Origin of the sequence: Variovorax sp. PAMC28562, from assembly GCF_014303735.1 — a bacterium.
Taxonomy (GTDB): Bacteria; Pseudomonadota; Gammaproteobacteria; order Burkholderiales; family Burkholderiaceae_C; genus Variovorax.
Map to the genome: position 1 here is coordinate 3,307,501 of NZ_CP060296.1, position 57,369 is coordinate 3,364,869.

At 62.7% G+C, this 57,369-nt stretch carries 49 protein-coding genes, 1 tRNA gene, 2 rRNA genes, 1 other RNA gene and 1 pseudogene (2 of these 54 cut by a window edge); 29 read left to right on the forward strand and 25 right to left on the reverse strand.

Features of this window, described 5'->3' with window-relative positions:
- Window positions 1-2,256, forward strand: a 23S ribosomal RNA gene (locus H7F36_RS15550); it begins 619 nt to the left of the window's first position.
- Between the two features lie 120 nt (window positions 2,257-2,376).
- Window positions 2,377-2,489 (forward strand): 5S ribosomal RNA (rrf, locus tag H7F36_RS15555).
- Between the two features lie 564 nt (window positions 2,490-3,053).
- Here rrf and H7F36_RS15560 read toward each other — a convergent pair.
- From H7F36_RS15560 to trhA, 5 genes and pseudogenes are all read right to left on the reverse strand, one after another.
- Window positions 3,054-3,130: transfer RNA gene (locus tag H7F36_RS15560), tRNA-Pro, on the reverse strand.
- 54 nt (window positions 3,131-3,184) lie between these two features.
- On the reverse strand, window positions 3,185-3,916 hold the full coding sequence (locus H7F36_RS15565) for a glutathione binding-like protein (protein ID WP_187051669.1): 732 nt from the start codon (window positions 3,914-3,916) through the stop codon (window positions 3,185-3,187).
- A 79-nt stretch (window positions 3,917-3,995) separates the two neighbouring features.
- Window positions 3,996-4,547 (reverse strand): annotated as a pseudogene (locus H7F36_RS22280) (NAD(P)/FAD-dependent oxidoreductase); the annotation flags it as partial.
- Between the two features lie 32 nt (window positions 4,548-4,579).
- Window positions 4,580-4,816 carry a hypothetical protein gene (locus tag H7F36_RS22285; RefSeq protein WP_261802315.1) on the reverse strand — a complete coding sequence of 79 codons (237 nt, stop codon included), beginning with the start codon at window positions 4,814-4,816 and terminating at the stop codon, window positions 4,580-4,582.
- Between the two features lie 41 nt (window positions 4,817-4,857).
- Complete coding sequence (gene trhA, locus H7F36_RS15575) at window positions 4,858-5,502, reverse strand: PAQR family membrane homeostasis protein TrhA (RefSeq protein WP_410003032.1); 645 nt, start codon at window positions 5,500-5,502, stop codon at window positions 4,858-4,860.
- Window positions 5,503-5,559: 57 nt separating this feature from the next.
- On the opposite strand from trhA, the gene H7F36_RS15580 reads away from it, so the two are divergent.
- Window positions 5,560-5,811: a hypothetical protein gene (locus tag H7F36_RS15580; protein WP_187051670.1), complete on the forward strand. Its 252-nt coding sequence runs from the start codon at window positions 5,560-5,562 to the stop codon at window positions 5,809-5,811.
- Between the two features lie 29 nt (window positions 5,812-5,840).
- Here H7F36_RS15580 and ppk2 read toward each other — a convergent pair whose 3' ends face one another.
- Window positions 5,841-6,779, reverse strand: coding sequence for a polyphosphate kinase 2 (gene ppk2 / locus H7F36_RS15585; protein ID WP_187051671.1), 939 nt, complete (start codon window positions 6,777-6,779; stop codon window positions 5,841-5,843).
- Window positions 6,780-6,889: 110 nt separating this feature from the next.
- On the opposite strand from ppk2, the gene H7F36_RS15590 reads away from it, so the two are divergent.
- The 3 genes from H7F36_RS15590 (at window position 6,890) to H7F36_RS15600 (ending at window position 10,495) form a co-directional block, all read left to right on the forward strand.
- Entirely contained in the window at window positions 6,890-7,780 is an 891-nt protein-coding gene (locus tag H7F36_RS15590; protein ID WP_187051672.1) for a GNAT family N-acetyltransferase, read from the forward strand.
- Window positions 7,781-7,859: 79 nt separating this feature from the next.
- Window positions 7,860-9,995 carry a polyphosphate kinase 1 gene (gene ppk1, locus H7F36_RS15595; protein WP_261802316.1) on the forward strand — a complete coding sequence of 712 codons (2,136 nt, stop codon included), beginning with the start codon at window positions 7,860-7,862 and terminating at the stop codon, window positions 9,993-9,995.
- A 38-nt stretch (window positions 9,996-10,033) separates the two neighbouring features.
- A complete protein-coding gene (locus tag H7F36_RS15600) occupies window positions 10,034-10,495 on the forward strand; it encodes a SixA phosphatase family protein (RefSeq protein WP_187051673.1) in 462 nt (153 codons plus the stop codon).
- A gap of 31 nt (window positions 10,496-10,526) precedes the next feature.
- Here H7F36_RS15600 and H7F36_RS15605 read toward each other — a convergent pair whose 3' ends face one another.
- Window positions 10,527-12,056 (reverse strand): Ppx/GppA phosphatase family protein, encoded by a 1,530-nt coding sequence (locus H7F36_RS15605; protein ID WP_187051674.1) that lies wholly within the window; start codon window positions 12,054-12,056, stop codon window positions 10,527-10,529.
- Window positions 12,057-12,189: 133 nt separating this feature from the next.
- Here H7F36_RS15605 and pstS point away from each other — a divergent pair, with 133 nt between their 5' ends.
- Genes pstS through phoR form a run of 7 tightly spaced genes read left to right on the forward strand, consistent with a single transcriptional unit; the run spans window position 12,190 to window position 18,809 of the window.
- Entirely contained in the window at window positions 12,190-13,236 is a 1,047-nt protein-coding gene (gene pstS / locus H7F36_RS15610; RefSeq protein ID WP_187051675.1) for a phosphate ABC transporter substrate-binding protein PstS, read from the forward strand.
- A gap of 15 nt (window positions 13,237-13,251) precedes the next feature.
- Entirely contained in the window at window positions 13,252-14,319 is a 1,068-nt protein-coding gene (pstC, locus tag H7F36_RS15615) for a phosphate ABC transporter permease subunit PstC (protein ID WP_187051676.1), read from the forward strand.
- A complete protein-coding gene (gene pstA / locus H7F36_RS15620; protein ID WP_187051677.1) occupies window positions 14,316-15,200 on the forward strand; it encodes a phosphate ABC transporter permease PstA in 885 nt (294 codons plus the stop codon). The genes pstC and pstA overlap by 4 nt, the downstream gene beginning before the upstream one ends.
- Window positions 15,201-15,208: 8 nt before the next feature.
- On the forward strand, window positions 15,209-16,000 hold the full coding sequence (pstB, locus tag H7F36_RS15625; RefSeq protein ID WP_187051678.1) for a phosphate ABC transporter ATP-binding protein PstB: 792 nt from the start codon (window positions 15,209-15,211) through the stop codon (window positions 15,998-16,000).
- Window positions 16,001-16,010: 10 nt separating this feature from the next.
- Entirely contained in the window at window positions 16,011-16,712 is a 702-nt protein-coding gene (gene phoU, locus H7F36_RS15630; RefSeq protein WP_187051679.1) for a phosphate signaling complex protein PhoU, read from the forward strand.
- 13 nt (window positions 16,713-16,725) lie between these two features.
- Window positions 16,726-17,418 carry a phosphate regulon transcriptional regulator PhoB gene (gene phoB / locus H7F36_RS15635; RefSeq protein WP_187051680.1) on the forward strand — a complete coding sequence of 231 codons (693 nt, stop codon included), beginning with the start codon at window positions 16,726-16,728 and terminating at the stop codon, window positions 17,416-17,418.
- Between the two features lie 53 nt (window positions 17,419-17,471).
- Entirely contained in the window at window positions 17,472-18,809 is a 1,338-nt protein-coding gene (gene phoR, locus H7F36_RS15640; RefSeq protein WP_187051681.1) for a phosphate regulon sensor histidine kinase PhoR, read from the forward strand.
- Here the strand turns inward: phoR and H7F36_RS15645 are convergent.
- From H7F36_RS15645 to H7F36_RS15655, 3 genes are all read right to left on the reverse strand, one after another.
- Window positions 18,801-20,171 (reverse strand): MATE family efflux transporter, encoded by a 1,371-nt coding sequence (locus H7F36_RS15645; RefSeq protein ID WP_187055006.1) that lies wholly within the window; start codon window positions 20,169-20,171, stop codon window positions 18,801-18,803. The two genes, phoR and H7F36_RS15645, sit on opposite strands and share 9 nt — an antisense overlap.
- 10 nt (window positions 20,172-20,181) lie before the next feature.
- Window positions 20,182-21,918: a hypothetical protein gene (locus H7F36_RS15650; protein WP_187051682.1), complete on the reverse strand. Its 1,737-nt coding sequence runs from the start codon at window positions 21,916-21,918 to the stop codon at window positions 20,182-20,184.
- 111 nt (window positions 21,919-22,029) lie between these two features.
- Window positions 22,030-22,296 carry a type B 50S ribosomal protein L31 gene (locus H7F36_RS15655; protein ID WP_187051683.1) on the reverse strand — a complete coding sequence of 89 codons (267 nt, stop codon included), beginning with the start codon at window positions 22,294-22,296 and terminating at the stop codon, window positions 22,030-22,032.
- Between the two features lie 121 nt (window positions 22,297-22,417).
- On the opposite strand from H7F36_RS15655, the gene H7F36_RS15660 reads away from it, so the two are divergent.
- Complete coding sequence (locus H7F36_RS15660; protein ID WP_187051684.1) at window positions 22,418-23,476, forward strand: oxidoreductase; 1,059 nt, start codon at window positions 22,418-22,420, stop codon at window positions 23,474-23,476.
- Window positions 23,477-23,525: 49 nt separating this feature from the next.
- Here H7F36_RS15660 and rho read toward each other — a convergent pair whose 3' ends face one another.
- Window positions 23,526-24,791 (reverse strand): transcription termination factor Rho, encoded by a 1,266-nt coding sequence (gene rho / locus H7F36_RS15665; RefSeq protein WP_187051685.1) that lies wholly within the window; start codon window positions 24,789-24,791, stop codon window positions 23,526-23,528.
- Between the two features lie 188 nt (window positions 24,792-24,979).
- Entirely contained in the window at window positions 24,980-25,312 is a 333-nt protein-coding gene (trxA, locus tag H7F36_RS15670) for a thioredoxin TrxA (protein WP_187051686.1), read from the reverse strand.
- Between the two features lie 169 nt (window positions 25,313-25,481).
- Here trxA and H7F36_RS15675 point away from each other — a divergent pair, with 169 nt between their 5' ends.
- Genes H7F36_RS15675 through H7F36_RS15685 form a run of 3 tightly spaced genes read left to right on the forward strand, consistent with a single transcriptional unit; the run spans window position 25,482 to window position 32,556 of the window.
- Window positions 25,482-28,067 carry a PD-(D/E)XK nuclease family protein gene (locus tag H7F36_RS15675; protein WP_187051687.1) on the forward strand — a complete coding sequence of 862 codons (2,586 nt, stop codon included), beginning with the start codon at window positions 25,482-25,484 and terminating at the stop codon, window positions 28,065-28,067.
- On the forward strand, window positions 28,064-31,327 hold the full coding sequence (locus tag H7F36_RS15680) for a UvrD-helicase domain-containing protein (RefSeq protein WP_187051688.1): 3,264 nt from the start codon (window positions 28,064-28,066) through the stop codon (window positions 31,325-31,327). Before H7F36_RS15675 ends, H7F36_RS15680 begins: the two co-directional genes overlap by 4 nt.
- Window positions 31,324-32,556, forward strand: a complete 1,233-nt coding sequence (locus H7F36_RS15685) for a TIGR03862 family flavoprotein (protein ID WP_187051689.1) — start codon at window positions 31,324-31,326, stop codon at window positions 32,554-32,556. Before H7F36_RS15680 ends, H7F36_RS15685 begins: the two co-directional genes overlap by 4 nt.
- A 41-nt stretch (window positions 32,557-32,597) precedes the next feature.
- On the opposite strand, the gene ffs is transcribed toward H7F36_RS15685, so the two are convergent.
- Window positions 32,598-32,694: signal recognition particle sRNA small type (ffs, locus tag H7F36_RS15690), an RNA gene on the reverse strand.
- Window positions 32,695-32,802: 108 nt separating this feature from the next.
- Between ffs and dnaX the strand changes: the two genes are divergently transcribed.
- From dnaX to H7F36_RS15720, 6 genes are all read left to right on the forward strand, one after another.
- A complete protein-coding gene (gene dnaX / locus H7F36_RS15695; protein ID WP_187051690.1) occupies window positions 32,803-34,713 on the forward strand; it encodes a DNA polymerase III subunit gamma/tau in 1,911 nt (636 codons plus the stop codon).
- A gap of 45 nt (window positions 34,714-34,758) precedes the next feature.
- Window positions 34,759-35,091: a YbaB/EbfC family nucleoid-associated protein gene (locus H7F36_RS15700; protein WP_187051691.1), complete on the forward strand. Its 333-nt coding sequence runs from the start codon at window positions 34,759-34,761 to the stop codon at window positions 35,089-35,091.
- 12 nt (window positions 35,092-35,103) lie between these two features.
- On the forward strand, window positions 35,104-35,694 hold the full coding sequence (recR, locus tag H7F36_RS15705) for a recombination mediator RecR (RefSeq protein ID WP_187051692.1): 591 nt from the start codon (window positions 35,104-35,106) through the stop codon (window positions 35,692-35,694).
- A gap of 135 nt (window positions 35,695-35,829) precedes the next feature.
- Entirely contained in the window at window positions 35,830-36,864 is a 1,035-nt protein-coding gene (locus tag H7F36_RS15710) for an ABC transporter substrate-binding protein (protein WP_187051693.1), read from the forward strand.
- Between the two features lie 80 nt (window positions 36,865-36,944).
- A complete protein-coding gene (locus tag H7F36_RS15715; protein WP_187051694.1) occupies window positions 36,945-37,760 on the forward strand; it encodes an ABC transporter ATP-binding protein in 816 nt (271 codons plus the stop codon).
- Complete coding sequence (locus H7F36_RS15720; RefSeq protein WP_187051695.1) at window positions 37,760-38,593, forward strand: ABC transporter permease; 834 nt, start codon at window positions 37,760-37,762, stop codon at window positions 38,591-38,593. The genes H7F36_RS15715 and H7F36_RS15720 overlap by 1 nt, the downstream gene beginning before the upstream one ends.
- Window positions 38,594-38,596: 3 nt before the next feature.
- On the opposite strand, the gene H7F36_RS15725 is transcribed toward H7F36_RS15720, so the two are convergent.
- Together H7F36_RS15725 and gloB are read right to left on the reverse strand one after the other, a co-directional pair.
- Entirely contained in the window at window positions 38,597-40,258 is a 1,662-nt protein-coding gene (locus tag H7F36_RS15725; RefSeq protein ID WP_187051696.1) for a transglycosylase SLT domain-containing protein, read from the reverse strand.
- Entirely contained in the window at window positions 40,255-41,046 is a 792-nt protein-coding gene (gene gloB, locus H7F36_RS15730) for a hydroxyacylglutathione hydrolase (protein ID WP_187051697.1), read from the reverse strand. Before gloB ends, H7F36_RS15725 begins: the two co-directional genes overlap by 4 nt.
- Here gloB and H7F36_RS15735 point away from each other — a divergent pair.
- Window positions 41,045-41,842 carry a class I SAM-dependent methyltransferase gene (locus H7F36_RS15735; protein ID WP_261802318.1) on the forward strand — a complete coding sequence of 266 codons (798 nt, stop codon included), beginning with the start codon at window positions 41,045-41,047 and terminating at the stop codon, window positions 41,840-41,842. The genes gloB and H7F36_RS15735 overlap by 2 nt on opposite strands.
- A 2-nt stretch (window positions 41,843-41,844) precedes the next feature.
- Window positions 41,845-42,294 (forward strand): ribonuclease HI, encoded by a 450-nt coding sequence (gene rnhA, locus H7F36_RS15740; protein ID WP_187055007.1) that lies wholly within the window; start codon window positions 41,845-41,847, stop codon window positions 42,292-42,294.
- A 199-nt stretch (window positions 42,295-42,493) separates the two neighbouring features.
- Here rnhA and glp read toward each other — a convergent pair whose 3' ends face one another.
- From glp to H7F36_RS15765, 5 genes are all read right to left on the reverse strand, one after another.
- Complete coding sequence (gene glp / locus H7F36_RS15745) at window positions 42,494-43,855, reverse strand: gephyrin-like molybdotransferase Glp (RefSeq protein WP_187051698.1); 1,362 nt, start codon at window positions 43,853-43,855, stop codon at window positions 42,494-42,496.
- A complete protein-coding gene (mobA, locus tag H7F36_RS15750) occupies window positions 43,852-44,535 on the reverse strand; it encodes a molybdenum cofactor guanylyltransferase MobA (RefSeq protein ID WP_187051699.1) in 684 nt (227 codons plus the stop codon). Before mobA ends, glp begins: the two co-directional genes overlap by 4 nt.
- The gene (gene moaA, locus H7F36_RS15755) at window positions 44,532-45,707 is read right to left on the reverse strand and encodes a GTP 3',8-cyclase MoaA (RefSeq protein WP_187051700.1); all 1,176 of its coding nucleotides are present in this window, start codon (window positions 45,705-45,707) and stop codon (window positions 44,532-44,534) included. The genes mobA and moaA overlap by 4 nt, the downstream gene beginning before the upstream one ends.
- A 26-nt stretch (window positions 45,708-45,733) precedes the next feature.
- A complete protein-coding gene (locus H7F36_RS15760) occupies window positions 45,734-47,167 on the reverse strand; it encodes an aldehyde dehydrogenase family protein (RefSeq protein WP_187051701.1) in 1,434 nt (477 codons plus the stop codon).
- Window positions 47,168-47,310: 143 nt separating this feature from the next.
- Window positions 47,311-47,871 carry a peroxiredoxin gene (locus tag H7F36_RS15765; RefSeq protein ID WP_261802319.1) on the reverse strand — a complete coding sequence of 187 codons (561 nt, stop codon included), beginning with the start codon at window positions 47,869-47,871 and terminating at the stop codon, window positions 47,311-47,313.
- 115 nt (window positions 47,872-47,986) lie between these two features.
- On the opposite strand from H7F36_RS15765, the gene H7F36_RS15770 reads away from it, so the two are divergent.
- Complete coding sequence (locus H7F36_RS15770; RefSeq protein ID WP_261802320.1) at window positions 47,987-49,585, forward strand: phospholipase D family protein; 1,599 nt, start codon at window positions 47,987-47,989, stop codon at window positions 49,583-49,585.
- Between the two features lie 102 nt (window positions 49,586-49,687).
- The gene (locus H7F36_RS15775) at window positions 49,688-50,245 is read left to right on the forward strand and encodes a hypothetical protein (protein ID WP_187051702.1); all 558 of its coding nucleotides are present in this window, start codon (window positions 49,688-49,690) and stop codon (window positions 50,243-50,245) included.
- A 63-nt stretch (window positions 50,246-50,308) separates the two neighbouring features.
- Here the strand turns inward: H7F36_RS15775 and H7F36_RS15780 are convergent, their stop codons facing one another.
- The gene (locus tag H7F36_RS15780) at window positions 50,309-52,813 is read right to left on the reverse strand and encodes a sodium-translocating pyrophosphatase (protein ID WP_187051703.1); all 2,505 of its coding nucleotides are present in this window, start codon (window positions 52,811-52,813) and stop codon (window positions 50,309-50,311) included.
- 257 nt (window positions 52,814-53,070) lie between these two features.
- Here H7F36_RS15780 and ppa point away from each other — a divergent pair, with 257 nt between their 5' ends.
- Window positions 53,071-53,598 carry an inorganic diphosphatase gene (ppa, locus tag H7F36_RS15785; protein ID WP_187051704.1) on the forward strand — a complete coding sequence of 176 codons (528 nt, stop codon included), beginning with the start codon at window positions 53,071-53,073 and terminating at the stop codon, window positions 53,596-53,598.
- 28 nt (window positions 53,599-53,626) lie between these two features.
- On the opposite strand, the gene H7F36_RS15790 is transcribed toward ppa, so the two are convergent.
- The 3 genes from H7F36_RS15790 to H7F36_RS15800 all read right to left on the reverse strand — a co-directional run bounded on the left by H7F36_RS15790 (window position 53,627) and on the right by H7F36_RS15800 (window position 56,387).
- A complete protein-coding gene (locus H7F36_RS15790) occupies window positions 53,627-54,010 on the reverse strand; it encodes an FHA domain-containing protein (RefSeq protein WP_187051705.1) in 384 nt (127 codons plus the stop codon).
- 154 nt (window positions 54,011-54,164) lie between these two features.
- Window positions 54,165-55,346, reverse strand: a complete 1,182-nt coding sequence (locus tag H7F36_RS15795) for a GNAT family N-acetyltransferase (RefSeq protein ID WP_187051706.1) — start codon at window positions 55,344-55,346, stop codon at window positions 54,165-54,167.
- Between the two features lie 135 nt (window positions 55,347-55,481).
- Window positions 55,482-56,387: a DMT family transporter gene (locus tag H7F36_RS15800; RefSeq protein WP_261802321.1), complete on the reverse strand. Its 906-nt coding sequence runs from the start codon at window positions 56,385-56,387 to the stop codon at window positions 55,482-55,484.
- A 188-nt stretch (window positions 56,388-56,575) separates the two neighbouring features.
- Between H7F36_RS15800 and H7F36_RS15805 the strand changes: the two genes are divergently transcribed.
- Complete coding sequence (locus H7F36_RS15805) at window positions 56,576-56,914, forward strand: P-II family nitrogen regulator (RefSeq protein WP_187051708.1); 339 nt, start codon at window positions 56,576-56,578, stop codon at window positions 56,912-56,914.
- Between the two features lie 24 nt (window positions 56,915-56,938).
- Here H7F36_RS15805 and H7F36_RS15810 read toward each other — a convergent pair whose 3' ends face one another.
- Window positions 56,939-57,369, reverse strand: the 3' portion of a protein-coding gene (locus H7F36_RS15810) for a TIGR00730 family Rossman fold protein (RefSeq protein WP_187051709.1). The gene runs 160 nt beyond the window's last position; only the last 431 of its 591 coding nucleotides appear in the window; its start codon lies beyond the right edge, outside the window; its stop codon occupies window positions 56,939-56,941.

Here is a 57,369-nt window from a genome sequence, read left to right on the forward strand (position 1 = left end):
AGAGAAATCGAGTCCGAATAGGGCGATCAGTCGCTGGGTGTAGACCCGAAACCAAGTGATCTATCCATGGCCAGGATGAAGGTGCCGTAACAGGTACTGGAGGTCCGAACCGACTAGTGTTGCAAAACTAGCGGATGAGCTGTGGATAGGGGTGAAAGGCTAAACAAACTTGGAAATAGCTGGTTCTCTCCGAAAACTATTTAGGTAGTGCCTCAAGTATTACCGTCGGGGGTAGAGCACTGTTTTGGCTAGGGGATCATGGCGATTTACCAAACCAAGGCAAACTCCGAATACCGACGAGTACAGCTTGGGAGACAGAGCACCGGGTGCTAACGTCCGGACTCAAGAGGGAAACAACCCAGACCGCCAGCTAAGGTCCCTAAAATTGGCTAAGTGGGAAACGAAGTGGGAAGGCTAAAACAGTCAGGATGTTGGCTTAGAAGCAGCCATCATTTAAAGAAAGCGTAATAGCTCACTGATCGAGTCGTCCTGCGCGGAAGATGTAACGGGGCTAAGCCAGTTACCGAAGCTGCGGATTTGCAATTTATTGCAAGTGGTAGGAGAGCGTTCTGTAAGCCTGTGAAGGTGTGTTGTAAAGCACGCTGGAGGTATCAGAAGTGCGAATGCTGACATGAGTAGCGTTAAAGGGGGTGAAAAGCCCCCTCGCCGTAAGCGCAAGGTTTTCTACGCAACGTTCATCGGCGTAGAGTGAGTCGGCCCCTAAGGCGAGGCAGAGATGCGTAGCTGATGGGAAACAGGTCAATATTCCTGTACCGATTGTTAGTGCGATGTGGGGACGGATCTTAATAGGTTATCCGACTGTTGGATATGTCGGTTTAGATGGATGTAGGCGTGCATTAGGCAAATCCGGTGCACATATACCGAGGCCATTGATCGAGCGGGCTTGCCCGTGAAGTAACTGAACGAGGTTCCAGGAAAAGCCACTAAGCTTCAGCTAACAACGACCGTACCGCAAACCGACACTGGTGCGCGAGATGAGTATTCTAAGGCGCTTGAGAGAACTCAGGAGAAGGAACTCGGCAAATTGACACCGTAACTTCGGAAGAAGGTGTGCCCTATTAGTGTGTAGTGAACAACGAAGCATGAATGGGTTGCAAAAAATCGGTGGCTGCGACTGTTTATTAAAAACACAGCACTCTGCAAACACGAAAGTGGACGTATAGGGTGTGACGCCTGCCCGGTGCTGGAAGATTAAATGATGGGGTGCAAGCTCTTGATTGAAGTCCCAGTAAACGGCGGCCGTAACTATAACGGTCCTAAGGTAGCGAAATTCCTTGTCGGGTAAGTTCCGACCTGCACGAATGGCGTAACGATGGCCACACTGTCTCCTCCTGAGACTCAGCGAAGTTGAAATGTTTGTGATGATGCAATCTCCCCGCGGAAAGACGGAAAGACCCCATGAACCTTTACTGTAGCTTTGTATTGGACTTTGAACAGATCTGTGTAGGATAGGTGGGAGGCTTTGAAGCAGGGTCGCTAGATCTTGTGGAGCCAACGTTGAAATACCACCCTGGTGTGTTTGAGGTTCTAACCTAGGTCCATTATCTGGATCGGGGACAGTGCATGGTAGGCAGTTTGACTGGGGCGGTCTCCTCCCAAAGCGTAACGGAGGAGTTCGAAGGTACGCTAGTTACGGTCGGACATCGTGACGATAGTGCAATGGCATAAGCGTGCTTAACTGCGAGACTGACAAGTCGAGCAGATGCGAAAGCAGGACATAGTGATCCGGTGGTTCTGTATGGAAGGGCCATCGCTCAACGGATAAAAGGTACTCTGGGGATAACAGGCTGATACCGCCCAAGAGTTCATATCGACGGCGGTGTTTGGCACCTCGATGTCGGCTCATCTCATCCTGGGGCTGTAGCCGGTCCCAAGGGTATGGCTGTTCGCCATTTAAAGAGGTACGTGAGCTGGGTTTAAAACGTCGTGAGACAGTTTGGTCCCTATCTTCCGTGGGCGCTGCAGATTTGAGGAAGCCTGCTCCTAGTACGAGAGGACCGGAGTGGACACACCTCTGGTGTATCGGTTGTCACGCCAGTGGCATTGCCGAGTAGCTAAGTGTGGAAGAGATAACCGCTGAAAGCATCTAAGCGGGAAACTCGTTTCAAGATGAGATCTGCCGGGGCCTTGAGCCCCCTAAAGAGTCGTTCAAGACCAGGACGTTGATAGGTCAGGTGTGGAAGCGCAGTAATGCGTTAAGCTAACTGATACTAATTGCTCGTGCGGCTTGACCCTATAACTTTGATCTAATCGATCAGGGTGTTATGCCAAGTTGACGCATTCAAAATAAGCTCAAGCTGATTCCAAACTCTATGAATTCGTTGTCTTGACTTGTCAAGACGACAACCAGTTATGCCTGATGACCATAGCGACGTGGTACCACTCCTTCCCATCCCGAACAGGAAAGTGAAACGCGTCAGCGCCGATGATAGTGCGGGTTCCCGTGTGAAAGTAGGTCATTGTCAGGCTCTTACAGCCTAAAAAAGCCCAGCCGAAAGGTTGGGCTTTTTTTTGTTCTGCGATTCGGTTGGTTTGAAAATGTCGGCTATCGAATAGTCTTGAGACTGGCGTCGAATACATGCTGCGACACACTCCAACTCAATAGATGTCATCACTCGATGAACCGGGGCAGTTCGCTCTGAAGGATCACGTGCGCGCGGCGCGCGCCCGAACGACTCACGATATGGAGAGATCGTGCACCCGATGCCTCCGCAACTGATGATTCGTGGGCAAGAAGTCTTCCAGACTCACCGCCGAGAACAGACTCTCGTTGTAGCTGTCACTGCCTCGTATCGTCGCTCCACAATCTGCTCAATATCGCAATTGTCGGGAAAATCTCGAGATTCTTCGACAGCCTGTTAGGTGCACTGATGGGCGTGCTGTCGATAGCTTGCCGCCGAAAACGGTCGCCGCACGCTTGTGGATCTCGACGATGCGCAGGTGTACGTTACGGCCACGCGACGAGGCGGCATGCCAGCCATAGAACGAAAAAGCCGGTAGCGATTTGCATCACTACCGGCTATTCGTTTTTTTGGTCGGGGCGAAAGGATTCGAACCTTCGACCCTCTGGTCCCAAACCAGATGCGCTACCAGGCTGCGCTACACCCCGACAAGCCTTCTATTCTAGCTCGGCTTTGCGCGTTAATCCGTATTCGCATGGATTTCATCGCTTGGCGTACTGCATGCTGCCAAAAAGAACCTCACGCGACTTGTCATCGGTGATGGGTTTGCGCAGATCGGCCATGACCTTCACGCCACGCTGCACTGCCGGCCGTGCAGCAATGGCATCAAACCATGTCTTAAGGTGCGGGTAGTCAGTGAGCGTGATGCCCTGGTTCTCCCAACTGCGCAGCCAGGGAAAAATCGCGATGTCGGCAATCGAATAATGCTTTCCCGCGATGAACTTCGACCGGGCCAGCTGGCGGTCGATAACGCCGTACAACCGCTTCGCTTCGTTGCTGTAACGATCGATGGCATAGCCAACCTTCTCGGGCGCATACAGCCGAAAGTGATGCGCCTGGCCGAGCATTGGGCCGACGCCGCCCATCTGGAACATCAGCCATTGCAGCACGTCGTAACGAGCGCGGTCGCCGGTCGGCATGAACTTGCCGGTCTTGCCGGCGAGGTACACCAGAATGGCACCGGATTCGAACAACGAGATCGGCTTGCCATCCGGTCCATCGGGGTCGGTGATGGCCGGGATTTTGTTGTTGGGGCTGATCTGCAAAAACTCGGGCGCGAACTGATCGCCAGAGCCGATGTTCACCGGGTGCGCCACGTAAGGCAGGCGGCACTCTTCCAGCATGATGTGCACTTTGTGGCCGTTGGGCGTGGGCCAGGTGTAGACGTCGATGGGTGATGGCCGGAGTGTCGTGGCTGTATTGGGCGTGGGCATGACGCGCACTATGCCACCGCCCGTCCATTTCCACGCCGCAGCCCTGGAGCCAGCTCGTTTCAGGCTCGGCACCGACGAACAGGAACACATTGCGCGCCGCGCACTCGTACTGGTCGCCGCTGCGCGCGTTGCGCCAAGTGGTGCCGTTCAGCCCGGGGACGGGCTCGCCGTGCAGGCTAACCAGTTCCATATGTGGGTGCAGCTCGATGTTGAGCGCGGGTTCGATGCGGTCGATCAGGTGGCGCGACATGCTAGCCGCCAGCGACGGCCCACGCATCAACATGTTGACCTTGGCAGCGTGCTGCGACAAAAACACCGCAGCCCGGCCGGCCGAGTTACCGCCGCCGACCAAGGCGATCTCCTGCAGTGCGCACCCGCGAGCTTCGATCGCCGAGGTGCAGTACCAGATGCCGCGGCCTTCGAGCTCTTTCAGCCGCGGCACGTCGGGCAGGCGGTCGCGTGCGCCGCTGGCGATGACCACGATGCGTGCATTCAGCAGGCGTCCGTCATCGATTTGGATGGCGAGCTGGCCCTGCGGCCCTGAGCGCGAACAGTCATCGACACGACCTTGGCCGGGATCGGCATCTCGGCGCCGAACTTTTGCGCCCGCACTTAGGCGCGGCCGGCCAATGCGCCGCCGGAAATGCCAGTCGGAAAGCCCAGCTAGTTCTCGATCTCCGCGCTAGCGCTGGCCAAGCCGTCGTGCGGGTCGCCGTTCCGGCCAAGGAAGTTCTGCAGCCGCCGCACATCGGTCGGGCCGATCAGGACGGGACCGTTGGCGCCCATCTCCATCGACGCAACGTCGCGCAGGATCAGCGCACGCAACACACACTCGCCGAGATCGGCCTCCACGATGATGAGCGCCCGCAGCTGTTCGAACGGCACCATCAGCACTTTCACGTGTGCCTCTGCGTGGCCATCGACCAGCGCTGCCCCACGCGTCAGAGCATCAGCCGCGTCACGGTGAAGTAGTGCGTCATCGTGCCGCCGAGAACGAAAAGGTGCCACACGCCATGGGCGTGGGCCCAACCGGGCCGATTGAGATAGAAGACAGTGCCAGCGGTGTACACGGCCGCGCCTGCTAGCAGTCCGATAAGCGCGAGCCTGTCCAGTCGAGCGGCGAGCGGCGCTGCAGTGAGCACGCAAAGCCATCCCATGGCAATGTAGATGCGCAGCGAGGGTTCGGGCGTGTTCGCCGGGTCTGCGGGCCGCAGTTCGCGCAAGATGCCGTAGCCAGCGAAAGACCAGATCGCGCTTAGCAATGCTGCTGCCCAGGCGACCGGCAACGAGACCAACACGAAAGGCGTACAGGTGCCTGCGATCAGCAGGTAGATCGCGCAGTGGTCCGCACGCTCCCATCGTGTACGCGCCAAGCCTTGCGCAGAGTGGAACATGGCAGAGGCGGCATACAACGCCACGGCACAGGCCGCGAACACCAAGGCACCGATGATCTTGGAGGGCTCGCCCGTGGTAATCGCACGTGGAAGCAGCACTGTCGCCCCGCCGATTACAAGCACCAGTCCGAGCAAATGCGAGTAGCCGTTGAAGCGCTCGCCGCGGCAAATAAAAAGGCGTTGTGCTGTCATAAATCTGTCATGTCAGCGCGTCCAGAATCAGAGAATCTCTCCATCTCTAAAACCCTTATGAACGCCATCAAGACTGCCCGAAAAATGATCAGTGCCAATCCCGCGAGCGACTCCGCGCGGACGTTGGCACAACTGGTGCTGGCCCTCGAATCTGAAGGCAGCTTCGGCGTGACCGATTTGTACAAACTCGATCTGGCGACCTTCGAGCTCGCCATCGACATCCTCAAGGAATGGCGCATCGACCGCTACTACGTCGGCAAAGCCAAGCTGTTCGATCTGTCGATGCAGGTGACAACGCTGCCCAACTGAGGCCTTTCATCGGTCGCCGTCCCGATACGTCAATAGCGCTCGGGCACCATCATGGCGGCCGACACGGGCTGGCGTGAATACTCCGGATTCCTTACGCGTGCTGGCAGCGCGACTGGCGCATGCTGTACCTCGTGGTACGGCAACTGCGTCAGCAAGTGCGAGATGCAGTTGAGCCGGGCCTTCTTTTTGTCGACTGCCTGTACGACCCACCACGGCGCTTCCGGAATGTGCGTGCGCTCCAGCATCACTTCTTTCACGTGGGTGTATTCCTCCCAACGTCGCCGGCTTTCGAGGTCCATCGGGCTCAGCTTCCATTGCTTGAGCGGATCATGAATACGGCCGAGAAATCGCATGTGCTGCTCATCGTCGGTGATCGAAAACCAGTACTTGATCAACGTGATGCCTGAGCGCACCAGCATGCGCTCAAAGTCGGGCACCGAGCGAAAGAACTCTTCGTACTCGGCGTCGCTGCAAAAGCCCATCACGCGTTCGACGCCGGCGCGGTTGTACCAACTGCGGTCGAACAGCACCATTTCGCCGGCCGCTGGCAGGTGCGCTACGTAGCGCTGAAAGTACCACTGCGTGCGCTCGCGATCATTGGGCGCGGGCAGGGCGGCGACGCGTGCCACGCGCGGGTTGAGCCGCTGGGTGATGCGCTTGATGACGCCGCCCTTGCCGGCCGCGTCGCGGCCTTCAAACAAGATGACGACTTTCTGCTTGCTGTGCTGGACCCAGTCTTGCAACTTGACCAACTCGCCCTGAAGCCGGAACAGCTCCTGGAAATACAGTTGGCGTGCCGCCTTGTCTGTGCTGACGAGTTCTCCCGCTTCATCGACACTGCGGTCCTCGAGTTCGAGCTCGAGTTCTTCGTCGTAGCTGTCGACCAGATCGCGCGCGATGCGCCGCATCAGGTCTTCGTGGTCGGGCGCGCCAGCGGGCGCGTTGGGTTGTGAGCTGGGTACGGGCATGGTGCAGATGCTCCTGCCGCAATATGACGTTGGCATGACAGTCGGCGTGTTCACGGTTCTGCCACGGCACCGACACTGTTTTTTCATACGGGCGAGCCAGACTTCGCGCTATGAACGAACTGCCGAACCCGACGTTTCCTTTCTCGCGCCTGACGCTGCGCGAGGCCATCTGGCCGGTGTCGGCCCAACCGGCGGCGCGCACTCCGCGACTGCCAGAGTCTTCTGGCAGCAAGGCTGTATCGCAAGGCATCTCCGTGCAATGGGCGCGGCATCAAGACGAAGTGCGCGAAGCCCAGCGACTTCGCTACCAGGTCTTCGCCGGCGAGATGGGTGCGCGCCTCAGCACATCACTGGCCGGACACGACATCGACCTGTTCGACGACTTCTGCGAGCACCTGCTGGTTCGCGATGTTGCGACGCATCAGGTCATCGGCACCTACCGCGTGTTGACGCCGGCGCAGGCACAGCGCGTTGGCGGCACGTACAGCGACACCGAATTCGACCTCACCAGACTGCGTGCGCTGCGCTCGCGGATGGTCGAGTTGGGCCGCAGCTGCGTGCACGCGGACCATCGGCAAGGCGGTGTGATCCTCGCGCTGTGGGGCGCGCTCGCGGCCTTCATGCAGCGCAACAAGCTCGACACCATGATCGGCTGCGCAAGCATTCCGATGCAGCACGACGGGGTTCCAGGCGGTCATGCCGCGGCTAGCATCTGGCGCCAACTGTCTGCGAGTCACATGGCCGACATTCGCCATCAGGTGCAGCCGCGCCTGCCGTTGCCGGTCGACCGGCTCGACACCACGCTCGACGTAGAGGCGCCGGCGCTGATTCGCGGTTACCTCCGCCTCGGTGCCAAGCTGCTCGGTGCCCCCGCCTGGGATCCAGACTTTAACGCGGCTGATCTGCCGATGCTGATGCGCATCGAGGACATGCCGGCACGTTATCGGCGGCATTTTCTCGGACACCCTTTACGTCATGCGGCTGTCACGCAACTGTCATAGACGGCATCCACACTGGAACGGTCACGCGCACCACCGCGCCCGTCGGGCTCTCCGCGCTCTTTGTTCCAGAATCGTGTCCATGTCATTTCATTCCGCCGACAAGGCCATCGCCGCCCCGACGCCGGCACCGAAGCAACTCGTGCTGCTCGACCGCGACCACGCCATCCTCGCGTTCAACGAGCGCGTACTCGACTGGGCGCTGCGTCCCGATGTGCCGTTGATAGAGAGGCTGCGTTATCTTTGCATCGTGTCGGCCAATCTCGACGAGTTCTTCGAAGTGCGAGTGGCACCGCACCTGATCGCCAGCGGCGCGGGCGACAGCAAGGGCGTTTACTCGGTTGAATCGTTCGACGCACTGGCCGTCGCCGCGCACACGCTGGTCAACAAGCAATACGCGCTGTACAACAACGAGTTGATGCCGACGTTTGCCACGCATGGAATCCACATCATTTCGCACGGCGACCGCAATCCGTTGCAGCGCAAATGGGTGCACGACTACTTCGAGCGCGAAGTGCGGCCGTTGTTGATCCCGGTCGGGCTCGATCCGGCCCATCCGTTTCCGCAGGTGGCCAACAAGTCGCTCAACTTCATCGTGCAACTGGGCGGCAAAGACGCCTTCGGCCGCGAGAACCCGATCCAGATCGTCAAGGTGCCGCGCGTGTTGCCGCGGCTCATTCGCATGCCGGGCAAGGTGTCGGACGGCAAGACGCTGTTCGTGGCTTTGTCGAGCGTGGTTCGGGCGCATCTGTCGAGCATGTTCGCCGGCCGTGTCGTCGGCGACTTTTCACAGTTTCGCGTGACGCGGCATTCGGATTTGGCGGTCGATGAAGAAGATGTCAAGAACCTGCGCACTGCGCTGAGGCAAGGCTTGCAGCATCGCCACTACGGGCAAGCCGTTCGGCTCGAAGTGTCGGCCAGCTGTGCGGAATCGCTATCGAGCTTTTTGCTGGCGCAGTTCGGGCTGCCGCCGCAGGCGCTCTATCGCGTGCACGGCCCTGTCAATCTGGCGCGGTTGACGCAACTCATCGACCTGCTCGACGAGCCGCAGCTTCGCTTTCCACCCTACAAGGCGTCGTACCCGGTCACGTTATCGCCTGGCCAATCGTTCTTCGAACGGCTGCAGCGCGGTGATGCCTTGATCCACCAGCCTTTCGAGAGCTTCGACGGCGTGTTGGCGTTTTTGCGCGAAGCCGTGCAAGACCCGCAGGTGCTGGCGATCAAACAGACCATCTACCGAACCGGCACCAACTCCGAGCTGATGGACCTGCTGCGCGAGGCAGTGCGGCGCGGCAAGGAAGTGACCGTGGTGGTTGAGCTCAAGGCGCGCTTCGACGAAGAGGCCAACATCAACTGGGCCGAGATGCTGGAGTCGATCGGTGCGCAGGTGGTGTATGGCGTCGTCGGACTCAAGACGCACGCCAAGATGCTGCTGGTCACCCGGCGTGAGGGCAAGCAGATGCGTCGCTATGGCCATTTGTCGACCGGCAACTACAACCCGCTCACCGCGAAGCTCTACACCGACATCAGCCATCTGACGGCCGACCCGCTGCTCACGGCGGATATGGAAGCGGTGTTCGTTCACATGGCGAGCCAGAGCAAGCTGCCCAAGCTCAACCGCATGTGGCTGGCACCGTTCGACCTGCACAAGAATCTCGTGGCGCAGATCGAGCTGCTGGCCATCGCCGCGGCCAAGGGCGAGCCGACCCGCATCGTCGCCAAGATGAACGCGCTGACCGACGAGGCGCTCATTGCCGCGTTGGTGACTGCGGGGCAGGCGGGCGTGAAGATCGACCTGATCGTGCGTGGTGCATGTACGTTGCCGGCGCAAGTGCCAGGCCTCACTGAAAACATTCGCGTGCGATCGGTGATCGGCCGGTTTCTCGAGCATTCGCGCGTTTTCTATTTCCGCAACGGCGAAGACGAATCGCTCTACCTGTCGAGCGCCGACTGGATGAACCGCAACATGATGCGTCGTATCGAGCTGGCCTGGCCCGTCACCGATCCTGGCTTGCGGCAGCGACTGATCGACGAGTGCCTTGTCGCGTACCTGCACGACGGTCGCGACGCCTGGGACCTGGGTCCGGATGGTGCCTACGTTCGCATCCATCACGACACGCACGCGGCGGAAGAGGGCGGCTCGCGCACCATCGAAGCGCACGGCGCGCAGGCCGCATTGATGAACCGCTACGCATCGCGTGGCCTGCAAAAAATTTAACGGCGCCGCCACGATAAAACCCTGAAAGCCGATCCACCATGGACCTGATTTTCTGGCGCCACGCCGAAGCCGACGACTGGACCGAGGGCTGCGACGACCTGCAGCGCTCCCTCACCTCGCGTGGCGAAAAGCAGGCCAAGCGCATGGCGTCCTGGCTCGACCGACAACTGCCTGAAGGCACGCGCATCGTGAGCAGTCCGGCGCGGCGCTGCGAGCAGACCGTATTGGCGATTGGACGCAAATACAAGCTGCGCGACGAGCTCGCACCCGACACCACGCCCGATGCCGTGCTGGCATCTGCCGGCTGGCCCAACGGCAAGTCGGTGGTGCTGATGGTCGGCCATCAGCCGTCGCTCGGGCAGGCCATCGCGCAACTTCTGGGGCTGCAACAAGACAGCTGCCCGGTGCGCAAGGGTGCGGTCTGGTGGATTCGCACGCGCGAGCGCGATGGCGATGTGCAGACGGTCGTGGTGACCGTTCAGTCACCCGAGCTGCTCTAGTCCGGAAGGCGCAATTCGACCGATCGGCAGTTCAGCAGCCGGCGAGATCGACACGCCAGTTGGTCTTTTGCCAGGCCAGCACTTCTTCACGCAGCAGATGCGCGGACTGTGGATAGACCTCGGACCAGTTCCCCTGGCACGCCACGACGAAGAAGCGCCCGCCGGCGACCGTGATGCGCAGCGCCTTCGGGTCGGGATCGCGCCGCGCGTGGCACAGAATCAAAGCCAACCGCAAGCTCAGTAGTTGCATGACGAAGACGTCGTCGTCGAGGGCGGCTTCGAGTTTGCGCAGCTTGCCGCGCTGACCAAGCACCAGCAGCCCCAGCGCATGCATCTCGTTGACCGCAAAGCCGGGCGCGTCGCAATGGTCGAGGATGTAGGCGCCGTGCTTGTGATAGTCGCTGTGGGAGATCTGCGTGCCGATTTCGTGCAGCTGAGCGGCCCAGCCGAGCTTGCGCAGTGCGCGGCCAGCGCGGCTTGTCGTGCTTCCGGCCGGATTCGCCGATCGCGCTGCAGGTTCGAGCTGGACGAACAGCGCTGCCGCGGTCTCGCCGACGCGCCTGGCCTGCACCGCATCGACGTTGAACCGGCTTGCCAGCCTTGCCACGGTTTCGGTGCGCAGGTCGGCCACGCTTTCGTCGCGCTCCAGCAGTTCGTACATGACGCCGTGCCGCAGTGCACCTTGGGCGACCTTCATCTCGTCGATGTCGAGCAGGTCGAACACGGCCCGCAGCACGCTGACGCCGCCACCGATTACCGCTTTGCGGTCGTCGCGCATACCGTCGATGCGCAGCTTGTCGGCGCTGCCGGCTTTGAGCAGGCGGTCGAGCAACCAGTCGAGCCCGTCTTGGGTGATTAGGCCGGGCTCTGCACCCGAGGCAGCCAGCACGTCGCCGACCGCGCCGATGGTGCCGGAGGCGCCATAGGCTACGTCCCACTGGTCGCGCGTGTAGCTTGCAAGCGCATCGTCGAGGACCGCCTTGGCGGCCACTTCTGCAGCGCGAAACGCGGCCTGGGTGAACTGGCCTTCGGCGAAGTGCTTCATTGACCACGCTACGCTGCCGACGCGATACGACTCCATCACCGTCGCTTCGAGTGCATGGCCGAGGATCATCTCGGTCGAGCGGCCGCCGATGTCGACTACCAGGCGACGTTCCAGATCGGAAGCGTCGGTGTGCGGCAGCATGTGCGCCACGCCTTGATAGATCAGCCGCGCTTCTTCGCGGCCGGGAATGACATCGATGCCGAAGCCGAGGATGGTGCGGGCGCGCAGCAAAAACTCGTCGCGGTTGCGGGCCTCGCGCAGTGTCTGAGTCGCGACAGCGCGCACTTGCGAGCGCTTGAATCCAGCCAACCGCTCGCCGAAGCGGGCCAGGGCGTCCCAGCCGCGTTGCATTGCTTCTGGCGTCAGGTTGCGGGCGCTGTCCAAGCCATTGCCTTGGCGCACGGTCTCTTTCAAATATTCGGTGCGATGAATCTGGCCGTGATCGAGCTGTCCGATTTCGAGCCGGAAGCTGTTGGAGCCGAGATCAACGGCGGCGAGGCGAGTTCCGTTTTGCATGTGACGCCGATGGTAAGCGGCGCGCGTGACGTCACCGTGACGTCATTTGACTGTCACATCAATGTCATATTGCCTTTCTAAAGTCCGCACCAACCCGATTCGGGATGTGCAGACCACAGCCAAAGGAAGATTCATGAAAGTCACCTTCAATTTCGCAGCCGGCATCGCCGCTGCTGCCGCATTCGCAGCGTCCCCCGCTTTCGCCCAGAACGTCACCGGCGCAGGCGCGAGCTTCCCTGCACCGCTGTATGCAAAGTGGGCCGGCGACTTCAACAAGGCAACCGGCACGCAGGTCAATTACCAATCTGTCGGTTCCGGCGCCGGCATCAAGCAGATCGAAGCCAAGACGGTCGACTTCGGCGCATCGGACATGCCGCTGACCGACGACGAACTCAAGACCAAGGGCCTGATGCAGTTCCCCACCGTTATCGGTGGCGTGGTGCCGGTGGTCAACATCGTCGGCATCAAGCCGGGCGAACTGAAGCTGAGCGGCACCGTGCTCGGCGATATCTACCTCGGCAAGATCACCAAGTGGAACGACCCCGCCATCAAGGCGCTGAACGGCTCACTGGCACTGCCTGACGCCGCCATCGCACCGGTGCGTCGTGCCGACGGTTCGGGTACCAGCTTCCTGTTCACCAACTACCTGAGCAAGGTCAACGCGGACTGGAAGAGCAAGGTCGGCGAGGGCACGGCTGTCAACTGGCCGGTGGGCACGGGCGGCAAGGGCAACGAAGGCGTCGCGGCTTTCGTGAAGCAACTGCCCAACTCGATCGGCTATGTCGAGTACGCCTACGTGAAGCAGAACAAGATGGTCTACGCGCAGCTGCAAAACGCTGCCGGCACCGTCGTGTCGCCTGACGACAGCGCCTTCAAGGCTGCTGCTGCCGGTGCCGACTGGAACAAGACCTTCTATCAAGTGCTGACCAACCAGAGCGGCAAGGACGCATGGCCGATCACCGGCGCGACCTTCATCCTGATGCAGAAGGTGCAAGACAAGCCGGCACAAGCGACCAGCGTGTTGAAGTTCTTCGACTGGGCCTACAAGAGCGGCGACAAGACGGCTGACGACCTCGACTACGTGCCGATGCCCGACAGCGTGAAGACCGCGATTGCCAAGTCGTGGGGCGATATCAAGGACACGTCGGGCAAGACCGTCGCACCGTCGGCAACCAAGTAAATCGGGTCGGCGCGCATGAGCAGTACACCGCTCGACGGCGCGCCTCCCGCGGAGCCACATACCGTGTCGTCGACTTTTCCCGCTACTGCCGCTCCGCGTGATTCCGCGCTGGAGCGCGCATCGATCAATCCGCCGCGCAACACACCGCGGTCAGGCCCGATGGCCGACCGCGTGTTCGGGTGGCTCGCGAAGGGCGCCGCGCTGCTTACGCTCGCGATGCTCATCGGCATTCTGCTGTCCCTGTTCGTAGGCGCCTGGCCTGCAATTTCCAAATACGGCCTCGGCTTTTTGACCAGCACGACATGGGATCCGGTCCGCGAGGAGTACGGCGGCCTCGTGATGATCTACGGCACGCTGGCGACCTCGTTCATCGCGCTGGTGATCGCCGTACCGGTGAGCTTCGGCATCGCACTGTTCCTTACCGAACTCTCGCCTTCTTGGCTGAAGCGTCCGTTGGGCACCGCTATTGAATTGCTTGCTGCAGTGCCGTCGATCGTCTACGGCATGTGGGGCTTGCTGGTGTTCGGTCCGATCCTCAGCGTCTACATCCAGCAGCCTTTGCAGAAGGCGTTTGCCGGCATTCCGTATTTGAGCGCGCTGGTGTCCGGCCCGCCGGTCGGCATCGGCATCCTGTCAGCCGGCATCATCCTGGCGATCATGATCATTCCGTTCATCGCCTCGGTCATGCGTGACGTGTTCGAGGTCACGCCCGCTCTCCTGAAGGAATCGGCCTACGGGCTCGGCTCGACCACCTGGGAAGTCGTCAGTAAGGTGGTGCTGCCGTACACCAAGGCCGGCGTCGTCGGCGGCATCATGCTCGGCCTCGGTCGTGCGCTCGGCGAAACGATGGCCGTTACATTCGTGATCGGCAATGCCAACCAGCTCAACTCGCTGTCGGTCTTCGAGGCTGCAAACAGCATCACCTCGGCGCTCGCCAACGAGTTCGCCGAAGCCGGTGCAGGGCTGCACCAGGCGGCGCTGATGTACTTGGGCCTCGTGCTGTTCTTCATCACCTTCGTCGTCCTCACGCTGTCTAAGTTGCTGCTGGCAAGAATGAAGAAGAGCGAAGGGACCAAATCATGACCACAGCGGAACGTTTGCTGGCGGCTAACGCCCTTCAGGCGACACGTGCGGCACGCTTTGCAACTCGCAAGCGTGTCAACCAAGTGGCGCTCGTACTGTCGCTCGCCGCGATGGCGTTCGGCGTGTTCTGGCTGGTGTGGATCCTTTGGGAGACGCTGCGCCAGGGCATCGGAGGACTCGCGATCGCGACCTTCACCGAGATGACGCCGCCGCCCAACGAAGTCGGTGGTATCGCCAACGCGATCTTCGGCTCGCTGGTGATGGTGGCGATGGCGACTTTCGTCGGAACGCCCATCGGCATCATGGCCGGCATCTACCTGGCCGAATACAACCCCAAGGGCTGGCTGTCGAGCGTGACACGCTTCGTCAACGACATCCTGCTGTCGGCACCGTCGATCGTGATCGGGCTTTTTGTATACGCGGTGGTCGTTGCGTACTTCAAAAGTTTCTCGGGTCTGGCCGGCGCGCTGGCCCTGGCGCTGATCGTCATTCCTGTCGTGATCCGCACTACCGAAAACATGCTGCAACTCGTGCCACCGGGTCTACGTGAAGCAGCCTATGCATTGGGCGCGCCGAAGTGGAAAGTGATCATCAGCATTACGCTGCGCGCGGCGCGCGCCGGTGTGGTCACGGGCGTGTTGCTGGCCGTGGCACGCATTGCCGGCGAAACGGCGCCTCTTCTCTTTACCGCGCTCAACAACCAGTTCTGGACCGCGGACATCACGCAACCGATGGCAAGCCTCCCGGTAACCATCTTCAAGTTCGCGATGAGTCCGTATGAAAACTGGCAACAGCTGGCTTGGGCTGGCGTGTTCCTCATCACCGCGGCGGTGTTGGCCCTCAATATTCTGGCGCGCGTGTTGACGCGCACCAAGCTCTGAAAGCGATCATGTCAGCTGTGTTGTCCCAACCCCTCGCGCAAGCTGCGCCTTCCAAAATCTCAGTCAAGAACTTGAACTTCTATTACGGAAAGTTCCACGCTCTTAAAGGCATCAACCTGGAGATCCCGGAGAACAAGGTGACGGCCTTCATCGGCCCGTCGGGCTGCGGCAAGTCGACCTTGTTGCGTACCTTCAACCGCATGTTCGAGCTGTACCCGGAGCAACGCGCCGAAGGCACGATCTCGCTCGACGGCGAAGACCTGCTGGCGTCGAAGCAGGACGTGGCGCTGATCCGCGCGAAGATCGGCATGGTGTTTCAGAAGCCGACGCCGTTCCCGATGTCGATCTACGACAACGTCGCTTTCGGCGTGAAGCTTTTCGAGAGCTTGAGTTCCAGCGATATGGACGAGCGCGTCGAGTGGGCACTAAAGAAGGCCGCGCTCTGGACCGAAGTGCGCGACAAGCTGCAGCAAAGCGGCTCCGGTCTCTCGGGCGGCCAGCAGCAGCGGCTGTGCATCGCACGTGGCATCGCGATCAAGCCTGAAGTGTTGCTGCTCGACGAGCCGTGCTCCGCGCTCGACCCCATCTCTACCGCCAAGATCGAAGAGCTCATCGCCGAGCTCAAGAGCGAGTACACCGTGGTCATCGTGACGCACAACATGCAGCAGGCCGCACGCTGCAGCGACTACACGGCCTACATGTACCTGGGCGACCTCATCGAGTTCGGCGCGACGGAGCAGATGTTCTTCAAGCCGCAGCGAAAAGAGACCGAGGACTACATCACCGGCCGGTTCGGCTAAGGAGACAGACATGACCGAAAAACATTTGTCCAGCCAGTTCGACACTGAACTCAATGGCGTCTCGTCCCGCGTGATGGAACTGGGCGGCATGGTCGAGGCGCAGATCCACCAGGCCGTCTACGCATTGGCCGAGTTCGACTCCGAAGCCGCCGATCGGGTGATGGAGACCGAGAACCGCGTCAATGCGATGGAGATCGAGATCGATCGCGAACTGTCGTCGATCATCGCGCGGCGCCAGCCCACCGCACGCGATCTGCGCCTACTGATCGCGATCTCCAAGACGACCGCCAATCTCGAGCGCGTGGGCGACGAGGCGAACAAGATCGCGCGCATGGTCAAGTCGATCATCGAGAGCGGCGCATCGCGTACGCTGCCGTCTAACGAGATTCGCGTAGCAGCCGACATGGCATCGGGCCTGCTGCGCAAGGCGCTCGATGCCTTTGCACGGCTCGATACCGCAGCGGCCCTGTCGATCCTGAAAGACGACGACCTGATCGACAAGGAATTCGACGGCTTTGTCCGCAAGCTCGTGACCTACATGATGGAAGACCCGCGCACCATTTCGGCGAGCCTCGACCTGCTGTTTCTTGCCAAGGCGATCGAGCGTATCGGCGACCACGCCAAGAACATTGCGGAGTTCATCATCTACATCGTCAAGGGCGCCGATGTGCGGCACACTTCGATGGAAGCCATCGAGTCGGTCCTGCTTTGATCCTTGCAGAAAGATGAAGAAACCTCGCGTCCTTATCGTTGAAGACGAGTCGTCGATCGCCGAGCTGATCGCGGTCAATCTGCGCCACAACGGGTTCGACCCGATCTGGTCGGAAGACGGCGTATCGGCACAGCGCGAGATCGATACGCTGGCACCCGATTTGATCCTGCTCGACTGGATGCTGCCGGGCCAAAGCGGCTTGCAGCTCGCGCGGCAATGGCGCAAAGACCCGAACACCAAGGCGATCCCGATCCTGATGTTGACGGCGCGTGGCGACGAGCCCGACAAAGTGGCCGGGCTCGACGCCGGTGCCGACGACTACATCACCAAGCCGTTTTCGACGCAAGAGCTGCTGGCGCGCATCCGTGCCGTGCTGCGTCGCCGCACGCCCGAAGCGCCGGCCGAGCGCATCGAGATCGGCGAGCTGGTGCTCGACACCGCGACGCATCGCGTGACCTGGCAGGGCGGGGCGCTCAAGGTCGGTCCGACCGAGTTCAAGCTGCTGGGCTACCTGATGCAAAACGCGGAGCGCGTGCACAGCCGCTCGCAGTTGCTCGACAAGGTGTGGGGCGATCACGTCTACATCGAAGAGCGCACGGTCGACGTGCATGTGAAGCGGCTGCGAGAGTCGCTCGGTGGTGCCGCGCCGATGGTCGAGACGGTGCGCGGTGCAGGCTATCGCCTGACTGCCCAAGCGACCGTTTGAACGCCCCGGCTGGCCGGCGGCCTGCTTGGCAGGCGCGGGGATAATCGCCCGCGATGCCCCTTCGAATTGCCACGTTTTTCATAGCCTCCCTTGCCGGCGCCGCGTGCGCCGCGGCGTTGACGGGATGGCACTTCGTATGGCTCGGTGCGTGGATCGGCGCATTGCTCTGGTTGTTGCTCGACGCATGGCGCGCGCAGCGATTGCTGAAAGTGCTGCGGTCCGACGTCTCGGCCTTGCCTTCGCGCGGCGCGGGGATATGGGGCGAGTTGTCGGAACGCATTCGCAAGCTGCTGCGCGAACGCGATCAGCAGATCCGACAATCCGAAGACCGGTTGCAGGAATTCCTTGCGGCCATTCAGGCTTCGCCCAACGGCGTGGTGCTGCTCGATGAGCAGGGCCGCATCGAGTGGTGCAACCAGACGGCCGCGGCGCAGTTCGGCATCGACGCCGAGCGTGACCTGCTGCAGCACCTGGGCAATCTGGTTCGCGACCCGGCCTTCATCGCTTACCTTGCTTCCTGGAACTACAGCCGCGATGTGGTCATCGACGCGCCTGCCGCCCGCTCGAGCGGGCAACGTGGCCACGCAGTGCGGCTGTCTGTGCAGGTGCATCCATACGCCGGCAACCGGCGCATGCTGTTGACGCGCGACATCACTTCACTGGAACAGGCCGAAGCCATGCGGCGCGATTTTGTCGCCAACGTATCGCACGAGATTCGTACGCCGCTCACGGTGCTGGCGGGATTCGTCGAGACGCTGCAGAACCTGCCGCTCGATGCGGAAGAGCGGTCACGTTATCTGGCGTTGATGGCGCAGCAGTCGACCCGCATGGAAACGCTGGTCAATGATTTGCTCACGCTGTCTCGGCTCGAGGGCAGTCCGGCGCCTGCGGCGACACAGTGGACGCGTGCGCGAGCACTGTTGGCCCACAGTGAAGACGAGGCAAGGGGGTTGTCGAGCCGGCTGGCACCGCTGGGGCATCGGCTCACTTTCACGCTGGACGACGAATCGGAGATATCGGGCGCACCGGTCGAACTCCAAAGCGCGATGTCGAACTTGGTGAGCAACGCGGTGCGCTACACACCGGGCGGTGGCGAGGTGGTTGTGACATGGAAGCTGCTGCCTGATGGGCGGGCCGAGTACGCCGTGCGCGACAGCGGTCCCGGCATTGCCGCGGAGCACATCCCGCGGCTGACGGAGCGCTTTTACCGTGTCGATCGAAGCCGGTCGCGCGAGACCGGCGGGACGGGACTGGGCCTGGCGATCGTCAAGCACGTCGCGCAACGACATGGTGCCGAGCTGCGCATCGAAAGTACGTTGGGGCAGGGCTCGCGTTTTGCGCTGGTGTTTCCGGCCAAGCGCGTGCGCGAGGCGCGTGTGACGTCAATCTGATCGGCGATCCGATCGCCCAGGCCGCAAGCTTTTGCCCATGGTCTGCCAGAGCAAGACGACGAAGAGCAAAGCCGTCACCCACAACGCCGCCGCGCTAGTCAGCCAGAACGTGAGTGGCGACGGCATCGCGGCGAACGGCCCGAAGCCATGGAAGGCCAGCCAGTAGCTGCCGCCCAGTCCGGCACCCCACAGCAGCGCGCAATAGATGGCCAGCGGCGCGACCGCCACGCCGTAGCATCGCAGCACGAAGACGCAAATCGTCTGTACCGAATCGGCCAGGTGATAGGCGGCAGTCGCTAGCAGCAAGACGGCCGCCATCTGAACCACCGCCGGGTTCTGCGAGTACACGACTGGCAACTTCCAGCGCAGCGCCACCATGAGGCCGGCCACCACCAGCGAGCACAGCAGCGCCATGCCGAACCCGGTGAGGCACGCGTGCCGTGCCTTGACCGGATCGCCGGCGCCCAACCAGTAGCTCACGCGCGAACTCGTCGCCAGACCAAGCGACAACGGCACCATGTACGCCACGGCCGTGAGATTGGAGGCGATCTGGTGTGCCGCCGACGAGACGGTGCCGAGCCGCGCGATGAACAGCGCCAGCAGGGTGAAGGACGTGACTTCGACCAGCACCGCCAGACCGCCGGGCACGCCCAGTCGCGCGAACTGCCGGAGCTGGTGCCAATCCGGTGGCTCGATGCGTTGCCAGAACCGATAGGCACGGTAGTAGGCAGCGTTGCGCATCAACCAGAGCGCCACTCCGAGCATCGTGTAGTTGACGACCAGCGTGGCCCACGCCGCGCCTGCGAGGCCCATCGCGGGCAGGCCCGCGCCGCCGAAGGTGAACCAGATCGACAGCGGCAACTTGATACACAGCGAGCCGATCTGCAGCCAGGTCACGAGGCGCGGTCGACCGAGACTCTGGTTGAGCGTGCTGAACACGCGAAACAGCAGCGCGGGCGGGAGCGCCCATGCCAGCACCGCGAGGTACGTTTCCACAGTGGCCTGCATCGTCGGCGGAACCTCGGTCCAGCGCAGCAACGGGCCGGGCGCCAGCAACACCGCCATGCCCAGGACGATGGCGACGAGGCAAACGTAGAGCGACTGCCGTACCGAGCGGCCAAGCTCATCGGCGCGGTTGGCGCCATGCAACTGGGCCCATATCGGCAGCAGCGCCTGCAAACCGCCGATCAACGATACGTAGACGCTGATGAAGATGGCGGCACCGACGGAGAGCGCAGCCAGTGCGCCTTCGGCATAGCGGCCTGCGACGATGGTGTCGATGACCCCGAAGGCCATCACGGCCAGCTGGCCGACCAGTACCGTGCCGGCGTGCGCAGCGATCACCCGCCGTTCGTTGCTGATGCTGCTCACGTCAAGGTGTGATGCGCTGGAACAGCAGCAAGTCGTCTGCTGCGCTGGTCGGGCGCCGCAAGGTGCCGCTGAGGCGCCATTGGTCCATGCTGACGATGTTGTGCAGCGTCGCGATAGCTTCAGGACTGATGAGCAGCCATGGGCAGGCCTCGCCGCCCACCAGCGGAGACAACTCGAACTGCCCGTGGTAGCGCAGCGCCGCGATGTGTTGCCTGCTCAGCGCGAGCTCCGAAATGCATGCTGGCCGGCCGACGCGTTCTGCGATCGCATTCACCTGTGGCACGTAGCTGCGCGCGTAGTCGAGCAGCGGCAGCCACAGCGTCATGAGCAGCATCCAGCACAGGGCCGCGCCGCCCGCCGGCAGCACCAGTGTCTTCCACAGGGCGGCCCGATGGCGTCCGGTACGCCACCGCACCAGCCAGCACCACGCCACGGTCGCCAGCACCGCGAAGACGAAAGCCGCCAACGAAAAAGAAGGGACGAAGCCCGGCGCCAGACGCGCCACGTTGGCGGCCGGCTTGGCAGGCACGCCGGTTTGTATCGCGATCCAGATGACCCAGATGATCAGCGCGGAGCCACTGAAGAAGAGCAGCGTGAACCAGTCGATGATGGCTGCGGCACTGCGCCGGAAGGTGGGCAATGCGAATGCCGCCAACGTCGCGAATGCGGGAAGCCCGAGCAGCAAGGCGCGCTCCGAAAAATCGGTGGTCAAAGTCGCGGCCAGCGGCACCAGCATGAACAGGAGCGGAATCGCGACGTGTCGCGCGTTGAGCTGACGACGCCACCGCCACAGCGTCCACAAGGCGAGCGGCCAGGCCGGCCAGGTGAACCAGATGACGAGCTTGGCCAGACTGCGAATGTCGCCGAGGCTCGACGAGCCAGAGCGATGGCCGGGCAGGGCGATATGCCAATGCGCGAGATGCAGCCGTGCGGCGAGCAAGACTGCCAGCAACGTGATGCCCGCGATGACCCAGGCTGCAGCGGCCGAATAGCCGGTGCCCTCTGCCGCGTCATCCGCTTGACGAAACGCATCGCGGCGTCGCTCGGTGAACACCAGAGCCGATGAACCCACGCCGAGGAGCAGCGCGATCGTCGGTGCACCGCTCAGTGCCATGCCAACGGCACCGACCACCAGCGCGATCACCGCGCCGATGCGGCGAAAGGGAAGCGCCGCCACGCCATAGAACATGTGCGACACGAAGAAAAGCTGCGCGAGTGCCGGCGTCGTTTCGTGGCCGAGCTGCGCCAGGCCGAGGCACGCCAGCAGCGCCAGCAGCGCGGCATCGGCCATCGCGCGCGCGTAGTCGACCGGACGCGCCTCGCCTCCGAAGGCAAACGCCACGGGCTGCGCGCGCGGTGTGCGGGCAAGGTAGTAAACCGCGTACCAGGTGGCGGTGAAAGCGCCCCACAGCAGCAGGGCGAAGGCGATGCGCACCGCCAGGTCGGGGTTGAGCCATGCCGGTGCGATCTTGATCGCCAGCGCACCGATCCAGTAAGGCAGGAGCGCAGGTGTTTCGGGCTTGAGGCCAAGCAGGGAGGGATCGAACCAGCGGGCGATACCCCCGGTTGCCCGCGCGAGTTCAGCCATGTAGCCGAAGGAGACGATGTCTGCGGTTTTCCAGGGACCGCGGCCGAGCAGGCCGGGCATCAGGTACGCCGCGCACAGCAACAGCAGCGCGATGCGCGGCAAGCGGCGCACGGCGTTCTGCGCAACGATCGCGGGCGTCGGTTGGTTCACTGAGAGCAGAGGATACGCAAGCTGGTCGAGCTTTGAAGAAGCAGTTGGTGGAGCGGCCAAGAAAAAGGGCAGCGCGGTAAACCGGGCTGCCCTCGTCTGGAAGCGCCTGCCTTACTTGGCGGCAGCGCCGGTCGTCTTGCCGAAACGATTACGGAACCGTTCGACGCGACCACCCATGTTGTCGACAGACTTTTGCGTGCCCGTATAGAACGGATGCGATTCGCTGGAAGTGTCGAGCTTGAACAGCGGCAATTCGCGGCCGTCGTCGGTCTTGCCCATTTCCTTGGTGTTCGCGCACGAACGGGTCACGAACTTGAAGCCGTTCGACAAGTCGACGAACAGGACTTCCCGGTAGTTCGGGTGAATGCCTTCTTTCATGGTCTTTTCCTTTGGGTCGATGCGAGAGCCACTAGATGTCGGCACGGCGCCAAACTGCACTTTTCGCGTAGCCTCTGATTATCGCATACTGCCCTGTTATCGAGCAACCGGCCTCATCCCCATGACTTTGAAACCACTGCGTGTTGGCCTCGTCGGCTACGGCTTTGCCGGCCAGACCTTTCATGCGCCCGTGCTGTCGGCCGTGCCCGGGATGGAACTTGCCGCCGTGGCGAGTTCCCAAGGAGACAAGGTGGCAGCGGAGTGGCCGGGCGCGGCGGTCGTCGCGGATGTGGGAGCCTTGGTGGCGGGGCAAGACGTCGACCTCGTCGTTGTCGCCACACCCAATGCACAGCACTTTCCGGTCGCCAAAGCGGCGCTCGAAGCTGGCAAGCATGTGGTCGTCGACAAGCCGTTCACGCTGGACGCTTCTGAAGCGCGCGAGCTTGCCGCTCTTGCACAGCGCAAGGGTGTGCTCCTGTCGGTCTATCAAAATCGGCGTTTCGATGCTGATTTTTTGACGCTACGCGATCTGCTGGCCAGTGGCGATCTCGGGCGGCCGGTGTACTTCGAATCGCACTTCGATCGATTCCGGCCGGAGGTGCGTGATCGCTGGCGCGAGCGGGCCGTGCCAGGCGCCGGTCTTTGGGTCGATCTGGGCGCGCATCTTCTGGATCAGGCGTTGCAGTTGTTCGGCAAGCCCGACACCTTGCAACTAGACAGCGCAGTGTTGCGCGAGGGCGCCGTGGTCGAGGATTACTTTCATGCCGTGCTGCGCTATGAACGGGGTCCGCATGCGCCGTTGCGTGTCGTGCTGCATGCGACCACGCTCGCTGCCCACGCTTCGCCGCGCTACCTGATGCATGGCACACGCGGCAGTTACGTCAAGTACGGCGTCGACTCACAAGAAGACGCACTGCGCGCGGGGCTGCGACCCGGCGGTGACGACTGGGGCATCGATCCGCTGCTCGGCGAGTTGACGCTGATGGCTGCGGGCAGCTGGATGCAGACCAAGACGCAGCCGAATCGGCGCGGCAACTACGTCGACTATTACGCTGCGGTGCGCGACGCGATCCTCGGCGAAGGCCCGAATCCGGTGCCGCCCGCCGAAGCAGTCGCGCTGATGGAGTTGCTCGACCTGGGCCGGCAAAGCGCAGTGGATGGCAGGGCGCTGCGGCCATAAAAAACGCCCGCTAAGCGGGCGTCTTCGAAGGCGAGGGCGTGTAAGCGGATCAGCCGCCTCGACGCATCATGTCGAAAAACTCGACATTGGACTTCGTCGCCTTCATGTTCTTCAACATGAGCTCCATCGACTCGATCTCGTCCATGTTGTACATGAGCTGACGCAATATGCGCGTCTTCTGAAGGATCTCGGGAGCGAGCAGCAGTTCTTCGCGTCGCGTACCGCTGCGGTTCAGCTGAATCGACGGGAACACGCGCTTTTCATACAGACGGCGGTCGAGATGGATTTCGGAGTTGCCGGTGCCCTTGAACTCTTCGAAAATCACTTCGTCCATGCGGCTGCCGGTGTCGATCAGCGCAGTGCCGATGATCGTCAGAGACCCACCTTCTTCGACGTTTCGCGCTGCGCCGAGGAAGCGCTTGGGCCGTTGCAGTGCGTTCGAATCGACACCGCCGGTGAGCACCTTGCCCGACGACGGCACGACGTTGTTATAGGCACGTGCCAGGCGCGTGATCGAGTCCAGCAGGATCACTACATCCTTTTTGAGTTCGACCAGGCGCTTGGCGCGCTCGATCACCATTTCGGCGACGTGCACGTGCCGCGCAGCCGGTTCGTCGAAGGTCGACGCAATGACTTCGCCCTTCACCGTGCGCTGCATTTCGGTCACTTCTTCAGGGCGCTCGTCGATGAGCAGCACCATCATGTGAACGTCCGGGTAGTTGGCGCTGATCGCGTGCGCGATGTGCTGCATCATCACCGTCTTGCCGCTCTTGGGCGGGGCCACGAGCAACGCACGCTGTCCGCGGCCGATGGGCGCGATGATGTCGATGATGCGGCCGGTGATGTTCTCTTCGCCCTTGACGCCGTCTCGCTCGAGCTTCATCTGTTCCTTGGGGAACAGCGGCGTCAAGTTCTCGAACATGACCTTGTGCTTGTTTTGCTCCGGCGGGCCGTCGTTGACCTTGTCGAGCTTGGTCAGCGCGAAGTAACGCTCGCCGTCTTTGGGCGTACGCACTTCGCCTTCGATCATGTCGCCGGTGTGCAGGTTGAAGCGCCGCACCTGGCTCGGGCTGATGTAGATGTCGTCGGTGCTGGCGGTGAAGCTGGTGTCCGGGCTTCGCAAGAAGCCGAACCCGTCGGGCAGGATTTCGAGGACGCCGTCGGCAAAAACCTGTTCGCCGGCCTTCGCGCGCTTCTTGATGATCGCGAACATCAGCTCCTGCTTGCGCATGCGGCCGACATTTTCGATCTCAAGGGCTTCGGCCTGCTTGAGGACTTCAGACACGTGGAGTGCCTTGAGTTCGTTTAAGTGCATGGAATGACCCCTCGCGGGGAAATCTGACTGGAAAACTAAGAGGGGGGGGTTTGATGTGAGGCTAGAGGCGCATCACAAACCGGGGAAACTTCAACCTGCGAACCGGGCGCCGTGGCGGACCGGTCGCTCGCTGACGATTATGCAGCAAATTAAGCGGGCAGCGCCTTGCGCGCCACCCGCGTCGAGAATCACGCCAGTTGCTGATCGATGAAAGCGGTCAATTGAGCTTTGCTCATGGCGCCGACTTTGGTCGCAGCGAGTTGGCCGTCTTTGAACAGCATCAGCGTCGGAATGCCACGAATACCGAATTTGGCGGGGATGTCGCGGTTCTCGTCCACATTCATCTTGGCGATCTGCAGCTTGCCTTCATAGGTTGCGGACACCTCATCCAAAATGGGCGCGATCATCTTGCACGGACCGCACCATTCCGCCCAGTAGTCCACCAGCACAGGTTTGCCCGACTTGAGCACGTCGGCTTCGAACGAAGAATCGGAGATATGTTTGATGAGGTCGCTGGCCATGTGGTTTCCTTGTGCGCGGAGAGAGTTTTTGTACAGCTAAAGTGAGGTTTATTGTGACAGAAACCAAGTAGCGGCGCGCTGTGCACCCAGGCTATGGCAACGATAGCCAAAGCTTGCCGAGACCACCTCGAGTCGTTTCAAAACCCCAGTAAATCGCCGATAAAAAAACATGAACGACGTCCATCCGATTCGGGCTTTGTGGTGCAACGCATCCAACGGTGTCATCGCTCGCATATCGCACCATCTGGCGAGCCGGCAAGTGCATGCGGCGCGCACGGTCGTGCTCGTGCCCTATGCGCAGCTCATGGGGGTCGCGCGCGATATGTGGGCGGAGGTTGCGGGTGCTGGATTCGCGCCACGCTTTGAGACCACCCGCAACTGGGCGAGCGACACCGGTGGCTTCTTGCCGACAGGCTACGACATTGCGTTCGACATGGCGCGCGATCTTGTCACGGCGCAATCGTTGTTGATGCAAGCTGGCTTCGGCAACGAGCGCCTTGCGCTCTCAGGCCGCGTCGTCGAACTCGCGATGCAGTTGGCACCGCTGGCTGCGGCCGAGTTGCCGCAAGACCGCGCTGTGTGGTCGCAACGTGTCGATCGTGTTGCCGATGCAGGTCACGAGTCCGAATGGTTCAAGATAGAAAGCGCGCTGATTCGCATCGCCATCGTCTGGGCGGCCACGTCGGCCTACGCAACCGATGTGCTGTTCAGCGATGCGGCACGCAAGCAGGTCGATGCGCTCATCGTTCTCGACGGTTATCAGGCCGATCCGTTGACTCAGAAGCTCGTCGCACTATGGGGCGACAGTGCTGTTCACATGTCACTGAAACACGCTCCGTTATCCGATGCGCGAGCAGAGGTGCCACCTGCAGCGGCGTTGCACGTCGCGCTCGACCCCGAAGACGAAGCAGCACTGGCCACCGCCTGCGTGTTGCGTCATCTGGCCGAAGGCCGCGCGCCCGTCGCATTGATCGCCACCGACCGCGCCTTGACGCGCCGTATCGGCGCCCAACTTGCTGCTCAGGGTGTGCCGACGCACGATGAAACCGGGTGGAAACTTTCCACCACGCGCGCTGCTGCGACGCTGATGAGCGCGCTGCGTGCCTGTGCACATGACGCGACGAGCGATCAGGTGCTCGACTGGCTCAAGAGCGCGGCCGACACGAGCGCGGAGTCGCCCGCAGACTCATCGATGCTGCAATTGATGGAGGCCAGGATGCGACGCGAAGGCCAGCGCGACTGGCTCGCTTGGTGTGCCCATCTGGCGCGCAGGGAACGCGAGCAGGATCTCGCTCTACTCACTTTCACCGAAGCCATCGAGGCGCGTCGCGCGCCGATGGCACGCGCCCGTCCGCTGGGCGATTGGCTCCGCAGCCTGTGTGAAATGTTGAGAGCAGCAGGGCAATGGGACGCACTCGCCGCCGACATCGCCGGCGCGAAGGTAATCACTGCTTTGTGGCTCGATGACTTAAGCAGCGACGGTGGCGAATTCGATGGCGCGCGGCACACGCTTGCCGAGTTCACCGCGTGGGCACGCGATGTTCTCGAAGATGGCAGCTTCAAGCCAGCGACCGGTGGGCATGCGCCGCAGGTCGTCGTGCTGCCGCTGCATCAACTGCTGGGCCGTGCATTCGGCGCCATCGTGATGCCGGGCTGCGACGATAGGCGCCTTCCCGCATCACCCGAACCACCGGGCAACTGGAGCAAAGCACAGCGCGCCGAACTCGGCTTGCCTTCACGCGAAGCACTCGAAGCGGCGCAACGTGCCGCATGGGTAGCTGCCCTTCGCAATCCGTCGTGCGAACTGTTGTGGCGCCAGTCGGATGCCAGCGGGGAGCCAGTGCGGCCCAGTCCGCTGGTGCAGGCCTTGCAGTTAGATCACGCTGCAAGCGTGGCAACCGATCCGCGCACCGTGCGTGAAGTGCCGTTGAACCCGACGCTGCGTCCGATGCCCACCGGCGACAGGTTGCCCATCGAAAACATCTCGACCAGCGTGTACGAAGACCTTCGCCGCTGCCCTTACCGCTTCTTTGCCATGCGGCAACTCGGCTTGCGCAGCGCCGACGAACTCGATGCCGAGGTCGACAAGCGCGACTTCGGCAACTGGCTGCATGCGGTGCTCGGGCACTTCCACGAAGCGCTGCAGAAGGCGCCGACAAGCGATCTCGCTTTGCGAAAGTCCATGCTCGCGTCGGCCCAGAAGAGCGCCACGCAGGAATTCGGCCTGTCGGAAGCGGAGTTCCTGCCCTTTGCCGCGGCATGGCCCGCCGTGCGTGATGGCTACCTGTCCTGGCTTACGAAGCACGAGGCCGACGGCACTGTCTTCGTCGAGGCTGAGCCTTGGAAGGAGCAGAGCCTGGGCAACCTCAAACTGGTCGGCCGCCTCGACCGAATCGATCGTTCACCCGACGGCCGAGCCTTTGTCATCGACTACAAAACCGAATCGGCCGCGAAGTCCAAAGATCGAATCAAAGATCCGACCGAAGACACGCAGCTCGCCTTCTACGCCGCACTGGTTGCCGACGACACATTGCGCGCGGCCTACGTCAACGTCGGCGAAAAGTCGTCGGGCACGCAGACTGTGGAGCAAGACGAAGTGGTCGACGCGCGCGATGCACTGGTGGCAGGGCTCATCCACGACTTCGCACGGATTGCCGAGGGCGCAGCGTTGCCTGCCCTTGGCGAAGGCGCGGTCTGCGATCACTGTTCGGCGCGCGGCCTCTGCCGCAAAGACTTCTGGGAGCTCGCGGCATGAGCGCGCCTGCGTACGGGCGCAACGGCAAGCCCGTCACCCGCGAAGCCTTCTACGCGGTTGCCTGCGACCCGCGCCGCTCGGTCGCGGTCGAGGCATGCGCCGGTGCCGGCAAGACCTGGATGCTGGTGTCGCGCATTGTGCGTGCCCTGCTGGAGCACGGCGATGGCGCATGCGAAGCGCACGAGATCCTGGCCATCACTTTCACCAAAAAGGCGGCTGGAGAAATGCGCGAGCGGCTCGATCAGTGGCTCGAAGATTTCGCGCAGCGCACACCCGAAGAACTGGTGGGCGAACTGATCGTGCGCGGCGTCGAACCAGCCGAAGCTGCGGAGGCCGCGCCGCGCTTGCAAAGCCTCTATCGCCGATTGCTGGACGGCGGTCGACCGGTGCAATTCAGGACCTTCCATGCATGGTTTGCGGGCCTGTTGCGCAACGCGCCGCTGGCCGTGCTGCGCGACCTGAAGCTGCCTGCCAACTACGAGTTGCTCGAAGACGATGCAGAGGCGCGCGCCCACACCTGGCGGCCCTTCTTCGAAGCGTTGACCGAAGACAAAGACGCGCTCGCCGACTACTACGCGGTCGTCGCAACCCATGGCCGTTCGCAGGCCACGAAAGCGTTGGGCGAAGCGTTGACGCGGCGCGTGGAGTTCGCGCTGGCCGATGCTGAGTCTTCGGTGCAGCACTTCGGCACGCTGTACCCGGCGCTGGCCGGCTTCGATGCGCCGACACATGGCTTGCGTGGCGACTTCGTTCGGCAGCAGTGGTTGGCCCGCGCTGCCACGCTGGGCCGTGAAGCTAACAAGACTCCGCAGAAGGCCGCGGAAGTCATCGTCGATGTGTTCGGCTCGAGCCCACTTGAAGACGAAGCATTGCCAGGCGTACTGACACGCTTGCGCAAAGCATTCTTCGTCGCGACCGAAGACCGTCTCAACAAGAACTTGCAGAAGTACGCGGCTGCGCAAGAGGCAGAAGCCGATCTTCAGTTGTTGTGTGCCGCCGAGGCGCAACACGCCGCGTGGCTGTACCAACAGCGCATGACGCGGCTCACCCGCGTGCTGCTGGCCTCCTTTGCCGCGGTCAAGCGCGCGCATGGCTGGGTCGACATGAACGACGTCGAGCAGGCCGCGCAGATGCTGCTCGGCGAGTCGGCCTTGTCGGGCTGGGTACAGGAGCGTCTCGATGCACGCATCGCGCATTTGCTGATCGACGAGTTCCAGGACACCAACCCGCTGCAGTGGCACGCGCTCTACAGCTGGCTGAGCGCTTATGGCGGCGCGGTGGGCCGTGCGCCGCGCGTCTTTATCGTCGGTGATCCGAAGCAGAGCATCTATCGCTTTCGCCGCGCCGAGCCGCAAGTCTTTATCGCTGCCAAAGCATTCGTCGTCGACGTGCTGGACGGCGATCGGCTCGATTGCGATCACACGCATCGCAATGCGCAAGGAGTTGTAGGCCTCGTCAACCAGGCGATGGGCGCGGCGCAAGAGGCCGGTGAGTTCGATGGCTACCGCGCGCACACGACCGAGCGCCGCGACGATGGCGAAGTGCTCAAGCTGCCGCCGATCGGACGCGATGCGGTGAACGGTGCGGCCGCTGCGGCACCGGCCGACGACGGCATGCTGCATTGGCGCGACAGTCTCACGACCCCGCGGGTGCTGCCCGAAGAGCAACTTCTGCAAAAGGAGTGCGAGCAGGCCGCGCGCTGGATAGCGCAGCGCATCGCCGATGGCACGCCGCCGAAGCAAATCATGGTGCTGGCCCGTCGCCGCAGCCGGCTGGCTGCAATGCAGGATGCCCTGCGCGAGTTGCACATCCCGACCCAGCAGCCCGAGAAGAATGAACTGCACGATGCGCCCGAGGTGCAAGACATCGTCGCGCTGGTCGATGTGCTGGTTTCGCCGGCGCACGATCTTTCGTTGGCGCGCGCGCTCAGGTCGCCGCTGTTTGGCATCGGCGACGACGACCTGGTTCAACTGGCACTGCGGCAGCGCGCGCAGCCCGGTATGGCGTGGCTGGCGCTGCTCATGGGCGATGACTTGCCTGCTGCACTCGCACCACTCGGCGAGCGGCTGCAGCGCTGGCGGACTTTGCTGTCGACACTGCCGCCGCACGACGCGCTCGATGCGATCTATCACGACGGCGATGTGCTGGCCCGTTTCGGTGCCGCGGCACCGGCAGCGTTGCGCCAGACGGTGCTCGCCAACCTGCGCGGGCTGCTCGCAGCATCGCTTGAAATCGATGGCGCCCGGTTTGCCACGCCTTACGGATTGGTGCGTGCGCTGCGTGCCGGGGGCGTGCGTGCACCGGCCGTGACAGCGCCCGATGCGGTGAGGCTGCTGACCGTCCACGGCGCGAAGGGCCTCGAAGCCGACAACGTTGTCCTGCTCGACTGCGACGCCGCTGCGCCGCGCTCGCAAACGATGGGCGTCTTGGTCGAATGGAAGGGCGGCGACAGCAAGCCGACACGCTTCGTCTTCACGGCCAGTGAGAAGTCGCCGCCGGCCTGCGCGACCCCGTTGCTCGAAGAAGAGCAACGCGCACGGCATCGTGAAGAGCTGAATGGGCTCTATGTGGCGACCACGCGAGCCCGCGAACGCCTCGTGCTGTCGGCCGTCGAGCCGGCACGACAGAACGAAGGCAGCTGGTGGGTGCGTCTCGAACGCGGGTGCACGCCGATCGAGGTAGATGAGCTGCTGGCGATGCCGATGGCCGCTGTCGGTACGGTGGGCAGCTTCACGCTCAAAGAGGCTCCGATTGAACACCAGGTGCAGGCGAATGCGGCCGTCGCCACAGTCAAACGGGTTGCCGCTGTCGATGTGCGCGCCGCAGCGTTCGGCGAGGCGATGCATCGGCTGCTCGAGTGGGCCGTGCCCGGCGAGCCGCTGCGCACTGCCCACGTGAGAGCGGCAGCGCGCGAATTCATGCTCGACGCCGCGCAGGCACGTGACGCGGCCTCGTTCGCGCAACGCATCCGTTCTGGTTCGGGTGCGTGGGCATGGGACGAGCGCATGATCGACTGGCACGGCAACGAGGTCACTCTGGTCCATGAAGGCGAGCAATTGCGTATCGACCGACTGGTGCGCCATCGAGAAACCGGTGCCTGGTGGGTGCTCGACTACAAGTCCACGGCGCACCCCGAACGCGATGCCTCGCTCATCGCGCAGATGCAGCGCTACCGCGTTGCCGTGCAAAACGCCAACCCCGGTGTCACGGTACGCGCCGCGTTCCTCACCGGGCAGGGCGAACTGGTATCCCTTGAATGAGTGTTGAAAAAAATGTTGTCGTCATCGGTGGCGGCCCTGCAGGCTTGATGGCCGCCGAGGTATTGAGTGCAGCTGGTGCCAAAGTGCAGCTGTACGACGCGATGCCCTCGGTCGGTCGCAAGTTTCTGTTGGCGGGAAAGGGCGGTTTGAACCTGACCCACTCCGAGCCTTTCAACATTTTTGCGAGCCGCTTCGGTGATCGCCGCGCGGCGCTCCAACCGATGCTCGATGCGTTCGGGCCCGAGCAGTTGCGCGCGTGGGCGCTCGGTCTCGGCGTCGAGACTTTCGTCGGCACGTCGGGCCGTGTGTTTCCGACGAGCATGAAAGCCGCACCGCTGTTGCGCGCATGGCTGCATCGGTTGCGCGCTGCGGGCGTGCAGTTTCATATGCGACATCGCTGGCTGGGATGGGCCGGTGACGAAAACGGTTTGCTCCGCTTCGCAACGCCGGGCGGCGAAACCACCGTGCATGCCGATGCCGTGGTTCTGGCACTCGGCGGTGCGAGCTGGTCGCGACTGGGCTCCGATGGCGCTTGGGCGCCGTGGCTGAAAGAACTTGGTGTCGATGTCGCGCCGCTGTTGCCATCCAATTGCGGCTTCGATATTGGCTGGAGCGAGTATTTTTCGACGCGGTTCGCGGGACAGCCGTTCAAGTCGGTCGCGATCGAGTTCACGGATTCGCAAGGCCGACGCTTCGCCCGCAAAGGCGAATTCGTCGCGACTGCGACCGGCATCGAAGGCAGCCTGATCTATGCGGCTTCTGCGCTGCTGCGCGATGAAATCGCGAAGGAAGGGAGCGCCACGCTGACCCTGGATTTGCTTCCGGATCGCACGGCAGGCCAGGTGCTGGCTGCGGTAACGCATCCGCGTGGCGCACGGTCGCTCAGCAGCCATTTGAAAAGCCGCCTCGGCCTGGACGGCATCAAGGCTGGCGTACTGCATGAAGTGATGACGCGAGAAGCGATGCAGGTGCCCGAACAACTGGCCGCGGCGATCAAGGCCGTGCCATTGCGGCTGGTCGCCACTCGGCCCATCGACGAGGCGATCAGTAGCGCCGGCGGTGTGCGCTTCGATGCACTCGACGAGCGGCTGATGGTCAAGGCGCTGCCAGGCGTGTTTTGTGCTGGCGAGATGCTCGACTGGGAGGCACCGACGGGCGGCTACCTCATGACCGCGGCGATGGCGAGTGGCGCTGCCGCTGCGCTGGGCGCGTTGGTCAGTCACAACTAAAAGGAGCGCTCGAGTCGCTCAGGACTCGAGGCATTTTTGAGGTTGACGAGCCTTACCCCCGGCACTGACTACGCAGTTAGGGCTGCTTGGTTCCCCACCTGACCCGGTTGGCCACTTCACCATGCGGGGAGGCCCGTCAGCCTTTATTGTAGGCCACAGATTTCACCGGACCATCTGCAAGGTTTAGATGGCCGCATGGTGAGGGTAGCTCGGGAAACGCGCACTGTGCCGCCCTAAAATAACTCGATGTCTTATCTCGTGCTCGCCCGCAAATACCGGCCCCGGACCTTCGAAGAAATGGTCGGCCAGGAGCATGTGGTGCAAGCGTTGGCCAATGCGCTGACGACACAGCGGTTGCATCACGCCTATCTGTTCACCGGCACCCGCGGCGTCGGCAAGACCACCGTGTCCCGCATCCTGGCCAAGTCGCTCAATTGCCAGGGGCCAGACGGGCAGGGTGGTATCACCGCGACGCCGTGCGGCGTGTGCCAGGCCTGCAAGGACATCGACGCCGGTCGCTTCGTCGACTACACCGAGCTCGATGCCGCGTCGAACCGTGGTGTCGACGAAGTCCAGTCGCTTCTCGAGCAGTCGGTCTACAAACCGGTGCAGGGTCGCTTCAAGGTCTTCATGATCGACGAAGTGCACATGCTGACCAACACCGCGTTCAACGCGATGCTCAAGACGCTCGAAGAGCCACCCGAATACCTCAAGTTCGTGCTTGCCACCACCGATCCGCAGAAAGTGCCGGTCACCGTGCTGTCGCGTTGCCTGCAGTTCAACCTGCGCCCGATGGCGCCCGAAACCATCCTGGAGCATCTGACCGGCGTGCTGCAAACCGAAGCGGTGCCGGCCGAAGTGCAGGCGTTGCGCTTGCTGGCCCGTGCCGCCCGTGGATCGATGCGCGATGCGCTGTCGCTCACCGATCAGGCGATCGCATTCGGCAACGGCGAGCTGCTCGAAAACGGCGTGCGCACGATGCTGGGCAGTGTCGACCGCGGCCATGTGTTCAAGCTGATCGAGGCGCTCGCTACGGGCGATGGCAAGACGGTGGTCGACACTTCGGAAGCGCTGCGCCGCGACGGCATGTCAGCCGCGTCCACGCTGGAAGAAATGACGGCGGTGCTGCAAGGCATGGCTGTCGTTCAAGCCGTTCCGTCGCGCGCCGCATCGACCGTAAACGATGCGACCGATCCGGATGCCGCCGAGACCGTGCGCCTCGCCGCGTTGATGCCGCCGGATGAAACGCAGTTGCTCTATAGCTTGTGCCTGCACGGTCGCGGCGAACTCGGGCTGGCGCCGGACGAATACGCGGCGCTCACGATGGTGCTGCTGCGCCTGTTGGCCTTCAAGCCTGTGGAAAAAAAAACTCTGAATGAAGCGTTGCCGGCAGAGCGTGCAGCTTCGATCTCCAATGTTGCGACCGTGGATGTTGTGGAGGCAACGCTAGCGGCAGCGCGGGCTTTCACATCGCTCCCGATACGGCAGATGACCGAGCACCCGCCTGCGTCACCCCCCATAGCCTCCCCCGCGCAGAACGCAATCGTGGCGCCCCCCGGTCAACGCCTGGCCGTCGTGACTTCGTCCTCGCGGAGCGATGAAGAACGAAGGCCCGCAGCGTCGTTCGACGCTATGCAGGGCAATGGCAATGGCAATGGCAATGGCAATGAAAACGCCAACGTCGTCGCAGTACCGATGCGGGTTCAGCCGCCACCGAGCCAGCGCGACACCCCGCGCGACGATGTCAATGCGTCGTCGCCACCGATCCCCTCCAGCGAAGACGGCGACTTCTGGCATGCCACGGTCGGGCAAATGGTCGCTGCCGAAGCCGTCACCGCATTGACCCGCGAGCTCGCACTGCAATCGCAACTGGTCGCGCGTGACGTCGACCAGTGGCTGCTGCGCGTCGAGCGCGAATCGCTCAACCAGACATCGACCCGCGACAAGCTGCAGACCGCACTGGCTGTGCTCGGCCACGGCGTGGCGATCTCCATCGAAATCGGCGTGGTGATCGACAGCCCCGCGCGCCGCAACAAACAGGTCGCGGAGGCGCGCCAGCGTGCCGCTGAAGAGGCGATCAACAGCGATCCGGATGTGCAGGCGCTGATGCGCGACTTCGACGCGAAAATCGTCCCCGGAACCTTGCGGCCGGCATAGCCACAATCCAATCCATTCAATCATTCCAACCACCAGGATCAAACGATGTTCAACAAAGGACAACTTGCCGGCCTCATGAAGCAGGCGCAGGCAATGCAGGACAACCTCAAGAAGGCACAAGACGAGCTCGCCACGATCGAGGTCGAAGGCGAGTCGGGCGCAGGCCTGGTCAAGGTGCTGATGACCTGCAAGCACGACGTGAAGCGCATCACCATCGACCCGAGCCTGCTGGCCGACGACAAGGACATGCTCGAGGACCTCGTGGCCGCTGCCTTCAACGCCGCGGTGCGCAAGGCGGAAGAGATGAGCGAGCAGAAGATGGGCAAGCTCACCGCCGGCATGCCCGGCCTGCCGCCCGGCATGAAGCTGCCGTTTTGATGCACGTCATCGGTGGCTGATTCCAGCTCGCTCGACGCCCTGGTCGATGCGCTGCGCCGCTTGCCGGGCGTCGGCGTCAAGTCGGCTTCGCGCATGGCGTTTCATTTGCTGCAGCACGATCGCGAGGGCACGCAGATGCTTGCGCGCGCCCTGCAGCAGGCGGCTACGCAAGTGCGGCACTGCGATCGTTGCAACACCTTCACCGAGGCTGGCATCTGCAGCGTCTGTCTGGATGCGCGTCGCGATGCCACCAAGCTGTGCGTGGTCGAAACACCGGCCGACCAGGCTGCGCTGGAGCGCACGGGCGCTTTCCGTGGTTATTACTTCGTGCTGATGGGCAAGCTCAGTCCGCTCGATGGCATCGGTCCCAAAGACATCGGCTTGCAAAAGCTGTTCGATCGCGCGCTCGACGGTACGGTGAGCGAGGTGATCCTCGCGACCAACTTCACGGCAGAAGGCGAGGCCACAGCGCACGTCATCGGTGAGGCGTTGAAGCAACGCGGCCTGCGCGTGACGCGGCTGGCGCGCGGCGTGCCGGCAGGCAGCGAGCTGGAATACGTCGATCTCGGCACCATCGCACACGCACTGGTCGACCGGCGCTAGAGCACGCACGACCTCGGCTTTTTGGGTGAACCCGGCGATTCTCTTCGTCGGCCAGCAGAGAGCTTCTTGCTTACGTAAAAACCCGCACGGGATGTTCCCGATGCAGGAGACAAGGGCCGGCCCCAAGCTCACTGCATGCTCAATCGCCGTCTCTTCACTTCTGCAGGCGCGTTGGCCGCTGCGACCATTGCAGTGCCCCGACTGCACGCCCAACCCAAACTCGAAAAAACGAAGGTGTCGATTGCCGTCGGAGGCAAGGCTGCGTTCTATTACCTGCCGCTCACCATCTCCGAGCAGCTCGGCTACTTCAAGGCAGAGGGCCTCGACGTCGAGATCTCCGACTTCGCAGGTGGCGCACGCGCGCTGCAGGCAGTCGTCGGCGGCTCTGCCGATGTCTGCTCCGGCGCATTCGAGCACACCATCAACCTGCAGGCAAAGAACCAGGCCTTTCAGTGCTTCGTGCTGCAGGGCCGCGCGCCGCAGATTGCCGTTGGCGTGTCGACCAAGGCGATGCCCAACTACAAAACGCTGGCCGACCTGAAGGGCAAGAAGATCGGAGTCTCTGCGCCCGGCTCGTCGACCAATATGGTCGCCAACCTCGTGCTGTCGCGCGGCGGCCTGAAGGCGACCGACGTGAGCTACATCGGCGTCGGCGTCGCGGCTGGCGCGCTCACTGCGCTGCGCTCGGGCCAGATCGACGCGATCAGCAACACCGATCCGGTGATGACCATGCTCGAGCAAAAGGGCGACGTGAAGATCATCAGCGACACGCGAACCCTCAAGGGTACGCAGGACGTGTTCGGCGGGATGATGCCCGCGGCGTGTCTCTATGCATCGATGGAGTACATCCAAAAGAATCCGAACACCTGCCAGGCGCTTGCCAATGCGATCGTCCATGGCCTCAAGTGGCTGCAGACCGCCGGGCCGGGAGACATCATCAAGACCGTGCCGGAGGCCTATCTGCTGGGTGACCGCGCGCTGTATCTCGCGTCGTTCGACAAGGTCCGCGAATCGATCGCGATCGACGGCATCGTGCCAGCCGATGGACCCAAGACTGCACTCACCGCCATCGCCAGTTTCGACACCAGCGTCAAGGCCGACAAGATCGACATCGCCAAGCTGTACACGAACGAATTTGCCAAGCGCGCGAAGGACAGGTTCAAAGCCTGACTTTCGAGCGTCCAGCGACCCGGCTTCGGCCGGGTTTTTTCTTTGTCGGCACCGCGAACCGCGATGCCAAAATCCCCGTCATGTCCGAATACGCTCTCGAACTTCTCGACATCTCCTGCACCTTCAGATCGAAGGACGATCCGGGCCAACGCTACACCGCGGTGGCCGACACCACGCTGCGCATCAAGGCCGGCGAATTCGTCTCCGTCGTCGGGCCGACCGGCTGCGGCAAATCGACATTGCTCAACGTCGGCGCCGGGTTGTTGACGCCGTCTTCGGGCGTCATCAAGGTGTTCGGCGAGCCGCTGGTCGGCATCAACAAGCGCGCCGGCTACATGTTCCAGAGCGAAGCGTTGATGCCCTGGCGCAGCACGCTCGACAACGTGATGGTCGGCCTGCAGTACCGCGGCGTGCCCGATGCAGAAGCCAGGTCGCAGGGCAATGCATGGCTTGCTCGCGTCGGTCTCTCGGGCTTTGGAGACCGCTATCCCCACCAGTTGTCCGGCGGCATGCGAAAGCGTGCTGCGCTGGCGCAAACGCTGGCGCTCGACCCCGACATCATCCTGATGGACGAACCCTTCAGCGCGCTCGACGTGCAGACGCGACAGCTGATGGAAAACGAAGTGCTTGCCCTGTGGGCGGCCAAGAAGAAGGCGGTGCTCTTCATCACGCACGACCTGGACGAAGCCATCGCGATGAGCGACCGTGTCGTGGTGCTGTCTGCCGGACCGGCCACACACCCGATCGGCGAGTTCAACATCGACCTGGCGCGGCCGCGTGACGTGGCCGAGGTGCGCACGCACCCGCGCTTCGTCGAGCTGCACACGCAGATATGGAACGTGCTGCGCGACGAGGTGCTCAAGGGCTACGCTCAACAGCTGAAGAAGGCGGCGTGATGACCTTGAAGCCGAACGAACGCAACGCGCGCTTCTGGCAGCTAACCCTGCTGGTCGTCATTCTCGTGGCGTGGCATGTGGCCTCGCGCAATCAGCAGTTCGCCTTCTTCCTCGGCGAACCGATTCAGGTGGCAGGGCGCATCTGGAGCTGGTTCATGCCGTTCAGCGTGCCGGCGAACCCGCTCTTTCCCGATGGCCTGAAAGGCAACGCCGACATCTACCTGCACCTCGGCACCACGTTGATCGAAACCGTGTTGGCCTTTTTCATCGGCACCGCACTTGGCCTGGCGTGTGGACTGTGGCTCGCGCTGGCACCCACCGCCAGCCTCATCCTCGACCCGTACATCAAGGCCGCGAACTCGATGCCACGCGTGATCCTCGCACCGATCTTTTCGCTGTGGCTGGGCCTGGGGATCTGGAGCAAGGTCGCTCTGGCGGTCACGCTGGTGTTCTTCATCGTGTTCTTCAACGTGTACCAGGGTGTGCGCGAAGTGAGTCCGGTGATCCTGGCCAACGCTCGGATGCTTGGCGCCAACCAGCGGCAGTTGCTGCGCACCGTCTACCTGCCGAGCGCAACCAGCTGGGTGTTTTCCAGTTTGCACACCTCGGTGGGCCTGGCCTTCGTCGGCGCGGTGGTGGGCGAGTATCTAGGGTCGGCGCGTGGCGTCGGCTACTTGATCTTGCAGGCTGAAGGTACCTTCGACGTCAACACCGTCTTCGCCGGCATCGTCGTGCTCACTGCATTCGCACTGGTGCTCGACGGCATCGTCGGTCTGGTCGAGAAGCGTCTGATGAAGTGGCAACCCAGGAGTGGTGAGACCGAGAAGCTCTGAGCTTCAGCGCTTCTTCTTGACCGGCTCGCCGCCGCGCTTCTCGCGCACCACGGTCTTGCTGCTCGCCGGAACCTTGTCGATTTTCGGCTTGCCGGAAGTGCCCTTGGCAACCGGCGCCGGCACACGCTGGCTCACGGCCTGCACGCGCGACTGACCGCGTGGCGCGGATGCAGTTTGCGGAGCGCGCTGTGACTTCGCCGCGCGATCGTGGCGTCCAGCATGAATCAACTGTGCGTTGCCGGTGCCGACGTGCGCTGCCCGTGCCGCCTGAATCGGCAAATACACGACCACCTGATAGCCGCGCGGAAACGCATGGTTGGGCTTGACGTCGTTCCAGTCAGCCACGTTCGCGGAGCTCAACCGGTAACGCTGCGCAATGCTTGCGACGCTGTCGTTGCGGCCGGCCTTGACGGTGGTCTTGCGGGTGACGATCTCAGGTTGAAAGCTAAGCTGGCCGGTGTCGGCAACGACGGCCGCCACGTCTTCGAGCACCTTTGCCGAACGCGGAACGATCAACGTCGAGCCGGTCTTGATGAGCATGCGCGGAGGTATCGCGTTGATCGATCGAAGGTCGACTTCGCTCATGCCGGCGCGTTGGGCGGCGTCGGCCACCGTCATGGTCGTGGGCACGGTCCATGCGGTCCAGCTCGCATATTGACCTTGCGTGTAAGCCTCGAAGTTGCGCTGGAATACGGCCGCGTTGTCCCAGGGCAAAAGGATCTGTGGCGTGCCGGCGGCCAGCAACACCGGCTTGTGCGCGGCCGGGTTCAGTGCGCGAAAGTCTTCGATGCGCGTGTCGGCCAGCTTGGCGGCGAGGTTCACGTCGAGGTCTCGCGTGAGCGTCACCGACTGGAAGTACGGGTGGTTGGCAATCAGCGGCAGCTCGGAGTTGAAAGCCTGCGGATTGGCGACGATGTTCTTCACTGCCTGCAGCTTGGGCACGTACATGCGCGTCTCAGCCGGCATTTGCAGGTCGCTGTAGGTCGTCGGCAAGCCCAGCTTCTGGTTCTTTGCGATGGCACGGCCGACGCTGCCTTCGCCCCAGTTGTAGGCGGCGAGCGCCAGCTGCCAGTCGCCGAACATGCCGTAGAGCTTTTGCAGGTAGTCGAGCGCGGCGCGGGTCGATGCCAGCACATCGCGCCGGTCGTCGCGAAACACGTTCTGCTTCAGATCGTAGTCAGTGCCCGTCGCAGGCATGAACTGCCACATGCCGGCTGCGCGGGCGCTCGACACGGCTTGCGGGTTGAAGGCGCTTTCGATGAAGGGCAGCAGGGCGATCTCGGTCGGCATGTCGCGACGCTCGAGTTCTTCGACGACGTGAAAGATGTACTTGTTCGAGCGCTCGGTCATGCGCTGGATGTAGTCGGGCCGCGTGGCATACCACTGCTCGCGGTCGTGCACGGCCTCGTTGTCGAGATTCGGCATCTTGAAGCCGCGGCGAATGCGGTCCCACATGTCGGTCGGCGGCGCGAGCGGCATGACGTTCAGCGATGTGGCTTTGCCTGCCGTGATCGGTTTCAGCGGGCCACCGGGATAGGTGGCTGCAGCGCCTCTGGTGCCGCCGGAAGTCGAGCCGGTATCCGTGGAGGAAGAAGGCGATGTGGGCGTTGCGCAGCCCGCGAGCAGCAAGGCGCCTGCGACGCAGGCAGCAATGAGAAATTTCATCGGAAGTCGTTTTTCCATTGGCGCAGTGCGGCGAACACGTCGGCTTCGACCGCGTTGGCAGGAAGCTCGGCATGCGCGCGCACCGCTCGAAGGACAGTGGCTTCGCGGCTGCGAAGAAAGGGGTTGATCCGGCGCTCGATCGCGAGTTGCGAAGGCAGCGTCGGTTGCCCGAGTGCACGCAATGCTTCGCACTGCGCGTTGTACTGAGTCAGTTCGGTGTTCGCTGGTTCCACCGCCTGGGCAAAGCGGAGGTTAGCAAGTGTGTACTCGTGGCCGCAGCACACGCGTGTTGCGTCGGGCAAAGCGCTCAGCGCATCGAGCGAAGACAGCATCTGCGCCGGCGTGCCTTCGAACAGGCGACCACAGCCGCCAGAAAAAAGCGTGTCGCCGCAAAACAGCAGCGGCGCTGCCTCGTGGCCCGCAGATTCCTGTGCCGGCAGAAAAAAGGCAATGTGGCCCGCGGTGTGGCCGGGGATATCGATTACTTCGAAATCCAGACCGAGCGCTTCTGCATGATCGCCTTGCTGCAGTGGGGTGAACGGCTCGGGAATGTTCTCGCGCGCCGGGCCGAAGACCTTGGCGCCGGTGGCCACGTGCAGCTCGGCCACGCCGCCAGTGTGATCGGCGTGATGGTGCGTGACTAGAATCGCGGCGAGTTGCAGGTTGTCGCGCTTCAGTGCGTCGAAAACCGGTTTGGCCTGGCCCGGATCCACCACGATCGCGTTGCGCCCGTCGTGCAGCATCCAGATGTAGTTGTCGGTAAAAGCGGGTAGCGGAACGAGGTTCATGAGCGGTCAAATTATAGATTTGCACAAGTGGTTCGAGACCCCTCCGGGCCGCTATCTGCTGGCATGGGAGCAGGCGCAGTTCGACCACGCGGTAGCCGACATCTTCGGCTATCACGCTTTGCAGCTCGGCGTGCCCGAAATCGAAGGCCTTCGCACCAACCGCATGCCGCACCGCTGGCTGGCGGTGGCCGACCCTGCACAGGCCAATTTGCGCCCGCGCCTGCGGGGTTCGCTCATCACCGATTTCGCGGCGTTGCCGTTCTCGGCCAACAGCCTCGACCTGGTCGTGCTACCGCACGCGCTGGAGCTCAGTGCAGATCCGCATGCGACTCTGCGCGAGGTCGAAAGGGTGCTGGTGCCCGAAGGCCGCGTGGTCATTTGTGGGCTGAATCCATCGAGCCTCTGGGGCATGCGGCAGCGGCGTGCGCACCTGTACCGGCACCTCGGCTTCGGCCAGTTGTTTTTGCCGGAGGCCGGTGAGTTCATCGGCTTCAGGCGCATGCGTGACTGGTTGCGGTTGCTGAGTTTCGAAGTCGAGTCGGGGCGATTCGGCGCCTACCGCCCGGCCGTCAACAGCGAGACCTGGCTCGAACGTTGCCGCTGGATGGACACGGCCGGCGAGCGCTGGTGGCCCATCTTCGGCGCAGTTTATTTTTTGGTCGCGGTCAAGCGCGTGCGTGGCATGCGGCTGCTCAGCGCCGACTGGCGTCGCGCCTCGGCACGCGCTACGGCGCCGGTGCCCATTGCAGGCAAGGTGCACCGGTCGCCTTCCTCAGAAAACGAAAGAAGCATTTGAGTTTGGACGAAGTCGTGATCTACACCGACGGGGCTTGCAAGGGCAACCCGGGTCCGGGTGGGTGGGGTGCCTGGCTCAAGTCGGGTCTCACCGAAAAAGAGTTGTTCGGCGGCGAACTCGCCACCACCAACAACCGCATGGAGCTGACGGCCGTCATCGAAGGCCTCACTGCCCTCAAGCGACCATGCAAGGTGGTGCTGTACCTCGACAGCCAGTACGTGCGCATGGGCATCATGGAGTGGGTGCACGGCTGGAAACGGAAGGGCTGGCGCACCGCGAGCGGTCAGCCGGTGAAGAACGTCGAGCTATGGCAGCGGCTCGACAAGCTGGTGCAGGAAGGCGAGCATCAGATCGAATGGCGCTGGGTCAAGGGCCACTCGGGTGACCCGGGCAACGAGCGCGCCGACATGCTGGCGAACAAGGGCGTCGAGCGGGCGCTGGGGCGGCTTTAGGCCGTTCGCTCGGCCAGTTCGTTCAGTCGGTTCGTTCAGTCGGTTCAGCCGACGTCGTCCGCTTGCGATCGCGCAAGGCGTTCAAGCTTCGAGCACGAACATCGAATCCGCCGGCTCGCCGCCGTGAAAGAAATAGTCGCCCGATGCGGTTTCGACTTCAGGCTCGGCTGCATCGGTGCCCCTCGGTCTTCGTGGTCGTCTAGATCAGGCCGTCGAACATCATCACGTCGACTTCGTCACCGGCGGCGACATTGCCTTGCTCGTGGTGCAACACGACCAACCCGTTGGCTTCGACCATGGAACTCAAGATGCCCGAGCCCTGGTTGCCGGCGATGCGCACTTCTGGCAAGGCGCCCGGTTTCGGCTGGACAAAGCCGCGCTGGTATTCGGTACGACCCGGCTTCTTGCGGATCGGGCCGGCGCTGCGCGCTCGCAGCAGGGGCAGCGGTGCACTCGCCGCGCCTCGGCAACCCATCATCCGCAGCAAGGCAGGGCGAACCAGAACGAGAAAGGTCACCATCGCCGCGACCGGGTTGCCGGGCAATCCGAACAGCAATGCGGGCGTGGCGTCGTTGTCGCCGAGTCGTCGTGGAATCAGGCCGACGGCGAGCGGTCGGCCGGGTCGCATGGCGACATTCCAGAACGCGACGTCGCCGTGTCGTTCCATCACCGCACGCGTATGGTCGGCCGCGCCCATGCTCACGCCGCCGCTGGTGATGATGGCGTCGGCTTCGCGTGCGGCCCTTTGCAGCGTGTCGGCGAGCGCAATCGGGTCGTCGCGCACCAGGCCGAGGTCGATCACCTCGCAGCCGAGGCGGGTCAGCAAGCCGAACAGCGTGTAGCGATTGCTGTCGTACACCGCGCCTTCGCGCGGCGCTTCGCCGAGACTCAGGATCTCGTCCCCGGTCGAAAAGTAGGCGACGCGCAATCGGCGCACCACCGGCACCATCGGTAGCCCGAGGCTCGCGACCAAGCCGAGTGCGGCTGGCGACAGCCGCACTCCGTGCGTCAAAGCGGGCTGGCCTTGCATCAGGTCTTCACCTGCAAAACGGCGGTTATCGCCACGGCGCAAAGCATTCGCGGGGAAGGTGATCCGGTCGCCTTCGATCCGACAAAACTCTTGCGGAACCACGGTATCGAGTCCTGTGGGCATGACAGCGCCGGTCATGATGCGAACCGCGTCGGTGGCTGCCAGCGGTCCGTGCCACGGTGCGCCTGCCAATGCGGTTCCCACCACGCGAAGGGTCAACGAACCTTCCGCAGCGTCCGACAGAAGTGCGCCACCGAATGCATAGCCGTCCATGGCGGAGTTATCGTGCGGCGGCACGCTGACGGGCGAGACGATATCTTCAGACAGCACGCGACCCAGTGCATCGCGTAACGCGATGCGTTCTGCTTGCGGGACGGCGGCCTGCTCTGTCAGTCGCTCAAGAAACGCCAGTGCGCTTGCAACGCTCAGGGAGGCTGCGTCATGGCCGTGGGCTGTATCGACAGCCGAATCAGCGACCGAAGCGGCGGCTGGCGCTGCAAGCGACGCGGCGATGTCGGCAATGCGGGTCATCGCGCTTGCATTGCTTGCAACTCGTCCAGCGTGTTCGCGTTAAGGAAGGCGTCGGGCGCGTCGCCGGGGCGATCGAAGGGCACGAGCACCGTGCGGTGCTGGGCCGTCCATGCGCCGACTTTGCGCCCATCTCGCTGCATGAAGCGCTGCAGGCTGTCGCGCAAATCTGCAAGGGCATCGGTGCGATCGGTGCGCGAATTGATCTGCGGCCTTGCACGCAGAAGGCAGAACACGGGCTGAGGCCGAAGCTTCGGGGTGCCCTCATCCGACTCTGAATGTCCTGCTGCCATCGCCATGGTGATGTCGGCGTCTGCATCGACCATCGCGTCGGCCAGGCGACGCGCCAGATTGTGCGGGAAGAGCGGCGTATCGCAAGGCACGGTCAGCAGATAGTCGGTTTCGCAGCGCGCCAGGCCGGTCAGAAAGCCCGCCAACGGCCCGGCGTAGTCGGCCGGTTCATGATCCGGCCATACCGGAAATCCGAACGTTTCATAGGTCGGCAGGTTGCGATTGGCATTGATGACAACGCGCCCGACCTGCAGCGCAAGGCGCGATGCCGCGCATGCACCGAGCGGAACCCGATTGAACTTCTGCAACCCCTTGTCGACGCCCCCCATGCGCGAACCACGTCCGCCCGCTAGTACCAGCCCGGTGACGTCGGCGAGGGAGATTGCGGTCATCCGCCGATATAGCTCATCTCGACACGGCGCGGCGTGGCCGCCGAGTCGCCGTCGTCGTCCGAGCCCGCATCCCCGGCTGCACGAAGCGCCCGCAATTCCGAGTACCGATCCGCACGCCCCTGCCAGATGTTGCCGATGTGCGAGACGATCTGTTCGTCGCTCGCGTCACCGCGCAACAGCGGCCTCAAATCATGTCCGCTGTGCGCGAAGAGGCAGAGATAGAGCTGCCCTTCGGTCGACAGGCGCGCGCGGCTGCAGTCGCTGCAGAAAGCCTGAGTCACGCTGCTGATCACGCCGATTTCGCCTCGCCCGTCGGCATAGGCCCAGCGCTGTGCGGTCTCGCCCGGCGTGCTCGCGTCGAGAGGCGCCAAGGGGAACTCGGCGGCGATGCGTGCGACCACGTCCGACGATGGCATGACTTCGTCCATGCGCCAGCCGTTTGTCGCGCCGACGTCCATGTACTCGATAAAGCGAAGCACCACGCGGCCGCCGTAGTGATCGCGAAAGTAGCGCGCCATCGGCAGGATTTCCTGATCGTTGGTGCCGCGCTTCACGACCATGTTGATCTTGATGGGGCCGAGCCCGGCGGCCACCGCCGCATCGATGCCGGCCAGCACATCGGCTACCGGAAAGTCGACGTCGTTCATGCGGCGGAACACGGCGTCGTCGAGGCCGTCGAGACTAACGGTCACGCGCTGCAGGCCAGCCGCCTTGAGCGCCGCAGCCTTGCGCGCCAGCAACGACGCGTTGGTGGTGAGCGTGAGGTCGAGCGGCGCACCTTCGGGCGTGCCGTCGTTCCATCGGATCGTCGCGAGTTGTGAAATCAGCACATCGATGTTCTTCCGCAGCAATGGCTCGCCACCGGTCAGCCGGATCTTGCGCACGCCGTGCAGCGCGAACAGCCGCGCCAGTCTCGTGATCTCTTCGAAGCTCAAGAGTGCACTGTGTGGCAGGTAGTCGTAGTTTTTGTCGAACACGTCCTTCGGCATGCAGTAGCTGCAACGGAAGTTGCAGCGGTCGGTCACGCTGATGCGCAAGTCGGTGAGCGGACGGCCGAGCCGGTCGACCAGATGCCCAGTGGCCGCAACCACTGCGTCGCTCACGACATTGCCAACCGAAGGCGTCCGCAAGCTGCTGCGCTCGTCGACAAGAGGGATCACGCGTGCGTTCATGGCTCAGTTGTATGCGGGCGGGCGACTCAACCGTGTCGGACGGCAACGGTCTTGAGCGTGGTGAACCCATAAAGGGCTTCGAAGCCTTTTTCGCGACCGTAGCCCGATGACTTGACGCCACCGAAAGGCAACTCCACACCGCCACCCGCACCGTAGTTGTTGATGAACACCTGGCCTGCGCGCACCCGCTTGGCCATGCGGAACTGGCGTGCACCGTTGGCGGTCCACACGCCGGCCACGAGTCCGAACTGCGTCGCGTTGGCGAGCGCCACCGCTTCATCCTCGTCGCGGAACTGCATTGCTGCGAGCACGGGGCCAAAGACTTCTTCCTGCGCCAGCCGATGCATCACCGGCACATCGCGCAACAGCGTGGGCGCTTGATAGAAGCCGGTGTCGGGCGCTTCGTCGACCACGACGCCTTGCGCCACCATCGGAATGTCGGCGTGCTGCGCGTCCGAGAGAAAATCCCATACGCGTTGCTGCTGCGATTGCCGAATAAGCGGGCCGACGTCGAGGTCCATCGCGGCCGGGCCGACGCGCAGCGCAGAGAACGCATGGCCGAGGCGCTCGAGCAGCAGCTCGTAGATGTCGCGCTCGATCAACACGCGTGAGCCGGCCGAACAGGTCTGGCCGGCGTTCTGCACGATTGCGTTGATGAGCACCGGAATGGCGGCGTTGATGTCGGCATCGGCAAAGATGATCTGCGGGCTCTTGCCGCCGAGCTCCAGCGTGACTGGGCAATGACGCTCTGCTGCGATCTGCTGGATCAACGTGCCGATCTTCGGGCTGCCGGTGAAGCTGATGTGATCGATGCCTTCATGGCGCGCAAGGGCATCGCCCGCTTCATGGCCGTAGCCGGTCACGATGTTCAGCGCACCCGGCGGAAAGCCTGCTTCGGCGGCCAGTTGCGCCACGCGGATAAGCGACAGGCAGGCGTCTTCGGCCGGCTTGACCACGCACACGTTGCCTGCGGCCAGCGCACCGCCCACGCTGCGCCCGAAGATCTGCATCGGGTAGTTCCACGGAATGATGTGGCCGGTGATGCCGTGCGGCTCGCGCCAGGTGAAGACGCTATAGCCTTCTTGATAAGGGATGGTTTCGCCGTGGAACTTGTCGCAGGCACCGGCGTAGAACTCGAAGTAGCGCACCAGTGCCAATGCATCGGCACGGGCTTGCTTGACCGGCTTGCCGCAATCGCGCTGTTCGAGCAGCGCAAGTTCGTCGACGTGCTCGGCGATCTTTTGCGAGAGCTTGTAGAGCAAGCGGCCGCGGTCGGCCGCGCTGACTTTGCTCCAGGTGCTTTCAAAGCAATCGCGTGCCGCGCGAACGGCGATGTCGATGTCGTCGGCGTTGCTGCGTTGCAGTTCTTCGAAGATCTGACCGTCTGATGGATCGATGACGGGCAGGGTGCGCCCGGACGACGAGGCCACGCTCGTGTTGGCGATGTAATTGAGTTGCATCGACGAATTCTCGCGCAAGGTCGATAGACGTTGCAGCCATGTTGCAGATGTCCGGTTGCTGCGCCGATGCTTTTCGCTGCGCGGCGCAAACATTTCAGCCGCTTTCGGCGCTTTACGGCAGAGGGTGCGGCGCTGTCAGGGCGTCAGCGCGCCGGCGCTTTCTGCAAGGCGCGCACAGCCTCCAGCATTCGCTCGACGTGCTTGTCCGGGTTGAGGTTCTGGTAGTAGTACGCAACCTTGCCATCCGACGAGATCACATAAGAGAGCCGATTGGCGAAATCGGGCCGCGTCTGCATGAGAGCGTCGAAGCCCTGGATAACGGTCTTGGACTCGTCCGAGGCCACTGGAAACCGGCTCTGGCAGGCGCGGACCGAAAACTTCGACAACGTGCCGATGTCGTCTGCGGAGACGCCGATCACCGTGGCACCGAGCGCAGCGAATTTGTCGGTCGCTTCGGCGAAGGCATGCGCTTCGATCGAACAATCTGCCGAGTCGGCTGCCGGGAAGAAGTAGACGACAACCGGGCCTTTGGCCAGTGCCTCGGCAAGCGAATAGCGAAAGGTCTTTCCACCCAGCGCCGCGTTGGCGATGAACTTGGGTGCGATGTCGCCGATGTCCAACGCAGCGAAAGCAGGCTGAGCCGTCAGCAAAACGACGGCAATCGGCACACAGCGTGAGAGGATGGTTCGAACGAAATGGGCCATGGTGTAACTCCCGGCGAGTGGCCGCCGAATTCTAGAGTGCGCAGTTTTGCGGGCGCGCGTTGAAACCAGCATGCACCCAGTGGCGTACTCGAAGCAGCGAACACGAAAGAAAAGCATGAAAACACTCTCCCGACTCTCTGCTTTCATGCACTTGCGGTGGCTGCGCGCTTTGCTGGCACTGTCGGCCATCGCAATGCTCTGTGCGTGCGGCTCGCTGCCGCCGATGCGCGAACGTGCAATGGTGACATCGGCCCAAGCCGATCCGTCGACCGCGCTGGCCACGATCGCCGCTGCCTCCACGCCGCCGGGCGAACACTCCGGCTTTCGTCTGATGCCATTGGGCGTGTACTCGCTCGATGCGCGCATTCAACTGGCCCAGCGCGCCCAGCGATCGCTGGTGGTGCAGTACTACCAGCTCGAAAACGACGCGGTCGGTCGCTTGTTGCTGCGCTCGTTGCGCGAGGCGGCGCTGCGCGGGGTCAAGGTGCGTGTGCTGGTCGACGATCTCTACACGGTGAAGAGCCAGCAGCTGTTGCTCGCGCTTTCGGAGACGCAGAACGTCGACGTGCGGCTCTACAACCCATTCTGCTGTGGCCGCAACGGCTTCATCTCACGCTTCGCTGCCTCGCCGCATGAAATCGGCCGGCTCAACCATCGCATGCACAACAAGCTTTTCATCGCCGACGGCACGATGGCGGTTGTGGGCGGTCGCAACATTGCCGACGAGTATTTCGTCTTGAGCGAAGCGCAGAACTTCATCGACATGGATGCACTGATCATCGGCAAGGTGGTGCCGCAGTTCGAGACCATCTTCGACGGCTACTGGAACAGCGAACAGGTCCGGCCGATCGAAGAAATCGTCACGCCGGAGGGGGGCCAAAAGCTCACGGGCGCCGACTTCGACAGCTGGGTTGGCATGGCCGCGCCGGCGCCGAAGATCGAGCTGCCGCCATCAGACATCCTCGGCTATGGCCCGATCGGCGAAGAACTCGATGGCGGCCGCTTGGGCCTGCTGTGGGGCGAAGCACTTGCCATTGCCGACCCAGCGAGCAAGCCGACTTACATGACCGAAGACGAGGCGGTTGCGACCAGCGTCACGATGAAGGTGTGGGGACTGTTGCTCGATGCCAAGACCGATGTCGAACTGACTTCGCCCTACCTGGTTCCGGGCGAGAAGGGCATGGCGGCGTTCGAAGATCTGGCCAACCGCAACGTCAAGCTCACGCTGCTCACCAATTCGCTGGCGGCCAACGACGAGCCGCTGGTTCACACAGGCTATGCACGCTACCGCGAGCGCCTGCTCAAAACCGGTGCGGACGTGTACGAGCTGAGCCCGGAGCGCACCACGGCGAGCAAGCGATTCGGATCGTTCGGCAAGTCGCTTGGTCGGCTCCACGCCAAGACGGCCGCGATCGACAAGCGGCGCGTCTTCATCGGCTCGATGAACCTCGACCCACGCTCGGCCAGCCAGAACACCGAAATGGGCGTGGTCGTCGACAGTCCGCAACTGGCACGCGAAATGCTCCGGATCATCAATATCAGCAAACTGCAGAACTCGTACCGGCTGCGGCTCACCAAACCCGCCGGAACGCTCGAATGGCTGACGACCGATGGCGAGAACGAAATGATCCTGACGACCGAGCCGGAATCCGGCTTTTTCAAGCGCCTCTATAACTCGTTGATCGCGCCGATAGTCCCGGAAATGCTGCTGTAGTTGTGTACTTATTGCTGTCTACCCACTGTCAAAAAACCAATATACAGTTAGAAACAATTGGTGCGACGGGCGCGCCAGCAACCGTTTTTCAGGATGAACGCAGTGAGCAACTCTCGGCAAGTGGTCATGCAAGTCGTCAAGCGCTCCGGTGAGGCAGCGCACCACGTCGAGTTCACTCTCGACGACAACTTTTCGGAACGGCTGCGGCAGCTGCGGACGTTGGTGCCGCCCCTCAACGGTCTGAACAAGCAACGGGACCTCGTTATCGACAAAGTGCGCGCGCGACTGCCGTCGGCAGTGTGGCGGTGCGGTGCGGCGGGCGAAGAACCCAGCGCCGTCGATGGTTCGTGCATCGTGATCGCGGCAGAAGGCTTCTTCAACTGCGGCGCCAAGGATCGCAAGTCCAAGGAGAAGCTGGTGACCTACACCTTCCCGATACAGCGGCTTGTCGAACTGCACGCTGAGCGTGCCAACGGCGAAACGTTTTTTATCCGAAACGGTATTTTCACGAACGACGAGCCGGCCGATTCATCTGCGGGACGCTGGGTCGCCGCGCTGCATGAATTTGCCGACTCTCGGCTGCCTGAGGGGCCGTCGCAGTTCGACACGCTGCCGGGCGCACCTGATACGCGCCAGCCGAGCATGAGCGAGCTGAACTGAGAGCGGCCCACTCGCAGCAGGCCCAAGCTCAAGCTCAAGCCCGGTTTCAGGACTTGAGCATCATCAGGATTTGATCTTCACCTCGACACGGCGCGCTTCGGCCGCCGGCCCGTCAACCTGAGACTGCTCGGGCTTGGAAAGCTCGATCTTGTCCGCAGGTGCACCCGCTGCCTTCAACGCGTCACTCACCGCCATGGCCCGCTGCCTGGCCAGCTCCGCATTGGTCGCCGCATCGCCGCTGGCGTCGTGATAGCCGCTCACCAAAACCGTGCTGCCGCTTTGAACCGCTTTGACGACATCGGCCAGCGCTTCCTTGCCGCCGGGTGCGATTTCTGATTTGCCGGTCTGGAAGTAGAACTTCACTGTGCCGTTCTCGACCTTGACCGATGCGGCCTCGATGGCCGCGACCGCACCGGCAGCAGCAGCGGGTGCGGCAGCCGCGGCGGGTGCTGGCGCCATCGCGGCGGGTGGCGTCTCGATCTTCGTTGGAACGGCGGCCGCGGAATCGCCACCGTGGAACTTGACCACCAGCGGCACGATCAGCAGCGCCACGATGTTGATGATCTTGATCAGCGGGTTGATTGCGGGACCGGCCGTGTCTTTGTAGGGGTCGCCCACGGTGTCACCTGTGACCGCGGCCTTGTGCGCTTCGGAACCCTTGCCGCCGTGATGGCCATCTTCGATGTATTTCTTGGCGTTGTCCCAGGCGCCGCCGCCCGTGCACATGCTGATGGCGACGAAGAGCCCAGTGACGATTGTTCCCATCAGCAGGCCACCGAGCGCTTTGGGCCCGAGCACCAGGCCGACGATGATCGGCACCACGACCGGCAGCAGCGAAGGGATCATCATTTCCTTGATGGCCGCACCGGTCAGCATGCTCACGGCCCTGCCGTACTCTGGCTTGCCCGTCCCGTCCATGATCCCGGGAATCTCGCGGAACTGGCGACGCACTTCCTCGACCACCGCCCCGGCGGCGCGGCCCACCGCCTCCATTGCCATCGCGCCGAACAGGTAGGGAATCAGGCCGCCGATGAAGAGGCCGACGATCACCATCGGGTCGCTCAGGTTGAAGCTGATCGCCTGGCCATAGCTTTCGAGCTTGTGCGTGTAGTCGGCGAAGAGCACCAGTGCAGCCAGGCCGGCCGAACCGATCGCGTAGCCCTTGGTCACCGCCTTGGTGGTGTTGCCGACCGCGTCGAGCGGGTCGGTCACGCTGCGCACGCTCTCCGGCAGGCCGGCCATTTCGGCGATGCCGCCGGCGTTGTCGGTGATCGGCCCGTACGCATCGAGCGCGACCACGATACCGGCCATCGACAGCATCGAGGTGGCAGCCACCGCAATGCCGAACAGGCCGGCGAGCGAATAGGACGCGAGGATCGCGATGCAAACGAAAATCACCGGCCAGGCCGTCGAGCGCATCGACACGCCGAGGCCCGCGATGATGTTGGTACCGTGGCCGGTGGTGGAGGCCTGCGCGATGTGCTGCACTGGCTTGTATTGCGTGCCGGTGTAGTACTCGGTGATCCAGACCAGAGCGGCGGTCAGCGCAAGGCCGACGAAGCAGGCGCCGAATAGTTTCAGCTGGCTGCCGCTGGCAGCTACGGCGTTGTCCGGAATGAGCCAACTCGTGACGAACCAGAAGGCGATCAGCGACAGGATGCCGGCGACGGCCAGCCCTTTGTAGAGCGCCGGCATCACGTTCACCATGCCCGGCGACGCCTTCACGAAGAAGCAGCCGATGATCGACGCGATGATCGACACCGCGCCCAGCGCCAATGGGTACAGCACCGCGTTGATCGGGGCTGTCGTGATCATCAGCGCGCCGAGCACCATGGTGGCGATGAGCGTCACGGCGTAGGTTTCGAACAGGTCGGCAGCCATGCCGGCGCAATCGCCAACGTTGTCGCCGACGTTGTCTGCAATCACCGCCGGATTGCGCGGGTCGTCTTCCGGAATGCCGGCTTCGACCTTGCCTACCAAATCAGCGCCGACGTCGGCGCCCTTGGTGAAGATGCCGCCGCCGAGCCGCGCGAAGATCGAGATCAGCGAAGAGCCAAAGGCGAAGCCGATGAGCGGGTTCAGCAGCGTCGCGAGGTTGGCGCCGGGCGCTGCGCTACCGACCAGAAACCAGAAGAAGCCAGCAACGCCCAGGAGGCCGAGGCCGACGACCAGCATGCCGGTGATTGCGCCGCCGCGAAACGCCACATCGAGCGCCGGCCCGATGCCGTGGGTCGCCGCCTGCGCCGTCCGCACGTTGGCCCGCACAGACACATTCATGCCGATGAAGCCGCAGGCACCCGACAGCACCGCACCGATGATGAAGCCTACCGCTGTGGTGATGTCGAGAAAGAGTCCGATGAGTACCGCGAGCACGACGCCGACGATGGCGATGGTGCGGTACTGCTTGGCGAGGTACGCGGCGGCACCCGTTTGGATCGCAGCCGCGATCTCCTGCATTCGGGCGTTGCCAGGGTCTTTGGAAAGTATCCAGCTGCGAGCCCAGAAACCGTAGCCAACGGCCACCAGGCCGCAGACCATGGCGAGTATCAGGGGAGTGTTGCCGATCATGCGTTTGCTTCTCCATCGTTCGTTGCGATTGAAAGAAACGGAAAGCACGCGGAACCCTGCGCGCAACGCGTACGGGACCTTGGATTTCCGTCGCGTTGCTTCCTCGAAGCTGCTGCACCTTGGGTGCGGAGCCGATTGGCCAACGCGTGCAATTTACAGGCAAAAGTCACGGTTCGTGTGAGCGGACCGTGACACGATCAGTAAACTTCGGGTTTGTCCGCATCTTTCGCAATCCTCTCAACCACACGAACAACGACATGTCCTTCGACAAAGTTTCCCCTGGCAAGAACATCCCCGATTCATTCAATGTGGTGATCGAGATCCCTATGAATTCCGACCCGATCAAGTACGAGGTCGACAAGGAGTCGGGAGCGCTGTTCGTGGACCGCTTCATGACGACGGCCATGTACTACCCCGCCAACTACGGCTACGTGCCGCAGACCTTGAGCGGCGATGGCGACCCGGTCGACGTGCTGGTGATCGCGCCGTATCCGCTGCTACCGGGCGTCGTGGTGCCGTGCCGCCCCCTGGGCATTCTCTTGATGGAAGACGAGGCTGGAGTCGATGGCAAGGTGCTCGCCGTGCCGACCACCAAGGTACTGCCGATCTACAGCCACTGGAACTCGATCGACGATGTGAACCCGATGCGCTTGAAGGCCATCAGTCACTTCTTCGAGCATTACAAAGATCTCGAAGAAGGCAAGTGGGTCAAGGTGCTGGGATGGGAGGGCATCGACGCCGCCCGGAAGGAAGTCATGGACGGCATCGCCGCATACACGAAGTAAGGCTCGGGTAGCCCTGCGCGGAGGGAACTCAGTCCTTCGGCATGAGTTTGACCAGCTCTTCATCAGGGAGCTTGCCGGCCGCTGTCACCAGACGCAGCGCCTCGGCATCGCTCATGGCGTCACCGCCGCTCGACAGAAAGCGGATGACGCAAGCGCCGACCTTGATTTCGTCGCCATTGCCAAGCGTGCAGCTTTCGACGCGTTGGCCATTAACATAAGTGCCGTTGGTTCCGCCCAGGTCGCGAATCTGGATCGTGTCTCCAGCCTGTTCCATTACGGCATGGGCGCGGCTGACCTGCGGATTGTCCAGCACCAGGTCGCAACTGGGCGCGCGTCCAATCAGATACGGGAGCTTGAACAACGCCACCTGCCTGGGCGTGGCGGTCTGTTGAAGAACGATGAGTCGAGCCATTTGAATATTCTCCCGCGAGCCAACCTGTGCCGAATGGCCCCAGGCCGTGCGCCGATCGGCGGCACGTTAGAGCGGGCTGCCGGGGGCGTCAGCCGGCAGTATGTATAGCCTTTGTGGCGATTCGCACATATCGGGCCCAAAGCTCGGGATTAAGTCACGAAGCCTTGAAAGGACTGCGTTCGCCGAGGTGGTCCATGTAGTTTTCGATGCCTGCGCCCTCGCGTTCCAGAAAGCGTTCGACCGCATCGGCGAACGACGGATGCGCAAGCCAGTGAGCGCTCGTCGTCTTGACCGGCATCAGCGCGCGCGCCATCTTGTGTTCGCCCTGGGCGCCGCCCTCGAAACGCGAGACGCCGTTGTCGATGCACCACTGCAGGGGCTGGTAGTAGCAGGCGTCGAAATGGAGGCAGTCGACACGTTCGAGCGCGCCCCAATAGCGGCCGTACGCCGCGACCGGCGCATCGATGCCGCTTGCACCGTTCTCAGCGGCCGCAGAAAGCGCAATGAGGCTGGTGGCGATCGGCTTGCCCGCGCGTTCAGCAACGAAAAGCACCCACGCCTCCGGCAGCGTGTCGGCCATGCAGCGGAAGAAGTCGCGGGTGAGGTAGGGCGCGTTGCCGTGTTCCCGATAAGTGCGCGCATAGCAGCGATAGAAAAAATCCCAGTCGGCGGTGGAAATATCGGCGCCGCGTGACCAGCGAAAGCTGACCCCCGCATCAGCCACCTTGCGGCGCTCCTGTCGGATCTTCTTGCGCTTGTCGTGCGACAGGCTGGCCAGAAACGCGTCGAAATTCGGATATCCGGGTTCGGTGTTTGTCCAATGAAATTGAACGGTGTGGCGCAGCATGAGTCCGGCTTCGGCGCAGGCGGCAATGTCTTCGTCGGCACCGAAAAGGAGATGCAACGACGAAAGTTCTTCCTGCTTGCACCACTGAACCAACCCGTGAACCATCAAGGTGCGGCTCTTCGCATCGCGCGCCAGCAGGCGGGCGCCGGGTACCGGCGTAAAGGGCACTGCAACGAGCGCTTTCGGGTAGTACTTGAGTCCGTGCTGCTCATAGGCGTTGGCCCATGCCCAGTCGAATACGTACTCGCCGTACGAGTGGTCCTTGACGTAGACCGGGCAAGCACCTTCGAGCCGTTTGCCGCGCCGCAGCGTGACGAAAGCTGCCGTCCAGCCGCTCTCCGGCGTGGCGCTCTCGCTCTCATGCAAGGCGGCGAGATATTCGTGTCGCATGAAGGGCGACGGATTCGGCTGCAATGCGAGCAGGTCGTTCCACGCCTTCGCGTCGATTTCCGCCGGAGATGAATGGATGTGAAGGACGAGATCGGTCAAAGCAGATTCAAAGAAGCGGATTCGGGTGGCGGCGACATGGCAGTTTAGGAAGGAATGCGAGACCTCGTGCGGCGACAGTCATCCTTGCACGAGGGACGTCGTTCCCGACGCACATCCGGCACCTTCCGCACGCCATCAGCGGCGGGTTCCGAGGTACTCCGCAACACCGATGCCACTCAGAACCAGTGCCAATGCCACCGCGTGAAACAGCGACAGCGACTCGTGCAACACAAGCACGGCGAGCAGCGGCCCGAAGATCGGAACCAGATTGAGGAAAACGCCGGCGCGGGCAGCACCGATGAGCTCTACCGCACGGATGAAGGTGAGCTGCGAGATGAACGATGGCAACAGCCCGACAAACAGTGCGAGCGCCATGCCTTTTGCCGTCGGCAGGAAGAAGTGACCGGTCGCAACTTCGACGACCAGCAGCGGAATTGAAGTCAGGAACGCCACGGCGGCCAGCGCGGCAAAGAACACGATGCCCGGCACTGCCGGCCGGCCCCGCAGAGCGAGTGTGTAAGCGGCGTACATCAGGCAGGCGATGACCATGGCGATATCGCCGCGGTTGAAAGCCAGTTGCGCCAGCGCGGCGAAGTCTCCCTGCGATGCCACCACCGCGATGCCGGCAATCGTCAGCGCGACCCCGAACAGTTGCAGCCCGCGGATGCGCGTTCGAAAAATGAAAAAACTACCGACGAGCACCAACACCGGGATCGTGCCCTGAATGATCGCGATATTGATGGCCGTGGTGTGGTGCGCCGCCGTGTAGAACAGCGCGTTGAAGCCGGTGAACCCGAAGGCGCCCATCAGCACGATGCGCCGCCATGCCGGCACCAGCACGCGCCAATGTTGCGCGATCTGCCGGTGCGCGGTGAGGCCCAGCGCGATGCAACTTACGATCCAGCGCGAACCGGTCATCATCATTGGAGAAATTTCGCCGACGGCCAGCCGCGCAGCAACCGCGTTGGCCCCCCAGATCAAGGTAGTGAAGACCAGCAACAGGTACGCCTGATGCCCGAACCAGCGAAACAAGCGAAACAACGAAAAAGTGGATGTCGAAGCGTCGGCGTGCATTGCCACAAGGCTACCAGCGGGCTTCATCTGTTCTGGCACGCTCCATGCGATACGCCAAGGCATTCCTCCGTGTAGGGGTCGCTCATCGCAGCATCGGGCAAGGATTGGCGTTACCCTACCGCCAGCACACTCAACGAAATCGCCGGAAGACCACCATGAAGCAGATCACCGCTATCGTCAAACCGTTCAAGCTTGAGGATGTGCGCGAGGCACTCGCCGAGGTGGGCGTGACCGGGCTCACCGTCACGGAAGTCAAAGGCTTCGGCCGACAGAAGGGCCACACCGAGTTGTACCGCGGCGCTGAATACGTGGTCGACTTCCTGCCGAAGATGAAAGTAGAGGTCGTGGTGAACACGGCCGACGTCGATCGCTGCGTCGAGGCGATCGTGAACGCCGCCCGCACCGGAAAAATCGGGGACGGCAAGATTTTCGTCACCAGCGTCGAGCGCATCGTCCGCATCCGCACCGGCGAAGAGAACGAAAGCGCTATCTAGCCACCATTTGGTTCCTAGGGCTCGCTAGACATTTTTTGCGAGCAGCCCTGATTGCCCCTGACCACCACGGTGGTCCAGCAACCAGTTGAGCAGCGCTTCCGGCTCGCTCAGGGTGTGCATCAGATCCATCTGCCACTCGCCCATGAAGCCAGCGCGCACGCTGTGCGCCAGGAAACCTAGAAGTCCGTCGTAGTAGCCCTCGACGTTGAGGATGCCGACAGGCTTGTCGTGGTAGCCCAGCTGGCGCCAGGTCCAGATCTCGAACAGCTCTTCAAAGGTACCGATGCCGCCCGGCAGCGCCACGAACGCATCGGCGCGCTCGCCCATCATGGCCTTGCGCTCATGCATGGTGTCGACGATGTGCAGCTCGTCGCAGAGCGTGTTGGCCAACTCCCTGTCGACCAGGGCTTTGGGAATGATGCCGATCACCCGGCCCCCCGCCGCCCGCGTGGCCT

Coding starts and splice junctions, on each gene's coding strand:
- moaA (WP_187051700.1), bottom strand. CDS start 45,707: ATGAACGCACGCGTGATCCCTCTTGTCGACGAGCGCAGCAGCTTGCGG.
- glp (WP_187051698.1), bottom strand. CDS start 43,855: ATGACCCGCATTGCCGACATCGCCGCGTCGCTTGCAGCGCCAGCCGCC.
- H7F36_RS15675 (WP_187051687.1), top strand. CDS start 25,482: ATGAACGACGTCCATCCGATTCGGGCTTTGTGGTGCAACGCATCCAAC.
- trhA (WP_410003032.1), bottom strand. CDS start 5,502: ATGACAGCACAACGCCTTTTTATTTGCCGCGGCGAGCGCTTCAACGGC.
- H7F36_RS15685 (WP_187051689.1), top strand. CDS start 31,324: ATGAGTGTTGAAAAAAATGTTGTCGTCATCGGTGGCGGCCCTGCAGGC.
- H7F36_RS15660 (WP_187051684.1), top strand. CDS start 22,418: ATGACTTTGAAACCACTGCGTGTTGGCCTCGTCGGCTACGGCTTTGCC.
- H7F36_RS15655 (WP_187051683.1), bottom strand. CDS start 22,296: ATGAAAGAAGGCATTCACCCGAACTACCGGGAAGTCCTGTTCGTCGAC.
- ppk2 (WP_187051671.1), bottom strand. CDS start 6,779: ATGCCCGTACCCAGCTCACAACCCAACGCGCCCGCTGGCGCGCCCGAC.
- H7F36_RS15680 (WP_187051688.1), top strand. CDS start 28,064: ATGAGCGCGCCTGCGTACGGGCGCAACGGCAAGCCCGTCACCCGCGAA.
- ppk1 (WP_261802316.1), top strand. CDS start 7,860: ATGTCATTTCATTCCGCCGACAAGGCCATCGCCGCCCCGACGCCGGCA.
- pstC (WP_187051676.1), top strand. CDS start 13,252: ATGAGCAGTACACCGCTCGACGGCGCGCCTCCCGCGGAGCCACATACC.
- H7F36_RS15805 (WP_187051708.1), top strand. CDS start 56,576: ATGAAGCAGATCACCGCTATCGTCAAACCGTTCAAGCTTGAGGATGTG.
- pstA (WP_187051677.1), top strand. CDS start 14,316: ATGACCACAGCGGAACGTTTGCTGGCGGCTAACGCCCTTCAGGCGACA.
- phoU (WP_187051679.1), top strand. CDS start 16,011: ATGACCGAAAAACATTTGTCCAGCCAGTTCGACACTGAACTCAATGGC.
- H7F36_RS15725 (WP_187051696.1), bottom strand. CDS start 40,258: ATGAAATTTCTCATTGCTGCCTGCGTCGCAGGCGCCTTGCTGCTCGCG.
- H7F36_RS15735 (WP_261802318.1), top strand. CDS start 41,045: ATGAGCGGTCAAATTATAGATTTGCACAAGTGGTTCGAGACCCCTCCG.
- mobA (WP_187051699.1), bottom strand. CDS start 44,535: ATGACCGCAATCTCCCTCGCCGACGTCACCGGGCTGGTACTAGCGGGC.
- dnaX (WP_187051690.1), top strand. CDS start 32,803: ATGTCTTATCTCGTGCTCGCCCGCAAATACCGGCCCCGGACCTTCGAA.
- gloB (WP_187051697.1), bottom strand. CDS start 41,046: ATGAACCTCGTTCCGCTACCCGCTTTTACCGACAACTACATCTGGATG.
- phoB (WP_187051680.1), top strand. CDS start 16,726: ATGAAGAAACCTCGCGTCCTTATCGTTGAAGACGAGTCGTCGATCGCC.
- H7F36_RS15790 (WP_187051705.1), bottom strand. CDS start 54,010: ATGGCTCGACTCATCGTTCTTCAACAGACCGCCACGCCCAGGCAGGTG.
- ppa (WP_187051704.1), top strand. CDS start 53,071: ATGTCCTTCGACAAAGTTTCCCCTGGCAAGAACATCCCCGATTCATTC.
- H7F36_RS15715 (WP_187051694.1), top strand. CDS start 36,945: ATGTCCGAATACGCTCTCGAACTTCTCGACATCTCCTGCACCTTCAGA.
- H7F36_RS15605 (WP_187051674.1), bottom strand. CDS start 12,056: ATGCAAAACGGAACTCGCCTCGCCGCCGTTGATCTCGGCTCCAACAGC.
- pstS (WP_187051675.1), top strand. CDS start 12,190: ATGAAAGTCACCTTCAATTTCGCAGCCGGCATCGCCGCTGCTGCCGCA.
- H7F36_RS15700 (WP_187051691.1), top strand. CDS start 34,759: ATGTTCAACAAAGGACAACTTGCCGGCCTCATGAAGCAGGCGCAGGCA.
- pstB (WP_187051678.1), top strand. CDS start 15,209: ATGTCAGCTGTGTTGTCCCAACCCCTCGCGCAAGCTGCGCCTTCCAAA.
- H7F36_RS15780 (WP_187051703.1), bottom strand. CDS start 52,813: ATGATCGGCAACACTCCCCTGATACTCGCCATGGTCTGCGGCCTGGTG.
- H7F36_RS15710 (WP_187051693.1), top strand. CDS start 35,830: ATGCTCAATCGCCGTCTCTTCACTTCTGCAGGCGCGTTGGCCGCTGCG.
- trxA (WP_187051686.1), bottom strand. CDS start 25,312: ATGGCCAGCGACCTCATCAAACATATCTCCGATTCTTCGTTCGAAGCC.
- phoR (WP_187051681.1), top strand. CDS start 17,472: ATGCCCCTTCGAATTGCCACGTTTTTCATAGCCTCCCTTGCCGGCGCC.
- rho (WP_187051685.1), bottom strand. CDS start 24,791: ATGCACTTAAACGAACTCAAGGCACTCCACGTGTCTGAAGTCCTCAAG.
- H7F36_RS15565 (WP_187051669.1), bottom strand. CDS start 3,916: ATGCCCACGCCCAATACAGCCACGACACTCCGGCCATCACCCATCGAC.
- H7F36_RS15765 (WP_261802319.1), bottom strand. CDS start 47,871: ATGGCCCATTTCGTTCGAACCATCCTCTCACGCTGTGTGCCGATTGCC.
- H7F36_RS15590 (WP_187051672.1), top strand. CDS start 6,890: ATGAACGAACTGCCGAACCCGACGTTTCCTTTCTCGCGCCTGACGCTG.
- H7F36_RS15580 (WP_187051670.1), top strand. CDS start 5,560: ATGAACGCCATCAAGACTGCCCGAAAAATGATCAGTGCCAATCCCGCG.
- H7F36_RS15600 (WP_187051673.1), top strand. CDS start 10,034: ATGGACCTGATTTTCTGGCGCCACGCCGAAGCCGACGACTGGACCGAG.
- H7F36_RS15760 (WP_187051701.1), bottom strand. CDS start 47,167: ATGCAACTCAATTACATCGCCAACACGAGCGTGGCCTCGTCGTCCGGG.
- H7F36_RS15720 (WP_187051695.1), top strand. CDS start 37,760: ATGACCTTGAAGCCGAACGAACGCAACGCGCGCTTCTGGCAGCTAACC.
- H7F36_RS15770 (WP_261802320.1), top strand. CDS start 47,987: ATGAAAACACTCTCCCGACTCTCTGCTTTCATGCACTTGCGGTGGCTG.